This window comes from Deltaproteobacteria bacterium (genome assembly GCA_020848745.1).
Taxonomy (GTDB): Bacteria; Desulfobacterota; Binatia; order UTPRO1; family UTPRO1; genus UTPRO1.
The window spans coordinates 57,672-115,342 of record JADLHM010000056.1; the positions used below are offsets into that span (position 1 = coordinate 57,672).

General features: G+C 70.7%; 46 protein-coding genes (2 of these 46 cut by a window edge). 22 read left to right on the forward strand and 24 right to left on the reverse strand.

The features are described from left to right. Window positions 1-1,144, reverse strand: partial view of a tetratricopeptide repeat protein gene (locus tag IT293_08125; protein ID MCC6764615.1) — the 5' portion only. It extends 938 nt beyond the left edge of the window; the window shows 1,144 of its 2,082 coding nt (coding positions 1-1,144); the start codon lies at window positions 1,142-1,144; the stop codon falls past the left edge of the window. A 195-nt stretch (window positions 1,145-1,339) separates the two neighbouring features. Between IT293_08125 and IT293_08130 the strand changes: the two genes are divergently transcribed. Next, window positions 1,340-3,022, forward strand: a complete 1,683-nt coding sequence (locus IT293_08130; protein MCC6764616.1) for a glycosyltransferase family 39 protein — start codon at window positions 1,340-1,342, stop codon at window positions 3,020-3,022. 96 nt (window positions 3,023-3,118) lie between these two features. On the opposite strand, the gene IT293_08135 is transcribed toward IT293_08130, so the two are convergent. Together IT293_08135 and IT293_08140 are read right to left on the reverse strand one after the other, a co-directional pair. Next, window positions 3,119-4,723, reverse strand: coding sequence for a tetratricopeptide repeat protein (locus IT293_08135; GenBank protein ID MCC6764617.1), 1,605 nt, complete (start codon window positions 4,721-4,723; stop codon window positions 3,119-3,121). Window positions 4,724-4,802: 79 nt separating this feature from the next. Continuing rightward, window positions 4,803-5,888, reverse strand: coding sequence for a hypothetical protein (locus IT293_08140; GenBank protein ID MCC6764618.1), 1,086 nt, complete (start codon window positions 5,886-5,888; stop codon window positions 4,803-4,805). A gap of 113 nt (window positions 5,889-6,001) precedes the next feature. Between IT293_08140 and IT293_08145 the strand changes: the two genes are divergently transcribed. Continuing rightward, window positions 6,002-9,184 carry a metallophosphoesterase gene (locus IT293_08145; GenBank protein MCC6764619.1) on the forward strand — a complete coding sequence of 1,061 codons (3,183 nt, stop codon included), beginning with the start codon at window positions 6,002-6,004 and terminating at the stop codon, window positions 9,182-9,184. Between the two features lie 41 nt (window positions 9,185-9,225). Then, a complete protein-coding gene (locus IT293_08150) occupies window positions 9,226-10,125 on the forward strand; it encodes a crotonase/enoyl-CoA hydratase family protein (protein MCC6764620.1) in 900 nt (299 codons plus the stop codon). A gap of 85 nt (window positions 10,126-10,210) precedes the next feature. On the opposite strand, the gene IT293_08155 is transcribed toward IT293_08150, so the two are convergent. The 3 genes from IT293_08155 to IT293_08165 all read right to left on the reverse strand — a co-directional run bounded on the left by IT293_08155 (window position 10,211) and on the right by IT293_08165 (window position 13,890). Then, complete coding sequence (locus IT293_08155) at window positions 10,211-10,777, reverse strand: hypothetical protein (protein MCC6764621.1); 567 nt, start codon at window positions 10,775-10,777, stop codon at window positions 10,211-10,213. A gap of 68 nt (window positions 10,778-10,845) precedes the next feature. Continuing rightward, window positions 10,846-11,781, reverse strand: a complete 936-nt coding sequence (locus IT293_08160) for a hypothetical protein (GenBank protein ID MCC6764622.1) — start codon at window positions 11,779-11,781, stop codon at window positions 10,846-10,848. A gap of 567 nt (window positions 11,782-12,348) precedes the next feature. Beyond that, the gene (locus tag IT293_08165) at window positions 12,349-13,890 is read right to left on the reverse strand and encodes a hypothetical protein (GenBank protein ID MCC6764623.1); all 1,542 of its coding nucleotides are present in this window, start codon (window positions 13,888-13,890) and stop codon (window positions 12,349-12,351) included. A 171-nt stretch (window positions 13,891-14,061) separates the two neighbouring features. Between IT293_08165 and IT293_08170 the strand changes: the two genes are divergently transcribed. After that, window positions 14,062-15,681 (forward strand): glycosyltransferase family 39 protein, encoded by a 1,620-nt coding sequence (locus IT293_08170; GenBank protein ID MCC6764624.1) that lies wholly within the window; start codon window positions 14,062-14,064, stop codon window positions 15,679-15,681. Window positions 15,682-15,744: 63 nt separating this feature from the next. Then, a complete protein-coding gene (locus IT293_08175) occupies window positions 15,745-16,722 on the forward strand; it encodes a hypothetical protein (GenBank protein MCC6764625.1) in 978 nt (325 codons plus the stop codon). Between the two features lie 209 nt (window positions 16,723-16,931). Here IT293_08175 and IT293_08180 read toward each other — a convergent pair whose 3' ends face one another. Beyond that, window positions 16,932-18,998 (reverse strand): glycosyltransferase family 39 protein, encoded by a 2,067-nt coding sequence (locus tag IT293_08180; protein MCC6764626.1) that lies wholly within the window; start codon window positions 18,996-18,998, stop codon window positions 16,932-16,934. An 82-nt stretch (window positions 18,999-19,080) separates the two neighbouring features. Here IT293_08180 and rsmI point away from each other — a divergent pair, with 82 nt between their 5' ends. After that, the gene (gene rsmI / locus IT293_08185) at window positions 19,081-19,923 is read left to right on the forward strand and encodes a 16S rRNA (cytidine(1402)-2'-O)-methyltransferase (GenBank protein ID MCC6764627.1); all 843 of its coding nucleotides are present in this window, start codon (window positions 19,081-19,083) and stop codon (window positions 19,921-19,923) included. 94 nt (window positions 19,924-20,017) lie between these two features. On the opposite strand, the gene IT293_08190 is transcribed toward rsmI, so the two are convergent. Both IT293_08190 and IT293_08195 read right to left on the reverse strand, forming a co-directional pair. After that, complete coding sequence (locus IT293_08190; GenBank protein MCC6764628.1) at window positions 20,018-22,399, reverse strand: hypothetical protein; 2,382 nt, start codon at window positions 22,397-22,399, stop codon at window positions 20,018-20,020. After that, window positions 22,399-23,022: a hypothetical protein gene (locus IT293_08195; protein ID MCC6764629.1), complete on the reverse strand. Its 624-nt coding sequence runs from the start codon at window positions 23,020-23,022 to the stop codon at window positions 22,399-22,401. Before IT293_08195 ends, IT293_08190 begins: the two co-directional genes overlap by 1 nt. Window positions 23,023-23,141: 119 nt before the next feature. Between IT293_08195 and IT293_08200 the strand changes: the two genes are divergently transcribed. Further along, a complete protein-coding gene (locus tag IT293_08200) occupies window positions 23,142-23,336 on the forward strand; it encodes a hypothetical protein (protein ID MCC6764630.1) in 195 nt (64 codons plus the stop codon). Next, the gene (locus IT293_08205; protein ID MCC6764631.1) at window positions 23,333-24,655 is read left to right on the forward strand and encodes an AarF/ABC1/UbiB kinase family protein; all 1,323 of its coding nucleotides are present in this window, start codon (window positions 23,333-23,335) and stop codon (window positions 24,653-24,655) included. Before IT293_08200 ends, IT293_08205 begins: the two co-directional genes overlap by 4 nt. Before the next feature lie 3 nt (window positions 24,656-24,658). Here the strand turns inward: IT293_08205 and IT293_08210 are convergent, their stop codons facing one another. The 13 genes from IT293_08210 to IT293_08270 all read right to left on the reverse strand — a co-directional run bounded on the left by IT293_08210 (window position 24,659) and on the right by IT293_08270 (window position 34,775). Beyond that, window positions 24,659-25,189: a nucleotidyltransferase gene (locus tag IT293_08210; protein MCC6764632.1), complete on the reverse strand. Its 531-nt coding sequence runs from the start codon at window positions 25,187-25,189 to the stop codon at window positions 24,659-24,661. 476 nt (window positions 25,190-25,665) lie between these two features. Continuing rightward, complete coding sequence (locus tag IT293_08215) at window positions 25,666-26,478, reverse strand: hypothetical protein (protein MCC6764633.1); 813 nt, start codon at window positions 26,476-26,478, stop codon at window positions 25,666-25,668. A gap of 11 nt (window positions 26,479-26,489) precedes the next feature. Beyond that, on the reverse strand, window positions 26,490-26,732 hold the full coding sequence (locus tag IT293_08220) for a hypothetical protein (GenBank protein MCC6764634.1): 243 nt from the start codon (window positions 26,730-26,732) through the stop codon (window positions 26,490-26,492). Continuing rightward, window positions 26,729-26,932 (reverse strand): hypothetical protein, encoded by a 204-nt coding sequence (locus IT293_08225; GenBank protein ID MCC6764635.1) that lies wholly within the window; start codon window positions 26,930-26,932, stop codon window positions 26,729-26,731. Before IT293_08225 ends, IT293_08220 begins: the two co-directional genes overlap by 4 nt. An 8-nt stretch (window positions 26,933-26,940) precedes the next feature. Next, window positions 26,941-27,321 (reverse strand): cytochrome C oxidase subunit IV family protein, encoded by a 381-nt coding sequence (locus IT293_08230; protein ID MCC6764636.1) that lies wholly within the window; start codon window positions 27,319-27,321, stop codon window positions 26,941-26,943. Window positions 27,322-27,331: 10 nt separating this feature from the next. After that, complete coding sequence (locus tag IT293_08235; GenBank protein ID MCC6764637.1) at window positions 27,332-27,931, reverse strand: cytochrome c oxidase subunit 3; 600 nt, start codon at window positions 27,929-27,931, stop codon at window positions 27,332-27,334. 3 nt (window positions 27,932-27,934) lie between these two features. Next, on the reverse strand, window positions 27,935-29,704 hold the full coding sequence (locus IT293_08240; GenBank protein MCC6764638.1) for a cbb3-type cytochrome c oxidase subunit I: 1,770 nt from the start codon (window positions 29,702-29,704) through the stop codon (window positions 27,935-27,937). A 73-nt stretch (window positions 29,705-29,777) separates the two neighbouring features. Beyond that, the gene (locus tag IT293_08245; GenBank protein ID MCC6764639.1) at window positions 29,778-30,530 is read right to left on the reverse strand and encodes a TonB-dependent receptor; all 753 of its coding nucleotides are present in this window, start codon (window positions 30,528-30,530) and stop codon (window positions 29,778-29,780) included. Between the two features lie 35 nt (window positions 30,531-30,565). After that, complete coding sequence (locus tag IT293_08250; protein MCC6764640.1) at window positions 30,566-31,765, reverse strand: quinol:cytochrome C oxidoreductase; 1,200 nt, start codon at window positions 31,763-31,765, stop codon at window positions 30,566-30,568. Beyond that, window positions 31,762-32,337 (reverse strand): DUF3341 domain-containing protein, encoded by a 576-nt coding sequence (locus tag IT293_08255; protein ID MCC6764641.1) that lies wholly within the window; start codon window positions 32,335-32,337, stop codon window positions 31,762-31,764. Before IT293_08255 ends, IT293_08250 begins: the two co-directional genes overlap by 4 nt. Then, complete coding sequence (nrfD, locus tag IT293_08260; protein MCC6764642.1) at window positions 32,337-33,773, reverse strand: polysulfide reductase NrfD; 1,437 nt, start codon at window positions 33,771-33,773, stop codon at window positions 32,337-32,339. Before nrfD ends, IT293_08255 begins: the two co-directional genes overlap by 1 nt. A gap of 76 nt (window positions 33,774-33,849) precedes the next feature. Further along, window positions 33,850-34,500: an SCO family protein gene (locus tag IT293_08265; protein MCC6764643.1), complete on the reverse strand. Its 651-nt coding sequence runs from the start codon at window positions 34,498-34,500 to the stop codon at window positions 33,850-33,852. Beyond that, window positions 34,500-34,775, reverse strand: coding sequence for a hypothetical protein (locus IT293_08270; GenBank protein ID MCC6764644.1), 276 nt, complete (start codon window positions 34,773-34,775; stop codon window positions 34,500-34,502). Before IT293_08270 ends, IT293_08265 begins: the two co-directional genes overlap by 1 nt. A 60-nt stretch (window positions 34,776-34,835) precedes the next feature. Here IT293_08270 and IT293_08275 point away from each other — a divergent pair, with 60 nt between their 5' ends. The 9 genes from IT293_08275 to IT293_08315 all read left to right on the forward strand — a co-directional run bounded on the left by IT293_08275 (window position 34,836) and on the right by IT293_08315 (window position 47,103). Next, window positions 34,836-35,639, forward strand: a complete 804-nt coding sequence (locus IT293_08275) for a cytochrome c3 family protein (protein MCC6764645.1) — start codon at window positions 34,836-34,838, stop codon at window positions 35,637-35,639. Then, on the forward strand, window positions 35,582-38,584 hold the full coding sequence (locus tag IT293_08280; protein ID MCC6764646.1) for a TAT-variant-translocated molybdopterin oxidoreductase: 3,003 nt from the start codon (window positions 35,582-35,584) through the stop codon (window positions 38,582-38,584). The genes IT293_08275 and IT293_08280 overlap by 58 nt, the downstream gene beginning before the upstream one ends. Beyond that, complete coding sequence (locus tag IT293_08285) at window positions 38,581-39,177, forward strand: cytochrome c (GenBank protein MCC6764647.1); 597 nt, start codon at window positions 38,581-38,583, stop codon at window positions 39,175-39,177. Before IT293_08280 ends, IT293_08285 begins: the two co-directional genes overlap by 4 nt. Continuing rightward, window positions 39,174-41,003 carry a cytochrome ubiquinol oxidase subunit I gene (locus tag IT293_08290; protein MCC6764648.1) on the forward strand — a complete coding sequence of 610 codons (1,830 nt, stop codon included), beginning with the start codon at window positions 39,174-39,176 and terminating at the stop codon, window positions 41,001-41,003. The genes IT293_08285 and IT293_08290 overlap by 4 nt, the downstream gene beginning before the upstream one ends. A 1-nt stretch (window position 41,004) precedes the next feature. Next, entirely contained in the window at window positions 41,005-41,493 is a 489-nt protein-coding gene (locus tag IT293_08295) for a cytochrome c (GenBank protein MCC6764649.1), read from the forward strand. Window positions 41,494-41,496: 3 nt separating this feature from the next. Further along, on the forward strand, window positions 41,497-42,327 hold the full coding sequence (locus IT293_08300) for a cytochrome c (protein ID MCC6764650.1): 831 nt from the start codon (window positions 41,497-41,499) through the stop codon (window positions 42,325-42,327). Between the two features lies 1 nt (window position 42,328). Continuing rightward, window positions 42,329-44,047 (forward strand): c-type cytochrome, encoded by a 1,719-nt coding sequence (locus IT293_08305; protein ID MCC6764651.1) that lies wholly within the window; start codon window positions 42,329-42,331, stop codon window positions 44,045-44,047. Between the two features lie 29 nt (window positions 44,048-44,076). Continuing rightward, window positions 44,077-46,149, forward strand: coding sequence for a universal stress protein (locus tag IT293_08310; protein ID MCC6764652.1), 2,073 nt, complete (start codon window positions 44,077-44,079; stop codon window positions 46,147-46,149). A gap of 96 nt (window positions 46,150-46,245) precedes the next feature. Further along, the gene (locus IT293_08315; GenBank protein MCC6764653.1) at window positions 46,246-47,103 is read left to right on the forward strand and encodes a GNAT family N-acetyltransferase; all 858 of its coding nucleotides are present in this window, start codon (window positions 46,246-46,248) and stop codon (window positions 47,101-47,103) included. Window positions 47,104-47,131: 28 nt separating this feature from the next. Here IT293_08315 and IT293_08320 read toward each other — a convergent pair whose 3' ends face one another. Then, window positions 47,132-47,629, reverse strand: a complete 498-nt coding sequence (locus tag IT293_08320; GenBank protein MCC6764654.1) for a VOC family protein — start codon at window positions 47,627-47,629, stop codon at window positions 47,132-47,134. A 45-nt stretch (window positions 47,630-47,674) separates the two neighbouring features. Between IT293_08320 and IT293_08325 the strand changes: the two genes are divergently transcribed. The 4 genes from IT293_08325 (at window position 47,675) to IT293_08340 (ending at window position 51,406) form a co-directional block, all read left to right on the forward strand. Further along, window positions 47,675-48,649, forward strand: a complete 975-nt coding sequence (locus IT293_08325; protein MCC6764655.1) for a P-loop NTPase — start codon at window positions 47,675-47,677, stop codon at window positions 48,647-48,649. Between the two features lie 221 nt (window positions 48,650-48,870). Next, entirely contained in the window at window positions 48,871-49,068 is a 198-nt protein-coding gene (locus tag IT293_08330; GenBank protein ID MCC6764656.1) for a PCP reductase family protein, read from the forward strand. After that, window positions 49,065-50,390: a radical SAM protein gene (locus IT293_08335; GenBank protein ID MCC6764657.1), complete on the forward strand. Its 1,326-nt coding sequence runs from the start codon at window positions 49,065-49,067 to the stop codon at window positions 50,388-50,390. Before IT293_08330 ends, IT293_08335 begins: the two co-directional genes overlap by 4 nt. A 395-nt stretch (window positions 50,391-50,785) precedes the next feature. Further along, entirely contained in the window at window positions 50,786-51,406 is a 621-nt protein-coding gene (locus IT293_08340; GenBank protein ID MCC6764658.1) for a hypothetical protein, read from the forward strand. A gap of 116 nt (window positions 51,407-51,522) precedes the next feature. Here the strand turns inward: IT293_08340 and IT293_08345 are convergent, their stop codons facing one another. Then, on the reverse strand, window positions 51,523-56,292 hold the full coding sequence (locus IT293_08345; GenBank protein MCC6764659.1) for a glycosyltransferase: 4,770 nt from the start codon (window positions 56,290-56,292) through the stop codon (window positions 51,523-51,525). A 206-nt stretch (window positions 56,293-56,498) separates the two neighbouring features. Here IT293_08345 and IT293_08350 point away from each other — a divergent pair, with 206 nt between their 5' ends. Then, window positions 56,499-57,671, forward strand: the 5' portion of a protein-coding gene (locus tag IT293_08350; protein MCC6764660.1) for a polysaccharide pyruvyl transferase family protein. It continues 75 nt past the right edge of the window; 1,173 of the gene's 1,248 nt are visible here — the first part of the coding sequence; the start codon lies at window positions 56,499-56,501; the stop codon falls past the right edge of the window.

Sequence of the window (57,671 nt, forward strand, 5' to 3'; positions counted from 1 at the left end):
CGTGGAACGTCTCCGCGCGGCGCCACGTCAGGCCGGCGAGGAGCGCGAGCAGCGGGACGGCCGCGAGCGCGGACGCCGCGCCGAGGCGCGCGGCATGCGTCGCCGCGAGCGCCGCGACGGGGGCGATCAGGAAGAGGCTCGCGAGATACTGATAATGGTCGGCGACGAAGGTGTACCGCATCGGGTACACGTCGACGAAGCCGAGGGCGGGGGCGAGCGTCACGGCGAAGCTGGCGAGCGCGGCCGCCGGCCCGCGTCCGATCCGAGCGCGGGCGGCCCAGGCGCCACCGGCGACGGCGACCGCCGCGAGCGGGAGGAGCCACTGCCGGAGCGCCGTCGCGTCGATCGCCCACCGCGGGTAGACGAACGCGAGCGGGTGCGGCCAGGCGAGCGTCGCCGCGTAGAACCCGAGCGCGCGGCCGGCGATGAGCACCCGCTCCGCGAGCGAGAGGTCCCAGGCGGCGCCGCGCGCGCCGACGTGCGTCCGCTCCATCCAGACGGTGACGAGCGCAAGCGCGAGGCCGAGCGCGAGGAGGGGCACCACGGCTCGGAGGTGGCTCCCCTCGATCCGGCCGCGCCGCCACCAGAGCAGCAGGAGGAGGATCACCGGCAGCGTGCACGTCACCGTCTTCGCGAGGAGGGCGGCGACGAAGGCGACGACGACGAACGTGCGGCGGCGCCGCCGCGCGGCCGCGTCGGCATCGGACGCGGACGGCGCGTCGGCGAGGGCGAGCGCGGCGAGGAGCGCCGCGAGATAGCCGGCACCGGAGAGGACGTTCTTCCGCTCGGTGATCCACGCGACCGATTCCACGTGGACGGGATGGACTGCGAAGACGGCCGCCGCGAGCCAGGCGCCCGGGAGGCCGAGCGCGGCGAGCACGCGCCACGCGAGCACGGCGTTCAACGCGTGCAGCGCGACGTTGGTGACGTGGTAGCCCGTCGGCGCGTCGCCGAAGAGCCGATGCTCGATCCAGAAGGTCGTGAAGGTGAGCGGGTAGTACTGCGGCGTCGCGCCGGGCTCCAGCCAGATGCGGACGAGGCCGGTGAGGTCGTCCAGCGCCGCGTTGTCGGTCACGTAGTCGTCGTCGTCCCAGATGAAGCCGGCGCGGAACGCCGGACCGTAGGCGACGATGGTCAACAGCACCAGGGCGAGACCGGCCGACGCCGGGAACCAACGAAAGGTTTCGGAACCGACTGCGCTGGCGGAGCGAACGACGGAGGAACCCCGGCGAGCCATTGCTTCGACCGTGCTTAGCCCGCCCGAGCGCGCGACTGCAACGCGGACCCGGCGGCCGAGCCGACCCGGTGCCGGCGTTGACAGCCGGACCGCCGACACACGATGCTCGCGCCGTTCATGGTCGCGGAGGACGACGTTCCGGTCCCGCCGACCCCGCGCTGGTTCCGGTGGGCGTCGCTCGTGGTCCTGCTGCTCGCGACCATCGTTCGCCTCGGCTACCTCGCGGACCTCCGGGCGACGCCCTGGTGGGGGCATCTGGTCGTCGATCCCGAGTACTACGACGCGTGGGCCCGAAAGATCGCCGCCGGCGACTGGCTCGGCACGCGCGCCTTCTACATGGACCCGCTCTATCCGTACGTGCTCGCGGCTCTCTACGGGGTCGCGGGGCGCGACCTCCTGCTCGCGCGGCTGCTGAACGTGGCGTGTAGTGTCGGCGCGTGCGCCGCGACGATGCTTCTCGGACGCCGGGTCGGCGGCCCCCTGGTCGGCATCCTCGCCGGACTCGGGCTCGCGTTCTACGAGCCCGACGTCTTCCACACCGGCGAGATCGACAAGACGTCGCTTTCGATGCTGCTGGTGGCGGGATTCCTCTGGCTCTTCGCCGCGCGCGGGGTGGGCGGGGCGCGGACGCTCGCCGCCGGGCTCGCCCTCGGCCTCGCCGTCCTGACGCGCGCCAACCTGCTCGTCTTCCTGCCGCTCGGCGCGCTCGTTCTGGCGCGCGCCGGAACATCGCGGTCGGACGGGATCGGGAAGGCGATGCTCTTCGCCGCCGGCTTCGCGCTCGCGCTCGCGCCCGTCACCTGGCGAAACCATCGCGTCGCGGGCGAGTGGACCCTCGCCACCACGCAGGGTGGTCAGAACTTCTACACCGGAAACAATCCGGCCAATCCCTACGGCGCCTACGGCGTGGTGCCGTTCGTACGCGCCAACCCGCATTTCGAGGAGGAGGACTTCCGTCACGAGGCGGAGACGCGTGCGGGGCGCTCGCTCACCCCACGCGAGGTGTCGGCGTTCTGGTACCGCGCCGCGCTCGCGCACGCGGCGGACGATCCGACGTTCGCGCTCCGGGCCGTGGCGCGGAAGGCCGTGCTCTTCTGGAACGACTTCGAGATTTCCGACAGTCAGGACCAATATCTGCTCGAGCGTGACTCGGCGGTGCTGCGCTCGCCGCTTCTCGGCTTCGGTGCGATCCTGCCGCTCGCCGTGCTCGGTGCGATCGCCGGGCTCGGTCGTCGTGGCCGGGGACGGCCGGCCGCCGACCGATCCGCGGTCGCTCTGCTCGCGGGCTTCGTGCTCGTGTACGCGGCGAGCGTGGTCGCCTTCTTCATCTTCGCGCGCTATCGCATCCAGGTGGTGCCGGCGCTCTTGCCGCTCGCCGCGCTCGGGACCGTCGAGATCGCGGCGTGCGTGGCGTGGCGCGAGTGGCGGCGCTTCGGGCTGGCCGTTGCCGTTCTCGGGGCGGGGGCGGCCCTCGCGTTCCAGCACGTCGGGATCTTCGCGCGCGACCACCCGGTGGCGGTGGAGTTGCGGCTCCGCCATCTGGCCGACGGCTACCTCGGCGTCGGCGACGCCGAACGCGCGATCGCGGCGCTCGTCGAGGCGGTGCCGCATTGCCCGCATGGCTGTCCGTGGGCGCTCAAGGATCTCTACGAGGCCTACGCCGAGACGGGCCGCGCCGCGCAGGGCGAGGCATACTTCGCGCGTTTCGTGCGCGAGCATCCCGAGCAACGCGATGCGCCGCAGTATCTCGCCGACCTGCGTGTCCGCGCCGCCGCATCGAAGTGACCCCGGCGATCGTGCCGGACGGCGACGGCGTACGGTGGCGCCTGCCGGATCGCCGCCAGGCTCGTTCGCTTCGCGCCGCGCCCGACGGTGCGGACGTCACCGCGGGTCGGCGGCGAGCCGCGCTCGCGCGGCGGCGAGATTGCCCGCCACCATGGCGCGTGCCGGCCAATCCGGCGGTGCCAGCGCGAGCGCCCGTTCGTAGTCCGCGGCGGCGCCGGCGAGGTCGCCGAGGGCCTGCCGGGCCCAACCGCGGTTGTTGTAGGCGTCCGGTTCGTTCGGGCGGAGCGCGATGACCGTCGCATAGTCGCGCTCGGCGGCGGCGAAATCACCGCGCGCGTGCCTGGCGCTCCCGCGATCGAAGTAGGCGAGCGGCCAGCGCGGGTTGCAGCGGATCGCCGCGTCGTAGTCGGCGATGGCGGCGTCGTGATCCGCGCGAGCGAAGCCGCGATTCGTGTAGGCGATCCAGTTGCAGGGATCGAGCGCGAGGACGTGGTTCCAGAGCGTGGTCGAGTCATGCCAGACGCGGGTCTGGCGGAAGGTGAGCGCGCTCAGGAGGAGGACGGACGCGAGGCTCGCGGCGACGACCGGCCGGGCGCGACCCCAGGTGCGCGCGAGGCCCGCGGTCGCGAGGGCGGTCCAGGGAAGGCACGCGAGGTAGCTGTAGCGGTCGGCGACGAGCTGCGGTCCCGTCTGCGCGAGGCCGAGGACCGGCGCGACGATCACGACGTAGACGGCCCAGGTCGCGAGGAGCCAGGGCCGGCGTCGCCGCTGGCGGAGGGCGAGCACGGTCATCGCGGCGACGGCCAGGAGGGCGAGGACGAAGCGCGGCGCCATCGGATCGAGCCGGGCAGGGAGAAGGTGGGCCGGCTGGAGCCCGAACGGCCAGAGGCTCTGCGCGACGTAGAAGCAGAGGCCGTAGGCGGCTTGCGCGACCCGCGCCGCGAGCGGGTACTCGGCGAGGGAACGCATCTCCGGGACGCTTCGCTGTGCCGCGAAGGCGGCGGCCGCCGCGACCGCCGCGAGCAGCGCGAACGGGATCTTCTCGCGGAGCGCCCGGCGGCGGAGCGGATACCAGTCGAGGATCAACAGGACGGCGGGAAAGGTGATGGCCCAGGCCTTGGCCGCGAGCGAGAGCGCGAGCGCGACGAGTGCGCCCGCCCGTCCGGCGCGGCGACGTCCCGGAGGCGGCTGCGCGCTCCGGAGGTAGAGGAGGAGCGCCGCGAGCCAGAAGCAGGCGGAGAGCACGTCGCGGCGCTCGGTCGCCCACGCGACCGACTCGACCCGCAACGGGTGGACCGCGAACCAGAGCGCGCCGATCGCCGCCGGCCACGGAAGGATCCGCTCCGAAGCGATCGCGACCTTCGCGAGCAGCCGGCGCAGCAGCAGCCAGACGAGTACGGCGTTCACGGCGTGCAGCAGGAGGTTTCCGAGGTGGTAGCCGCGCGGGTCCATTCCCCAGAGGGCGTGGTCGAGCGCGAACGAGAGCCACGTGAGCGGCTGCCAGTGCCCGCCACGGGTCGTCGTCAGCATCCACCATGCGTGCGCCCACGAGAGGCCGCGGTAATACGGGTTGTCGGTGAGGTTGAGGTCGTCGTCCCAGTTGACGAAGTCGTTCGCGAGCGTCGGCGCGAAGCTCGCCGCCACGACGAGCACGACGGCCGCCGCCGGCGGCCAGGAAGCGCGGGGGCGTGCGTCGGTCACGCGCGCTCGGCTGTCATGAAGGCGGGCGGCGGACAAGTCCGCAAGGCGCGCGCGGCGCCCGCCGTGGCGCGAAGCGGTGTCAGCGTCCGGCCGGGACCAGGTCCCACGCGGCGAGCTCGCCGTCGTTGTCGGCGACGAGGAGCGTCGGACCCACTCCCCAGGCCAGCGCGGTGATGCTGGCCTGGTGCCACGCGAAGGTGTGGCGGACGACGGCTCCGGGGAGCGCGATCACGCGGACGACATTCTGGTCGTCGGAGGCGGCCGCGATGCGCTCGTCGGCCGCGAGCGCGAAACGCGCGATCGGCGCCCCGAGCGCGAGATCCTTGACGAGTGTGCCGGTCGTGGCCTCGAAGAGGCGAGCGTGTCCGTCTCGGGCGGCCACCACGAGGAATCTCTCCGCGAAGCCGACGCCCGTGATCTCCTGCGTCGAAGGCGCGAGCACCCGCGGCTTTGCCGTGCGCTTCCCGAAATCGACGATTGCCACCGTGCCGACCTCGGTTCCGACCGCGGCCCGCCGACCGCTGCGGTCGAAGGCGAGCTTCACCGCCCGGCCTGCGACCGACAGGGTGTGTTCGACCTTGCCGGTCGCCGCGTCGAGGAGCCGCGCCTTGCCGTCAGCCGCGCTCGCGACGAGGAGGTGCGTGCCGTCGGGTGACCAGACGACGTCGTTCACCATCCCTGTGCCCTCGGGACCCTCGAAGTCGCCGAGGATGTTGCCGCTCGCCACGTCGTACCGGATCAGGCGGTCCTCGACCGCGAAAAGGGTCGTCGCGCCGTCGGGGGCGACGACGAGCGCCTGCGGGCCCTCGCGTTCGCCGCCGGCCGGCGCGTGCTCCTCGGCCGGGATCGGCGCGAAGTGGTGGCCGAAGGCGACCGCGGGGAGTGTCCAGGCGGTCGGCTCGATGTCGAGGAGGGCGATCAGAAGGGTCTCGCCGTCCGGGCTCGCGGTCATGGCCGTCGTGCCGCGCCGGAAGGAGACGACGCAGCGGGGCGCCGCTCCGTCCGGTCCGTGACGCTCGGGCCGAACGCAGCGCGGGTGCGTGGGCTCGCCCGTCTGCGTGCGGAAGGGCCCCGTCGGCGGCGGGTCGGGGGTCCGGGCCGAGTGCCGGACGCAGGCCGACGCGAGGGCGAGGACGAGGGCGCACAGGGCGGCTCGGCGCGGCATCGGCGACGTCTACACCGATGCACTTTTCTCTTCCAAGGCGTGCGACGGGACCGCTATGGTGCGGCGCCGACGTCCAACCCGGCCCCTCGAGCGGGGGCCCCACCGGAGCTGCCGTGAATCTGACCCGAACGCTGATCGTGTCCGTGCTGCTGGCCGCCGTGGCGGCGCCCGGCGCGGCGCAGACCCTGACCCGCGGGCCGCTCATCCAGAATCCCGCCGCGCTCACCACGACCATGACGATCGTCTGGTGGACCGACGTCACCGGCGACAGCACGGTCGAGTACGGCACGACGCCCGCGCTCGGCACGTCGGTCAACGTGGGACAGGCCGCGAGCTGCGAGATCGGCGCCGCCGGCACCTGTCACGCCGTGCCGCTCACCGGCCTGCTCCCGAACACGCGCTACTACTATCGCCTTCTGACCAATGGCACCCAGGTCCTCGCGACCACCTACTTCCGGACCTTCAAGACGCCGAGCGACACGAGCGAGCTCTATTTCACGGTGATCGGCGACTGGGGGCAGGGCACGAGCGCGCAGGGCCAGATCGGCGACAACCTGAACGCCGACGATCCACCGCTGCTCATCACGGTGGGCGACAACGCCTATACCAACGGCACGCAAGCCGACTGGGACAACAACGTCTTCATCCCGCAATTCAAGAACGGCATCCTGCGCCGCGCGGTCTTCGTGCCGACGCTCGGCAACCACGACCTGAACAACGTCGGAGCCTCGAACTGGGCGAATTCCGTCGAGATCAAGATGCACGCCCTGCCGCGAAACGCGCCCGCGGGCGAGGAGGAGCGCTATTTCTCCTTCGACGACGGGAACGCCCACTTCGTCGTGCTCGACTCGAACCCGCCGGGCGTGAACGCGACCCAGACCGCGTGGCTGGCGAACGACCTCGCCGCCACCACCAGGAAATGGAAGTTCGTCTTCCTGCACCACACGCCGTACTCGTGCGCGACCGGCTTCGCGTCGATCGGCAGCGATCACAACGTCCGCGACACGTGGGGTCCGATCTTCGAGCAGTACGGCGTCGACATCGTGTTCCTCGGCCACGACCACAGCTACGAGCGCTCACAGGCGGTGGACGACTACGCCGTCAGCGGCGGCAGCGGCCCGGACGGGAAGAGCACGTACTACGTCATGACGGGCGGCGGCGGCGCGGCGCTCGACGGCGCGTGCTCGGTCGACGGCGGCGGCCCGTACGGCGTCGGCCTCACGCACGCCAAGGAATACTGCCCGTGGCTCGCCACCGACTGCGCGAACGGCGTCAACGGTCAGTACTGCAGCTTCTCGCGCTATCAGCACGCCGAGGTGCGGATCGCGAACGACTCGGTGCTGACGCTGAAGGCGGTCGACAACAACGACGTGGCCTTCGACACCTTCGTCATCGACAAGACGAGCATCTGCGGGAACGGCGTGGTCGAGTCGGGAGAGCAGTGCGACCAGGGCGCGGCAAACGGCACGTCGACCTCGTGCTGCGGATCGTCCTGCCAGTTCGTGTCGATCGGCACGATCTGCCGCACGGCGGCCGGCCCGTGCGACGTCGCCGAGACGTGCGGCGGCGCGTCCGGGGCATGCCCCGCGAACGGCTTCGCGGAGTCGTCGACCGTCTGCCGAGCCTCGACGGGCGGCTGCGACCCGGCCGAGCTCTGCAGCGGGTCGAGCGCGACGTGCCCGTCGAACACGATCGCCGGCGCCGGCACCGTCTGCCGCGCGTCCGCTGGTGCGTGCGACCCGGAGGAAGCCTGCGACGGCTCGTCGAGCGCGTGCCCGGCGGACGCCAAGTCGACGGCGCTCTGCCGGAACGCGAGCGATCTCTGCGACGCGGTCGAGAGCTGCGACGGCGTCGCCGACACGTGTCCGACCGACGCCCTCGCGCCGAACGGCACGCCGTGCCGGATAGCCGCCGACGGCTGCGACGTGAGCGAGCTCTGCACCGGAGCGAGCGCGGCGTGTCCGCCCGACGGCTTCGCGTCGGCGAGCGTCGTCTGCCGTCCCGCGGCGACCATCTGCGACTTCGCCGAGACGTGTACCGGCGTCGGTCCCGGTTGTCCCGAGGACCACTTCGCCGCCAACACCGTCACGTGCCGTCCGGCGACGGGCGTCTGCGACGCGATCGAGCGGTGCCCTGGCACGAGCGCGACGTGTCCCGCCGACGCATTCGCGCCGGCGTCGACGGCCTGCCGCCCGGCGAGCGGCGTCTGCGACGCCGTCGAGAATTGCACGGGCTCGTCGGGCGAGTGTCCACCGGACGCAGTCGCGCCGGCGTCGATGGTCTGCCGCCCGGCGAGCGGCGTCTGCGACGTCGCCGAGCTGTGCGACGGCATCACCAAGACCTGTCCGGCGAACGGCTTCGCGGCGAGCGCCACGGTCTGCCGTCCGGCGAGCGGCGTCTGCGACGTCGCCGAGAGCTGCACGGGAGGCTCGGCCGCGTGTCCGAGTGACGCCTTCGCCGCCCCTGCCGTCGAGTGTCGCGCCGCGGCAGGCGTCTGCGACGCCGCGGAGACGTGCGGCGGGACGTCGGCGAGCTGTCCCGCCGACGGCTACCTCTCGCCCGCCGTCGAGTGCCGTCCGACCGCCGACTCGTGCGACGTGCCCGAGTGGTGCACGGGCGCGAGCACGGACTGTCCGGCCGACACCGGCCAGCCGGACGGCGACGATGACGGTGTCTGCAACATGGAGGACCTCTGCCCGGAGCAGTCGGATCCCGCGCAGACGGACACCGATGGCGACGGCCTCGGCGACGCCTGTGACCCCTGCACCAACGGCAGCGTCGTCCGGGTCGTGAAGCCGAAGCTCACCATGCAGAACATGGCGCCGCCGCTCGGCGACGAGCGCTTCAAGTTCTCGGGCACGATGACGGTGCCGTCGGATGCGATCGATCCGTCCGAGGACGGCCTGCGCATCATCATCACCGACACCGGCGGCCAGACCATCGTCGATGCGACCGTGCCCGCGGGGCCGTGGAACGACGCGATGATGTCGGGCTGGAGGACCAACGCGCCGAAGACCGCGTTCGTCTACAAGAACCGAGGCGGTACGATCCTCTCGCTCGCCGGCATCGACAAGGTGGTCGTGAAGCGGAGCCGCAAGGTGCCCGGGCAGGTGAAGTTCAACGTGTCGGCGGTCGGCGGGAGCTATCCGCTGCCGAGTGGCCTCCCGATCAAGGGCACGGTGATTCTCGACCCGCCGTACGCCGCTTCCAACCAATGCGGCGACGCCGTCTTCCCGGGCCCGGCGAGCCCGGCGTGCGCGTACACGGCTCCGGCCGGCACGATCAAGTGCAAGTGATGGCGCTCGCGACGAGGCGCGGACGAGGGTAGAGGAAAGCGATGTCCGACGACGTCGTTCTGCTCGCCAAGGCCGGCCCCATCGCGACCATCACGCTCAACCGACCCGAGAAGGCGAATACGCTGAGAGCCGAGGTCACCGACGGCCTCGACCGCGCCCTCGCCGACGCCAATCGCGACGACACGGTCAAGGTGATCGTCCTCCAGGGCGCCGGCGACAACTTCTGCGGCGGCTTCGACTTCTCGGGCGGCCTCGAGCACTACGCCGCCATCGCGGAGGGCGGCTACGACCCCGGCAAGGACGTCCACTACGTCATCAATAGGTATACGAGCTACCTCACGAGCTTCATGGGCCTCTGGCGCGGCCTGAAGCCCACGATCGCCAAGGTGCACGGTTACTGCGTCGGCGGCGGCTCGGAGCTCGCGCTCTGCGCCGATCTCGTCGTCGCCTCCGACGACGCCCGCATCGGCACCCCGTACTCGCGCGTCTGGGGCTGCCACCTGACCGGCATGTGGGTGCACCGGCTCGGGCTCGCCAAAGCCAAGTACTACGCGCTCACCGGCGAATGGATCAGCGGCAAGGAGGCCGCCGCCATCGAGCTCATCAATTTCTCGTATCCTCTGGAAGAGCTCGACGCGCGCGTCGGGGCGCTCGCCGAGAAGCTCGCGCGGCTCCCCCTCACGCAGCTCGTCTCCATGAAGCTCATCGTCAATCAGGCGTACGACAACATGGGACTCCAGAGCACCCAGACGCTCGGTCCGATCCTCGACGGGATCATGCGGAACACGCCCGAGGGGCGGGAGTTCGTGCGGGTCGCGAAGGCGGAGGGCGTACGGGAGGCGGTGACGCGACGGGACGGCCCGTTCGGGGACTACTCGCAAGGGAAGCCGGAAGCGCAGCCACGGAAGCGAGGTCGGACGGGGAAGGGACGGAAGCCGTAGGTCAGGGCAGGTCGCCAATCACGGCGGGACAGGATTGCACCGCCCGCTGAGGGCAGTTCGGAGCACCGCCCCGGAGGACGGCGCGCTATCCGGCGCGGCCGACCGCCACGACGTAGACGTCGTCCGGTCCGAGCTCGAGCCCGAGCCAGTCCTTGTTCTCTTCCTTCTTCGCGCGCACGAACTCGCGGTAGCCGCGGCCGGACGTGATGGTGATGCCGGCCGCCTCGAAGGCGTCGTTGACGCTCGCGAGGTAACCGGGCGGCTCCTCGTCGGCCGCGAAGACGAAGATGCCGGGCTTCATCGGGAAGCGGACGACGCTGGTGCCCTTGAGCTCCCAGCCGGCGGCCACGAAGACGCTCTCGAGCTGCTTCTGGTAGGCGGCGGCCTCGGGGTTGTTCGGAACGGTCGCGAACCAGACCGGACGACCGGGGTCGTTCTGGAGCTTCTCGAGCATGGCCGCGCGCTGTTCGGTGGTGAGGGAGCGCGCGGCGGGCGCGGACGCCGGGGCCGCGGCGGGAGCTGCCGGCGCCGCGGGAGCGCTCTGCGCCGCGGCACGCAGGCGCGCGTTCTCCGCGCTGAGCGAGGTGATGTACCAGACGATGCCGATGGCCAAGGCGAGGCCGACGATCCTGACAGCGACTCGGGAAGTCATCCTCGGACGGTCTTAGAGGAGAGCCGTCAGGAGGCGCAAGCCGCGATCCGCGCGGAGCGCGCGTCTGCTCAGGGCTTGCGGTTGGCCCAGGGCGGCGGGTTCTCGGGCCGGAGGTCGTGCGGGCCGTGGGGCGTGCCGAGCCGCCCCGGCGTCCACCGTGTCGTCCACCCGGGCGGGAAGCCCCAGTAGGGTCCGGGGTCGCCGTCGAGCTCGACCGCGACCCGCGCCGTCAGCTCGAGGAGCTCGCTCTCGAGGTGCCGGCGGAAGGCTTCGGCCGTGGCGTCGTCGGCGTCGGGAGCGATCCAGTACGGTCCGCTGGCCAGGGTGAGCCGGCGGTTGAAGGGCAGGGGGATCTGGGTGCGGTCCCAGGTGCGGAGCGTGATGCCGCGTGCGTAGTGCGTCCGCACGAGCACGATCGGGGCGCGGCAGGCCTTCGCGATCGCGACCGCGCCTGGCTTCAAGCGATAGACCGGACCCTGTGAGCCGTCGACGGTGAGGCCGTAGATCACCCGCGGCGTCGTCTCCATGTGCTCGATCAGGTCGCCGAGGACGTCGCGCCGCCGCGATTTCGATCCCGAGCCGCCCCGGAACACGACGAAGTTGCAGAGCCGGAGCATCTCGCTGATGACCTCGCCGAAGTCGCTGACGGAAGCCAGTGTGTGGCCGTGGAAGTGGCGGTAGTTGTAGGCGACGGTGAAGACCTCCTCGTGCCAGAGCGCGGCGACGGCGCGATCGTGGCGATGCACGGCGCCGAAGAGGACGTCGTCGAGGCTCTGGCCGTCCTCCTTCGAGGTCACGCGCACGAGCCACATGTAGGCCAGGTAGAGACGCGGCAGGACGATGGCGGCGAGCCCGATGAGCCGCGCGGCGAGTCGGCGCCGCACGCGCTTCGCGAGCCGCGGCGGCTTCCGGGCGGGGGCCGCTCCGAGGTCGGCGCCGGTGCGCGGCGCCTCGTCGGCAGGCGGCTCGGCGTCGGTGGCGCGGGGATCGGACGACGCGGTCACGGGCGGCATCTATAGCACCATCGTCGCCGTGTCTTTCGCCCACCCGAGCGTGGCGAGTCGCGGCGCCCGAGCGCGGCCTTCACCGTCGGCGTCGTCCGGATCGATTGCCGCGCCGGCGACGTCGAGGCCGGCGCGACCGCCGCGTCGAGCCGATCCGCGTCGTCTACCAGGTTGCTGAAAAAGGGCCATCTGCCGCGTTGCTCCCTCCTTCGCTTGTGCGGCGTAGCTCCGCTACGCCTCCGCGCTCAGTCGGTCGCGCCTTGCAGCTGACCCTTTTCGAGCAACCTGCGGGGGCTGCCAGGTGCGCGTGGTTGGACGCTCGCTTCGCTCGCGTCCATCAATCCCACTGACGCGTATCCGTCTGGTTCGAAAGAGCTCTGAAAGAGAAAAGAATGAATGAGCGGAAGCGAAGCGACGCTCACACCATGCGCGAGTGGCAGCCCCGGCAGGTTGCTCGAAAAGGGTCAGCTGCAAGGCGCGAGGGAGCGAACGCGGAGGCGTAGCGGAGCTACGCCGCACAAGTGAGCGACCGAGCAACGCGGTAGATGGCCCTTTTTCAGCAACCTGCTACGGGCAGCTCGGCGTGATCGCGACGTCGGCGTTGAGCAGGGTCGTGTCGAGCGTGCCGCCCGCCGACATGCCGACGCAGCCACCGCCGGTCGTGGCCTTGCCGCTCGCCGTCAGGCTTCCGGACGGCGCGAGCGCTTCGACGACGCCGCCCGAGCGCACGTCGTAGGCGCCCGCGAGGCTGAACGTCCCGGCACCGCTCTGCGCGAAGCGTACCTCGCCGCCGTCGCGCCCGAGGAAGCGCGTTTTCTGACCGACCGTGATGCCGACGCCGTCGATCGTCGCCTGACCGCCCGCCGTCTTGGCGGTGAGCTCCACCGTGGCAGCGCCGATCGTCACCGCGCCGCCCGCCGCCGAGACCGTGAGCAACCCACCGGTACCCGAGCTGCCCTTCACCCGCAGCTTGCTGGAATCCACGGTGACGTCGCCGCTCACGGGGCCGCCGGCGAGCGTGATCGCTCCGCCGTTCACCTTCCCGCTCGCGTCGATGTCGGCCTTCACCAGATCGACCGCCGTGGTGGCCGTGAGCTCGACCGTACCGCCGTCGCCCGTGCGGCCGCGCGCGTCGATGTCCTGCTTGGGCACGATGGTGGCAGCCGAGACGTCCACGAGACCGCCGATGCCGGCCCGCGCCTGGATGCGTGCCGAGATGGTGACCGTACCGCTCGGCGCCGAGACCATGAACGATCCGCCGGCGGTCTCGCCGCCCACCCGGACCTTGTCCTCGATCGTCACGTTGCCGTTCGGGGTCGCGATGAGTACGTCGCCGCCATCTCCGTCGCTGCCGCTCGCCAGGATCTGCTCGCGCAGCGTGACGTCGCTGGCGGCCCCGACGTTGATCGTCCCCGCGTTCAGCGGCGAGCCCACCCGGAGGTGATTCTCCGCCGTGACGCTCCCGGCGGTGCTGCCGATCGTGATCGTGCCGCCCGGAAGCCCCTCGGCGCGGACCCGCCCCTTCACCACGACGTTTCCCACCCCCGCGATCGAGATCGTACCCCCGGCGGTCGTGTCGCCGCCCTGCGCATCGACGACCGCCGTCTGATCGGTCTCGATGGTCCCGCCCGCCGTGAGCGTGATCGTGCCGCCCGTTGCCGTGACGTTGGCGCCCGAGGTCTTGGCGTTCAGATTGTCCTTCACGAGGAGATTGCCCGCCGCCGTGACGTCGATCGACCCGCTCGCGGCGGTGCCCGTGGCGTCGATCTCGCCGCGGAGCTCGATGTCGCCGACGGTCGATTCGAGCACGACGGCGGCGCCGTTGCCGACGCCGTTTCCGACGTGGCGGCCGTCGATCGGACCCTGCTGGAGGATCGTTTTCGCCGTGAAGTCCAGGGTGCCTCCGTCCGGCACGTCGATGGTCCCCGCGATGATCAGGTCACGGGCGCCGAAGTCGACGACGCACGGCGACTGTACCGCCACGGTGGTGATGGTGCAGGGATCGCCGGTACAGAGGTTGTCCGGATCGGCGCACGACACCTGCGCGAGCCCGCGCGACGCCGACAGCGCGACCGACGCTACGACCGTCATCAGGCGAACGAGACGCATGGGAGGCCTCCTTCATTTTTGCGAACCCGACCGACCGGAGCGGCGTGCGGAGGAACCGGGAGACGCCGCCATTCCGTCCGTAGCCTCACCAGAGAGGACCAGTCAACGAAAAACGGCGTGCGCTTCGCCGTCCGTTCACTCGGCGATCCCTTGTGGGGTAGAGCTCTCGGCGTGCTTTCGCAGCCCCCCGCCGTCGAGCGCGGTCTCGTCCTCGCGTTGCTCGCCTTCCTCGCGCTGAACGCGCTCGTGGTGGCGCGCGCCGACACGCCGACCGTCGACGAGTTCGTGTATCTGCCGGCGGGGCACTATCACCTCGTGACCGGCGACCTGACCTTCGACCCGACCAATCCGCCGCTCCTGAAGATGGTGATGGCGCTGCCGCTGCTCGCGATGGACGTCCGGGCGGAGCGCGATCCGCGCTGGCGCGACGATCGCACCGGGTGGGGGCCGTGGGTGTACGGAACGCGCTTCATGGAAGTGAATCGCGCCCGCTATTTCGACGCCTTCTTCGCGGGGCGCCTCACGACGATCGTGCTCGCGCTCGCGACCGGCGCGCTTCTCTGGTGGTGGGCGCGGCGCGCGACGACGCCCGCCGCGGCGCTGGGCGCGCTCTTTCTCTGGTGCACCCAGCCGACGGTGATCGCGCACGGCGCACTCGCGACGCTCGACATGGGCGTCACGGCCCTCGTCTTGGCGGCGTTCGCGGCGCTCGCGCGCTTCGCCGAGAGCGAAGAGCGGCCGTGGGCGGCGGTGGCCGGCGGGCTCTTCGGGCTCGGCATCGCGGCGAAGGGCGTGACGCTGATCTTCGCGCCGCTCGTGCCGCTCCTCCTGGCGCTCGGCTGGCGCGGCCGGGGCCGCGAGCGCGTGCTCGAGCTCGCCGACGGGCTCGTCGTGTTCGTGGTCGCGGCGTGGGTGACGCTGCTCGCGGTCTACCGGTTCTCCGGCTTCCCGTTGCCGGCCCCCGTGATCGAGGGCATCCGCTTCCAGGCGAAGGCCAGCAGCACGGGGGAGTTTCCCGCCTTCCTGAACGGCCAGTGGTCGCAGACGGGCTGGTGGTACTACTTCCTGGAAGCCTTCGCGCTGAAGACACCGCTCGCGACGATCGCGCTCGTGCTCGCGGGGCTCGTCGTGGTTGCGCGCCGCCGCGTGCGCGCCGACCTCTGGTTCGTCCTGCCGCCGCTGCTGCTCTTCTACGTGCTGTCCTTCCACTTCGGGAAGAACTACGGCGTCCGCTACCTGCTCCCGGCGCTGCCGTTCCTCTTCGTTCTGGGGGGGCGGGGCGCCGACGCGCTGCTCGGGAGCCGCCGCGCGAGGGCCGCGCTCGCGGCCCTCGCGGTCTGGCAGGTCGGGGCGTGCGTCGTGAACGCCCCGCACCACCTCGCGTACTTCAACGAGCTCGCGGGCGGCGTCGACCACCACCGCCGGCTCCTCCTCGACTCGAACCTCGACTGGGGCCAGGACCTCGGGCGCCTGAAGACGTGGCTCGACGGGCAGGGGACGAACCGCGTCGCGCTCGCGTACTTCGGCCACGTCGACCCCGGCCTCTACGGGCTGGAGTGGACGCCGCCGCCGCCGGCGCCGACGCCGGGCAGGTACGTCGTGAGCGCCAACTATCTCGCGGGCTATGCCTACGCGATCACCTACGCCCGCGACCGCATGATCGGGGTCCGGCGCGGCCAGTGGTCGTGGCTCGATCGCCTCCCGCCGACGGCGCGGATCGGCCGCTCGCTGCTCGCCTTCGACGTCGGCGACGACGACGTGCGCCGCCTGGCGGCGGAGCCGGCGCGGTGAGCGGCGGTCGTGCCTCGGCCGCGTCTCGTCCGCCGCGGCCGGGTGTGGGATAGCCACTGCGCCGTGTCCGTCCTTCGCCGCCTCGCCGGTTTCCTTCTCTGGCTCGTGTTCGTCCTGGCGCTCGCCGAGGGCGCGGTCCGCCTCGCGGGCTTCGTGCTGCGCCGCGATCAGGCGCTGCCGCCGGCCCGTGCCGGCGCGAACACGATCTACTGCGTCGGCGACTCCTTCACGTACGGCCAGGGCGTCGCGCGCAGCGAGGCGTGGCCGCAGGTGCTGGCGCGTCTCCTCGACGCCGCCGGCGAGCGCGACGTGCGCGTGCAGACGCTCGCCGAGCCGGGCCGGTCGAGCTCGGTCGCCATGCTGGACGTCGCGCGGGCGCTTGCGGCCGGCGACGCCCGCCTCGTCCTCGTGATGACGGGATGGAACGCCAACGACGGGGATTTCGCGGCCTGGTCGTCGGCGCGCGCCCGCGCGGTGCCGTGGACGGCGCGGGCCGAGCTCTGGCTCACGCGCTCGCGGCTCTACCGCGTGCTGAAGCACGCGGCGACGTATCGCGGCCGGACGCTCGTCCTCGACGACGTCGCGGTGATCCCCCAGACGACCGGCATGCAGCTCTACGACTTCCGCGCCTACCAGGAGATCGCGCGCGGCAACCTCGAGCGCATCGCCGCGATGTGCCACGCGGCCGGCGTGCCGTGCGCGCTCCTCACGTATCCGCACCAGGACCTGCCGCCGAATCCCTACACGACCAGCGAGTACTACCACGCCCTCTTCGGGCGGACGCCGATCGGCGACGCGGACTACCTCGTGCGCGATCGCCTCCCCGGAGAGATCGCGATCGACGCCGTGATCCGCACGGTCGGCGAGCGGACGGACGTTCCGGTGATCGATACGCAACCGGCCTTCCTCGCCGCGACCGGCGGCGGTCTCTTCCAAGCGGACTGGCACCACCCGACCGCTTCCGGCCATCGCGTGATCGCGGAAACGGTCTTCGCGTGGTTGAGCCGCCGAGCCGCGCCCGAGGCGCCGCCGAAGCACTGAGCCATAGCATCGCCGTCCCGACCGACGCGAGATCGTGACTCCGCCGTCGGGCCGTGGGTCGCTTTGCGAGCGACAGACAGCTCGCTCGACCCCGCGACGTGGTGTCAGCGGCGGGCCCTCCGCGCGGGGCCCCAGGAACCGGGAGCCGCAAAGCGACCCACGGCCCGACGGCGCGACGCTGGCAGACGTCGCTCGAGACGACGGCGCGATCAGCTCCCGCTCCGACAACTCGCGAGCAGCGCATCGGCCTGCGAATCGTCGGGGCGCAGTCGGCGGAGGTCCTCGCGGATCTCGACCGCCTCGTCGCAGCGGCCGAGCGCCACGCGGAGGCGGAGCGCGCGGCCGAGCACGTTCGGATCGCGCGGCCGCGTACGCACGGCGCGCCGGCTCGCGGCGAGCGCCGGCTCGGGTCGGCCGTCCATCTGGTGGACGGTCGCGAGGTAGGTCTCGGCCTCCCAGACGTGGAAGCCGTGGCGGACGGCGCGCTCGAGCGCCGGTACGGCGGCGGCGAGATGGGCGCGCTGTCCGGCGCCGCTCGTCCGCTCCGCGAGCGCGAGCTCGAGGCGGCCGATCCAGAGCTGGGTCTGCCCGGGTCCGCGCTGCGACTCGCCCGCCTCCGCGCGGCGCAGGTAGCCGAGCGCGGTCTCGAGCTCGCCGCGGCGCTCGTGCGCCTCCGCGAGCTTCTGCCACTCGCTGTCGAACCAGACGTCCCCGTCGAGGCAGATCGCGGGCGCGTGCGCCGTCGCCGGCTCGCAGTAGGCGTGGTTCACGAAGACGCCGGCCGCGACGAGGCCGGCGACGAGCGCCGCGAGCGGCCGCCAGTCCTCGCGCGGCAGGATGCGGATCGCCCGGTCGACGGCCACGGCCGCGAACACCATCAGGAACGGCAGCGCCGGCATGCGGTAACGGGAGCGGACGTAGAAGAGCGCGATCACCCCGAGGTAGCCGAGGCAGACGACGTAGAGCGGCCGCGCCGCCGGGTGGCGCGCGGCGAGCACGAGCCCGAGGAGCCCGAGCGGCCCGACGATCGCGAAGCTCGTGCCGGCCCAGAGCCAGGGCAGGTACTGCGCGCGGATGAAGGCGAAATGGTAGCTGTCGGGGATCTCGTAGCTGTTCCAGAGGACGGTGACCTTCCTCGCGGTGGTGGCGACGAAGTCGATGGGGTGTGTCGCGGCCCACCCCGCGGCCTTGCGCGCCCAGTGGCGGGACACGCCGGCGGGCGTGAGCGCATGGCCGGCGGCGCGCTCGGCGAGGAGCTTCGAGTCGCCCTCCTCGAACTCGGGCACGTCGCGGAGGCCTTTCGGCCGGCCGGAGAGACCCGTGGTGAGCGGGTTGTTGCCGAGGTAGAGGTTCAGCCCGGCGTCGCCGCTGGTCAGCATGAGCCCGCCGCCCCGCACGCTGTTCCACAGGATGACGGGTGCCAGGGCGATGAGCGCGCCGCCGAGGAAGCACGCCGCGAGACGGCGGGCGACGGGTTTCGGGGCGACGCCGCCGAAGCCGGCGTAGAGTCCGAGGCCGACGAGCGCCGGGAGCCATTGCCCGACGCCGATCACGGTGACGCCGAAGGCGAGACCGGCCGCCGCCATGACGGCGGCCCGCCGCGCGGCGAGCGCGCGCAGGAAGAGCAGGAATCCGACGAGGCCGCCGAAGATGAGGAGCGCCGTTTTTCCGAGCGAGATCTCCTCGAGGACCATCGGGCCGTAGGTCGCGAGCAGGAGCCCGGCGACGAGGCCGATCCGGCGGTCGAAGATCGTCGTGCCGACGATCGTGAGGAGTCCCGTGCTGGCGGCGCCGAGCGCGGCCTGGATCGCGCGCGGCGGCCACGGGGAGGGCCCGAAGATCGTCGTCACGACGGCCAGGTAGTAGGCGTAGAGGGGCGACTGGTAGAAGTGCCTGGCCGGAAACCAGTGGCCGGCGAGGATCTCGCTCGCCCAGACCTGGTAGCCGCGCGCGTCGATGTTGTCGATCTGGAGGTAGGGCGTCGCGGTCATCTGCCCGAGCGCGATCACGCGCACGACGAGCGCCACGGCCACGACGAGCGCGACCGACGGCCAGTGCACCGGCCCGCCGGCGGCCCACGTCGGCCACTCGAAGGGAGCCGTCGCGCGCTCGCGTTTCTCACGTGCCTTCTTTCCCATCCGGTGGTCGCCCGGATTCGTAGCGTGTCGCGCCGAGCGACGGAACACCGGGCAGGTGCCGCCGGCGCTCTTCACCGCGGGCGCGCCGCGGCTCGCGTCGCGGCGGAAGCCGTTGCCGCTCTCGATCGCGCGCACCATGCGAAGTCCGTCGAAGTGTCGAGGAAGATCAGCGGGTTTCGGTTGTCCGGTCGGGCATTCCGTGGCACCAAGCCAGGGGCGCATGGCGGGCACGCTCTACGTGGTGGCGACCCCGATCGGGAACCTCGGCGACCTGACGGAGCGGGCGCGGGCGACGCTCGCCGCGGTCGACCTGATCGCGGCCGAGGACACCCGGCGGACCGGGCGTCTGCTGTCGCATCTCGGCATCAGCCGGCCGCTCCGGAGCTACTACGACGCGGTCGAGGCTGTGCGTGCGCCGGCGCTCGTGGCCGAGCTCGTCGCGGGCCGGTCGGTCGCGCTCGTCTCCGACGCGGGGACCCCGGGGATCGCCGACCCAGGCTACCGCATCGTCCGGGCGGCGATCGCGGCCGGGGTGCCGGTCGTGCCGGTGCCGGGCCCGTCGGCGCTGACGGCGTTCCTGCCCGTGTCGGGTCTCCCGACCGACCGTTTCGTCTTCGAAGGCTTCCTCCCGGCGCGGGCAGGCGAGCGCCGCCGACGGCTCGCCGCGCTCGCCGGGGAGCCGCGGACGCTCGTCTTCTTCGAGACTGGGCCGCGCCTCGCGGCGTCCCTCGCCGACCTGGCGGCCGCTTTCGGTCCACGGCCCGCCGCGATCGGCCGGGAGCTCACGAAGCTCCACGAGGAGGTCGTCCGCGACGATCTCGCCGGCCTCGCCGCGCGCGCCGAGACGCTGGTCGCGAAGGGCGAAATCGTGATCGGGGTCGCGGGCGCGCCCGCGCCGGCGCGCGACGCCGTCGATTCCGCCGATGCCGGGCTCGCCGACGAGATCCGGCGGCGCCGGGCCGCCGGCACGAGCGTGCGCGACGTCGCTGATGGCCTCGCGCGCGAACGCGGCCTCAATCGTCGCGCCGTGTACCGCCTCGTCCTGACGCTCGAGCGCGCGTGATCGGCACGGCCGGCGAGCGGGGAACGACGGTGCGTTTCGCGACGGCCCTCGAACGCGCGATCGGCGCCGACGTCCGCGAACGGTAGGGCGCCGGCTACGGCGCGCACTCGCAAGGGTACGCGGCGAACTGCGGCACCCGCAGGCGGTCGATGCAGAGCACTTCGTGCTCGGCGATGCAGGCGGTGCACTCGACGAGCTCGGCGAGCGTCCCGACCGGGCGGTCGCAGTAGGGCCCGCCGTCCGGCACCTGCAGCTCCGGGCAGACCGCGGGAAAGCCGATCGCGGACGGCGCGAAGTCGTCACCGGCGCCGCTCCCCGCGATCGCCTCGCCGTCGAGACGGACGACGGTGTCGTCGCAGCGCCGGTCGTCGCCGCCGCAGGCGCGGCAGATCGCGGCGACGCGCTTGGTGTCGGCCTTCGCGATCCGGCGGGCCGCCTTGCGCGGCGGCGTGCCGTCCGCGGCCGCGGCGTTCGGGCAGACGTCGGCGTGCTTGCCCGCGGCGCGCGCCTCCCAGCACTTGCGGAGCTGCTGCTCCTTGGCGACGGCGAAGCGCGCGTTGGCGGAGCCGATCGTGCGCTGGCAGCGGTTCAGCGCCTGCGCCGGGTCGGTGTCGACGAGCGATCCGTAGGCGAGCGCGCGCGCCTGCTCTACCGCCGCGTCACCGACGCAGGCGATGCAGGCGGCGATGTCGCCGCAGTCGGTGATGGCGGCCGAGCATTCCGGAGCGTCGGCGTTCGGGAGCCCGGGGCAGACGGCGGGCCAGCCGAGGGTCGCCGGGAGGGGCTCGTCGGCGAGGTTGCCGCCGCACGTCTTGTCGCCGCCGCCGCACGCCTTCGCGATGCCGCGTCCGAGCTTCGCCTTCGCGGTGGCGATCGCGGCGGTCGCCGCGGCGTCGGGGCAGCGGCCGGCGGCGGTGCCCTTCAATCCCGCCTGCTCGCAGCGCTCGATCGCCCGGCTGTGGCTGGCCAGGAACTTCGACGCCGCCTTGGCGATGGCCGTCCGACATTTCGCCGCGCCCGGGGCGACCGGCTGCTCCACGAGCGGCGGAGGCGCGGGTGTGCAGGTCGCACGCGGCGTCGGCGTGACGGTGGCCGTGGCGGTCGCGGTCGCAGTCGCGCTCGGTGTCGGGGTCGGCGTGACGCTCGGCGTGCCGGTCGTCGTCGCGGTGGCGGTCGCGCTCTCCGTCGGGGAGGGCGTCGTCGTCGCGGTCGGGGTGGCGCTGAGCGTCGGCGTCGGCGTCTCGGACGGCGTCGCGCTCGGCGTGAGCGTCGGCGTGCCGGTCGTCGTCGTGGTCGGCGAGGCGGTCGTCGTCGACGTCGGAGTCGTGGTCACCGTGGGTGTCGCGCTCGCCGTCGCCGTGCGGGTCGGCGTCGGCGTGATCGTCGGGGTCGCGGTCCGCGTCGCGGTCGGCGTGGCGGTGCGGGTCGCGGTGCGCGTCGCCGTCGGCGTCGCCGAGAGCGTGGGAGTCGGCGTTGCCACGGGCACGCTGTTGAAGAACCAATTGTAGCCCGTGTTGAAGTAGACGGTCGCCGACGTCACCACCACGTGCTCGCCGTTCACGAGGAACGCGCCGCCGGCGTTGCACTGGGCGAAGCCGGTTTGCGCGTCGTCGAAATCGAGGACGATGTTGCAGCTCGTCGTGAGCCCCGCGTACGAGAGCGCCACCGTATAGTCGTCGCTCGTGCCGGCCGCGAGGTCGAGGCCGGTCATGCCGAGGCGGAAAATCGCGACGTCGTCGGTCGCGAGCCGGCGCTGGTCCTCGTCGAAGAAGGCGCCTTGCTGCATGACGGCCTCGGTGTTCGGGTAGCCGAGAAGGCTCGCGACGGTGCGGTCGGCATTGGTCGGGAAGAGGTGGCCGCTCGGCAGGTCGGCGACGTTCCGGCTGTAGGTGGTCGCGTCGACGACGCCCGCGATCGTGAAGGGGTCGTCGTTCGAGGTGCGGAACCAGTGCAGGTTCACGTCGTCGCCGCGCGCGTCGTCGCTCGAGCCGATCACGTCGTCGGCGCCGTCGTCGACGTCGAAGACGTCATCCGCGCCGTTCGTCGACTTGGTGTAGTTCTGGTCGTTGCCGGTGAGCCCCGACTCGGTCGAGAGGTTCGGGTGGGCGAGCCCGAGGCAGTGCCCGACCTCGTGGAGCGCCGTGGACTCGAAGTCGATCTGGTTCGAGGCGATGTCGTTGGCGGCGCCGAAGAGCAGGTTCGGGCTCGCCGGCGCGAGGGCGTTCCACGTCGCGACGACGTTCCGCACCGGCTGCTCCATGCTCGCGGCGTTGGCGGAGGTGGGGTCGATGCAGACGGTGACGTTCAGCGTGCCGCCGGCGCCGGCGTAGCCGGATGGGTGGGTGACGACGTTCACCCCGTTCGCCTCGCCGGCGAAGATGAACGAGCCGGCGTGGGCGCGGACGGGAGCCGTCAACGTCGCGGCGAGGACCGCGGCGAGGGCGCGCGCGCGTCGGTCGGGCGCGTGCGGCCGCATCAGCGCACGCGGGCGAAGCCGGGCGACTCGCGCAGCGCGCGGAGCTCCTGCTCCGCCGCCGCGAGGTCGCGGAGGGCGGAGACGTCGGGATGCGCGGCGGCGTCGGCGTGGAGTCCGGTCCAGGCGACGCGCTTCACGACGTCGCGCGCTTCGCGCGCTCCCGGCGCCGCCGGAACGTAGCGCGCCAGCGACAGCTCGATCACGATCGTCGACGGGTCGGATGCCTCGAAGAGCGCGATCGGCCGCCGGGCGGCGCGGGCCCGCTCGCGCGCCGCCGCGCTCGCCGCGTGCGCCGCGGCGCGCGCGGCGGGGGCGTCGAACTCGAGGACGCCCTTGGCGGCGAGCGATGCGAGGAGCGCGTCGAGCTCGCGCGGCGCGAGGCGGCGCTCCCAGTCGCCGGCGCGCTTCATGTAGATGGGATAGTGGGTGAGGACGCGGCCGTCGCCGTAGACGGTCAGCGTCGGACCGCGGTCGGCCCCCGCGATCTCGCCGATCAGCTCGCGGTGGACGAGCACGACGGCGTCGGGACGGCGCGACGGCTCGACGAGCGGCGCGCCCGCCCGATCGGCGAGCGGCGCCGCGCCGGCGACGGACGCGAGCGTCGCCGTCCACAGCGCCGCCATGACAGACCGCATGCGTCCCCGAGCGCCGAGCATCCCGTCTCCCTAACGGCATCACGGCACGAAGAGTTGAGCCGCGCGTCGGGATGTGCCGCGGACGGCACCGTGATACGTCCGACGCGGTGGAGGAGCCGATCGTCGAGTCCGTGAGGCTGCGCAAACGCTGCGACAAGCACGAGGTGGTCTGCGGGGTGGACCTCATGCTCGCGATCTCGGCCGGAGGCTTCTTCCGCGCCATCATCTTCCCGCGCGTGCGCCTGCCCGGCCGGACGCGGGCCGCCGCGATGCTCCGGGTCGGGCGGCGGCTCGTCGCGTGAGGCGGCCGCCCGAGGGAGCCTGGCTGCGGTTCGCGATCGTCGCGTGGCTCGTCGCCCGCATCTACGCCGGGTACAAGCTCGTCCAGCTCACGGCCCGCCTCGGCTGGCCGCATGCCCGCGCGCGCTATGCCCGCCACGACCGCCGGAGCGCGCGCGCCGTGTACGGCATGGCGATCCGCCTGGAGGGCCTGCCGATCAAAGTGTGCCAGTTCCTCGGCTCGCGCGCCGACGTGCTGCCGGCGGACTACGTGACGATCCTCGCGCGGCTCCAGGACCGTGTTCCGCCCCGCCCGCTCGCCGTCATCACCGACGCGATCGAGCGCGAGCTCGGGCGGCCGTGGCGCGCGGCCTTCGCGGAGCTCGACCCCGTGCCGCTCGCGGCGGCCTCGCTCGCGCAGGTCCACCGCGGCCGCCTGCACGACGGCCGCGAGGTCGCGATCAAGGTGCAGTACCCGAACATCGCGCGTCTCGTCGCGATCGACCTCCGGAACTTCGCGTTCCTGGTGCGCATGCTGGCGCGGCTCGAGCCCGATTTCGACTTTCGCATCATCGTCGACGAGGTCGAGAAGTACGTGCCGCGCGAGCTCGATTTCGAGAACGAGGCCGACAACGCCGACCGCATGCGGCGGCTGCTCGCTGCGCGGCGCGACGTCGTCGTGCCGGCCGTCGTCCGCGAGCTCTCCACCACGCGGCTCCTGGTGATGGCGTACGAGCCCGGAGTGCGGCTCACCGACGTCGACGCCCTCCGCCAGCTCGGCATCGATCCCAGGGACATCGCGCGCCGCCTCCTCGAGGTCTTCTGCGACCAGATCCTGATCCACGGCTTCTTCCACGCCGACCCGCACCCCGGGAACGTCCTCGTGCAGCGCGACGGCCGCATGGTGCTGCTCGACTTCGGGCTCGCGAAGGACCTGCCGCCGGAGTTCCCCGCCGCCGTCGCGCGGCTCGCCGCCGCCATCATGAGCGGCGACCGCGCCGCCGTCGCGTCCGCGTTCCGGGCCCTCGGCTTCAAGACCCGCGACGACTCCGACGAGAGCCTGTGGTGGCTCGGGGAGGTCTTTCTCGGCTGGACCCTCCGCAACAAGCGCTCGCACGCCGATAGGGAGCTCGTGGATCTCGTGAACGCCGAGATGCCGCGCATCATGCGCGCCAACCCGGTCGTCGAGCTCCCCGGCGACATCATGTTGATCGGACGCGTGCTCGGGCTGCTGTCGGGCATCAGCAAGCAGCTCGGCTCGGATGTGGACGTCGCGGCGGTGCTGATGCCGTACCTCGGGCGCGTGATGCTCGGGGGCGGCGAGCCCTCGTCGGCGGGGTGAGCGTCAGCCGGCCGTGCGGTCGGCGAGGATGCGCTGCCAGAGACGAGCGCAGGGTGTTGGGAGCGCCGGAAGCGCGGCCGTCACTTCCGCTTCGATGGTAGGGACGGCATCGAGCAGCTGGTCCACGTCCCAGGCGTCCTGCGGGCCTCCGGCGTAGAGCTTGAGGAGCACGAGGTCGGCAGCGGTCACGACCGGGATCAGCGTGCCGCGAAGCATCGTGGGCCGTGCACGGGTGAGGACGTCGTTCTGCCATTGGCCTCGTCCGACGATGACATCGATCTGCGAGTCTGCCGACCGTAGGCGGACGACGCCGGCGAGCGGGTCGTCGGCATCGCCGCGTCGAATGTCGACATCGACCCCGTCCGCAACGAGCGCTTGCCATGGCGCGGGCTCCAAGCAGCGACGGTCGGTCACGAGGAAGTCGACGTCTTCGGAGGACCGGGTGACCCCGTGTACTGCCAGGGCCGTCGCACCGATGATGGCATGACGAATCCCCTGGCGCTCCAGCAAGGCGCTCACGTCGGCGAGGGTCATCCCAGGAGCGCGTCCATGCACGCGGACGCCCGGCGCCGTGCCTGTCGCCGCCGCTCGATCAAGATGCGCGCGGTGCGTGGCTCGATTCCCGCCGCTTCGGCGAAGATCGCAACGTCTCGGCGACCGAGCTCCATTGCCTTTTCGACGCGCTCGTCGGCCGTTCGGGCGGCGGTGCGTGCGCGCCTGGCGGTGAGATCCTCCTGCGCCACCGAACGACGTCGCATGGGGCGATAGTGCCATGCGGCGCGCCGCCCAGCCAGCGATGTCTCGTGGGCGGAAGCCGGGACGGGCGCGTCCGACGCGGAACGTGCGCTCGATCTCGCGTACTACCGGGACCGAGCGCAACGAGGGAAGGCCAGGACGAAGCCGCAGCGTGACGCGCGGGTAGCGTTCGAAAGACTTCATGCGAGCCATGACGCAGCTCGGGACGATCGCAGCGCGGCTTCCGCCCCGCCCGCGCGTGTCGTCCGCGCCGACTAGTTCCACTCGTCGCCGCTCGCGGCTTCCTTCGCGGCCGCTGCCTGGTCCGCTGCCCACTTCGCGTACTGCTCGGCGGTGTCGATCGTGACGTAGCCGCGCATGCGGTAGTGGCCGAGGCCGCAGAGCTGGGCGCAGGAGATCTCGTAGCTCCATGTGTCGTCGCCCTTGCGCTTCTTCATGTCGTCGCTCGTGACGGTCGGCTCGAACCAGACCGGGGTGACGAGGCCGGGGACGGCGTCCTGCTTCACGCGCATCTCCTGGAGGCCGAAGCTGTGGATGACGTCCATGCTGGAGAGGTAGACGATCGCCGGCGTGTTCACCGGGAGGTGGAGCTGGTTCACGGTGGTGAAGTCGTCGGCCGCCGCGGGATCGTTCTTGTCGATGCCGAGCGGGTTCGCCTGGGCGTCGATCAGCTTGATGTCGGTCTTGCCGAAGACGCCGTCAGCGCCCGGATAGTGGATGTTCCAGGCGAACTGCTGGCCGACGACGCGGACGCGGGTCGCATCCTTGTCGGCCGGGAAGTTGTCGACGCGCGCGGCCCAGAGGGGCACCGAGAAGCCGAGGAGCAGGACGGCCTCGGCGATCACGACCGCGACCTCGAGGTAGCTCGACGCGTGGCTCCGCACGCCGTCGGGGTTGGCGACCGGGTTCGCGGAAGCGCGGAACCTCACGAGCGCGATCACGAAGTAGATCGCCCAGCCGGCGAACAGCACGCCCATCAGGAGGTGGATGTAGAACATGAGGCGGTCGAGATCGCCGCCGTGGGCCGATGCGAGCGCGGGGAGGAACAACAATCTCTGGATGTCCATGGCGTCCCTTTCTAGCCCTTCACGAGACGGAACATCGGGCGCGGTTGCGGATCGCGAAAACCGCGCGCGCGCCGACGGAGATGGAAGAAGAAGATCCCGAAGCCGATCTGGACGAGGACCATGACGCCGAGCAGGAACCAGACGCCCTGCTCGGCGCCCCTGGTCATCTGCGCGTTGGGGTCGCCGAAGCAGACCGAGCACGCGTCGGCGGCGCGGGCGGACAGCAGCACCAGGGCGACGACGAGCGCGGTCATTCGCCCATGCCGCGCGTCTTCACGAGGAACCAGCGGCCGTACACGAGGAGACCGACCGCCGTCGCCGCGGAGCCGCCCGCGCCGAGCAGCATCCCGCCGCCGCCTCCGGTCTTCCACTGCGCCCAGCACCACGTCCCGAAGACGACGGAGAGCGCGGTCGCGGCCGCGATGAAGACGACGTGGATGTGCTTCAGCGACATGCACGATCCTAATGGTGGGCGCTCTCGGACGCGTGCGTCCCGGAGATCGAGTTCGCGGGCATGTTCGGCGTCGTGATGTGGTCGAGGCTGGTGGCGATGGGCAGCAGGAGCAGCGCGACCGCGAAGACGCCGGTCAATGCCAGGATCAGCAGCACCACCTGCCGCTCCGAGATCAGGTGCATGAAGAAGAGCGCCACGAGCGAGGCTTTGACGGTCGCGATGAGGAGGGCGATCGCGACCGCTTCGTGGATCTCCAGATGCAGGTAGGAGACGGCGACGGTGACGAGCGTCAGCACCATCAGGGTGGCGAACACCATGATGTACGTGCGGACGTGCTTGTCGATCTCGGCCGGGTCGTGGGCGGCGTGAGCCGCGTGACTGTCGCTCATGCGCGTCTCCTTAGAGCAGATACAGGATCGGGAAGAGGAAGATCCACACCAGGTCGACGAAGTGCCAGAAGAGTCCGGAGTACTCGACGCGGTGTCCGAGCAGCTCGCGATCGTGGTCCCAGTAGCTCGGTGCGGCGAAGAGGAAGTAGGCGTTGGTGATCATGCCGCCGATCACGTGCAGGCCGTGCAAGCCCGTCATGATGAAGTAGATGGCGAGGAAGTTGTTGGTGCTCGGCAAGAGGTGGTGCTCGAACTTCGCCGAGTACTCGACGTACTTGATGCCGAGGAAGCAGAATCCGAGGAGCACCGTGGCGCCGAGAAACATGCGGTATGCGCCGAAGTCGTTCCGCATGAGCGACGCCCATGCCATGACCATCGTGACCGACGAGGTGATCAGCACGATCGTGTTCACGGTCGCGAGCGGGACGTTCAGGATCGACGAGCCGTGCGGCCATTCGACCGCGGTCGTGCGCAGCACGATGTAGCTCGCGAAGAAGGCGCCGAAGAGCATCACTTCCGAGGCGAGGAAGCACCAGATGCCGATCTTGCCGTTGGTGAGGCCCGTGTCGGGCCGCGCCTCGGTGATGTAGGGAATCAGCTCCTGGGACATCGCTCAGGCCTCCTGCGCTTGCGGACGGAAGTCGGCGTGGTAGCCGTGCGGGCTGTAGTCGTACGGGCCCCGGTACACGACCGGATCGTGGAGGAAGTTGCCGTGCGGCGGCGGCGAGGGCGCCTCCCACTCGAGGGTCGTCGCCTTCCAGGGGTTCTTGTCGACGGCTTTTCCGCCGCGGATGCTCCAGAAGAAGTTGAGGATGAAGAGGATCTGGGCGGCGCCCATGATCCACGCCGCCCAGGACGACACGCCGTTCAGCCAGAGCACGTGCTGCCCGTGGGCGTAGCTCGCCCCGCCGTCGTAGAGCCGGCGCGAGACGCCGGCGAGGCCGATCCAGAACATCGGCATGAACACGCCGTTCATGCAGAGGAAGGTCAGCCAGAAGTGCAGCTTGCCGAGCGTCTCGTTCATCACGCGCCCGGTCGCCTTCGGGAACCAGTAGTAGATGCCCGCGAAGAAGGCCATGACGGTGCCCGGCGCCACGACGTAATGGAAGTGGCCGATCACGTAGTACGTGTCGTGGAGGTGGATGTCCGAGGAGGTCAGGCCGAGCGGTAGGCCCGTGAGGCCGCCGATCCCGAACATCGGCAGGAACGCGAGGGCGAAGAGCATGGGCGTCGTGTAGCGGATCGACCCGCCCCAGAGGGACAGGAAGAGCGCGGTCAGGACGACGACCGACGGCACCGAGATGATCATCGTCGTCGTCTGGAAGAAGGCCGCGATCGCGGACCCCATGCCCGTCATGAACATGTGGTGCGCCCAGACGATGAACGACATGAAGCCGAGGAAGATGATCGAGTAGACCATCGCGGTGTAGCCCCAGAGCGGCTTCCGGGTGTTGTTCGCGAGCACCTCCGCGACGATGCCCATGGCCGGGAGGATCAGGACGTAGACCTCGGGATGGGCGAGGAACCAGAAGAGGTGCTGCCAGAGGAGCGGGTTGCCGCCGCCCGCCACGTTCAGCGGCGCGCCGCTGATGACGAGGCCGCTCGGCAGGAAGAAGCTCGAGCCCGCGATACGATCCATGAGCTGCAGGAGGGCGCCCACCTCGAGCGGGGGGAACGCCAGCAGCAGCAGGAAGGACGTCACGAACTGCGCCCACACGAAGAAGGGGAAGCGCCAGAAGCTCATCCCCATGGTGCGGAGCTGGATGGTCGTGACGATGAAGTTGATCGCGCCGAGCAGCGACGACGTGATGATGAAGATCATCGCCACGATCCAGCCGGTCTGGCCGGGGTTGATGTTCGCGAGCGGCGAGTACGAGGTCCAGCCCGACTGCGCGGCGCCGCCCGGAAGGAAGAAGGTCGCGAGCATCATCACGCCGCCCACGAAAAAGAACTGGTAGCTCATCATGTTGAGGCGCGGGAACGCCATGTCCTTGGCGCCGATCTGGAGCGGCAGCACGTAGTTGCCGAAGCCGCCGACGCCGAGGGGCACGACGCCGAGGAAGACCATGATCGTGCCGTGCATGGCGCCGAGCTCATTGTAGAAGTCGGGCGTCATGACCCCGCCCGGCATGCGCGCCTCGCCGAACCAGGAGCCGATGAGCGGCAGCGGCTGGCCCGGATAGGCGAGCTGCCAGCGCATCAGCATCATCAGCGTGAAGCCGAACATCAGGAAGAAGAGCGCGGTCACGGCGTACTGGATCCCGATCGTCTTGTGGTCGGTCGAGAACACGTACGTGCCGAGGAACCCGGGCGCGTGATGGCCGTGCCCGTCGTCGTGCGCCTCCGCGTGCTCGCGGGCGGGGGAGTCGTGTCGTGCGTCCATGCGATCCGCTCCTGTTCCCTGAGTCGGGCGGGGCGCCCGCGTCCGCCGCGGACGCCCCGCATCGACCACGTGCTCAGTTGCCGCCGGGGGCGCTGAACTTGAAGTCGACCGTCTTGCTCTCGCCGTCGGCGACCGTGACCTTCTCGACCTTGGAGCCGAGCTTTTCGTGCCAGGCCTCGATCTCGTAGGTGCCGGCGGGGAGGTCGCCGTCGAGCTTGTACTTGCCGTCCTCCTTGGTGACCGCGAAGTACGGGTGCTCGAAGATCGAGACGTGCGCGGTCATCCACGGGTGGACGTCGCACTTCACCTGGAACGGCGTCACCTCCACCTTGTCGAACGTGTGCTCGGCGCTCTTGCGGGTCGCCGGCATCGCCATGTTGAACTGGCCGTTCACCTTCGGGAGCGCGTGGACGTTGTGGAGCACGCCGTCCGAGTTCAGCACCTTGAGCGGCTGGCCGACCTGCAACGCGAACACGTGCGGCTTGTACTGACAGCCGCTCTGATCCATCACGAACGCCTCTTTCGGCGCGGGGTACGTCTTGCCCGCCGGAAGGCCGCTCTTCACCGACACGATGATGTTGCCCATCGTGTTGCCGGAGCCGAGCACGAGCATCTCGTTGGCGACCGGGCTCGAGTGTTTCGCGGCGCACGCCGGGTCGGCGTCCATGGCGAGCGGCTTCAGGTTGGGAACTTTGCCTTCGTACGTGATGGTGCCGGTGACGGTGGCGCCGGCGAAAGCCGTCGACGCGGCAAGAGCAACGAGCAGCCCGCTGGCGATGAGCAGCCCACCGGCCAGGCCGCGCCCGAACATCTTCGAATGACCCATGTGATCCTCCTCGAGAGAAGTGTGAAGGGTGAAGCTCAGACGTTTTCGAACGAAAGCGATTCGGAGAGCCGCGGATCCCCGAGGGGCACCAGTGCCCGCCGGCTCGATACCCACCCGATCGCCGCGAGGAAGACGCCGCCGACCGCGCAGAACGCGCCGACGTCGATCAGCCCGAGCCGCGCGCCTTCGTGGTGCAGCACCGGCATGACGGCCCAGTGGAGATCGAGGAAATGCATCGACAGCTGCCACACCGCCGCGACGACGAGCAGGCCGGAATTGCGCTTCACGGCTCGGGGCATGAGGAAGAAGAAGGGGACGAGGAAGTGCCCGCCGGCGAGGAGCACGCCGATCGACTGCCACGATCCGACCTGCCGCTTCATGTAGTAGATCGTCTCCTCGGGGACGTTCGCATACCAGATCAGGAAGTACTGGGAGAAGGCGATGTAGGTCCAGAAGATCGTGAAGCCGAAGAGCAGCTTGCCGACGTCGTGCAGGTGCTCGACCGTGACGACGCCGCGAAGCGCGCCCTGCGCGTAGGCGAAGTGGACCAGGAGGATCACGAAGGAGAAGATCGCGACGACCGCCCCCGAGAAGAAGTAGACGCCGTACATCGTCGAGTACCATGCGGGCTCGAGGGACATCATCCAGTCGATCGCGGCGAAGCTCGTGGTGAGCGCGAAGACGACGATGCCGATCGGCGCGGCTCCGCGCAGACGCGCGCTGATCCGCTCGTCGCCGCTCTGGTCCTGTTTCTGCGACTGGGTGGAGAAGAAGATCGCGAGGACGCTCCACGCCGTGAAGTAGAAGATCGCGCGGAGGAACCAGAAGCCCTCGTTCAGGAAGGGCGCCTTCCCTTGGAGGAGCGGGCTCTTGGCGACCTCCTCCGGACGGGTCCACTCGTAGAGCTCGTGGCGTCCGAGCCAGATCGGGACGAAGAGGAGCGCGAAGACGGGCAGCGTCGCCATGACGTTCTCGACGACCCGGCGGAGCGACACGCCCCAGGCGGCGCGGGTCACGGCGAGGGTCAGCACGAAGAAGAGGCCCCCGAGGGCGATGCTGAGGAAGTACAGATAGGCGACCAGCCAGGAGAAATAGAACTGCGGGGTGCCGCCCGCGAGCCCGGCCGACACGCCGGTCCCGATGATCGCCAGCGCCGCCCCGGCGCCCGTCAGCCGCGCGAACGCGCGGCCGCCGTGCCGGGCGGGGTCGATCGCGACCGGCGGAGCGTGGCTCACGAGGCCGCGCCCTCGCGCCGGCGCACCAGCTGGACACGCGTCGCGCCGGTGCCGCTGAGCAGCCGCTCGGTGGCCGCCGCGTCGAACTTCGGATCCCAGGCCTCTACCGAGATGAAGAATCCGTCGTCGGTGACCTTCTCGAAGCGCTCGGCGCCGAAGAGGGGATGGAAGAGCATCGGCAGCTTGTTGAAGGCGAACATGCCGAAGACCGTCGCCAGGGCCGCGAGGAGCACGCCGCACTCGAACGTGATCGGCACGTAGGGCTGCCAGTTGAAGAGCGGCTTGCCGCTGATGACCATCGGGTAGGCGATCGCGTTCGCCCAGAGCTGGAGCGCCATCCCGCCGACCGCGCCGCCGACGCCGAAGGTGAGGGCCACGTAGGGGAGGCGCGAGCGCCCGAGCCCCATCGCCTTCTCGATGCCGTGGACCGGGAAGGGCGAGTGGGCGTCCCATTTTTCGTAGCCCGCGTCGCGGACCTTCTCGCAGGCGCGGAAGAGCGCGCCCGCCGAGTCGTACTCGGCGAGGAGGCCGAAGTAGTCGCCTTCCGGGAAGAGCCGCGGAACGAGGCCCATCAGCGCGCGCCCTCCGGTGCGAGCCGGCCGGCTATCGCCGGCGTCGCGTGACGCCCGCCCGCGTGGTGCGGGTCGGCCGCGGGCAGCACGGACTTCACCTCGGCCGCGGCGACCACCGGCAGGAAGCGGACGAACAGGCAGAACATCGTGAAGAAGAGGCCGAAGCTTCCGATCAGCAGCATCACGTCCCAGATCGTCGGGTAGAACATGCCCCACGACGACGGCAAGAAATCGCGGTGGAGCGACGTCACGATGATGACGAAGCGCTCGAACCACATGCCGATGTTCACGAAGATCGAGACGATGAAGTGGATGACGATGCTGGTGCGGGCGCGCTTGAACCAGAAGACCTGGGGCGAGAGCACGTTGCAGGTGATCATCGTCCAGTAGGCCCACCAGTACGGCCCGAAGGCGCGGTTGATGAAGGTGAACTGCTCGTAGGGGTTCCGGCTGAACCACGCGATGAAGAACTCCATCGCGTAGGCGTAGCCGACGATCGACCCCGTCAGGAGCATGATCCGCGCCATGCGGTCGAAGTGGAACGCCGTGAGAATGTGCTCGAGGCCGAGCGCCTTGCGGGTGATCACCATCAGCGTGACCACCATCGCGAAGCCGGAGAAGATGGCGCCCGCGACGAAGTACGGCGGGAAGATCGTCGTGTGCCAGCCAGGGAGCTGCGCGACCGCGAAGTCCATCGAGACGATCGAGTGCACGGAGAGCACGAGCGGCGTCGCGATGCCCGCGAGGATGAGGTACGCCATCTCGTAGTGCTGCCAGTTGCGCGCCGAGCCGCGCCAGCCGAGCGCGAAGAAGCCGTACGCGTAGCGGCGGATCTTGGTGGTGGCGCGGTCGCGCAGCGTCGCGAGATCCGGGATGAGGCCGACGTACCAGAAGAGCGCCGACACCGTGCCGTAGGTCGAGACCGCGAAGAAGTCCCAGAGGAGCGGGCTCCGGAAACCGGGCCACGTGCCCATCTGGTTCGGAAGCGGCGCCATCCAGTACGCGAGCCACGGGCGGCCGATGTGGATGCCCGGGAAGAGGAGCGCGCACATGACGGCGAAGATCGTCATCGCTTCCGCGGCGCGGTTGATCGACGTGCGCCACTTCTGCCGGAAGAGGAACAGGACCGCGGAGATCAGCGTGCCGGCGTGGCCGATGCCGATCCAGAAGACGAAGTTCGTGATGTCGAACGCCCACCCGACCGGCTGATTGAGGCCCCAGATCCCGATGCCCTCCCACACCAGCCAGGCGACGGAAAGGCCGAGGAGGCCCAGCATGGCGAGCGACGGCAGGAAGAAGAACCACCACGCGAGCGGCGTGGCGCGCTCCGCGGGTCGTGCGACGGCTTCGGTGATGGAGTGGAAATCGTGTCCGCCGAGGATCAGGGGAGCCCGGCCGACGACTGGTTCGTGGGAGACGTTGTCAATGACTTCCATCATGACGAACCGATGACCGCGCGTAGCACTACAAAAACATTCGGCCGAGGGTCAAGAGTTTCTCACGGCGTGCTTCTCATCGTGCGCGCGATGCCTCGTGCTCGCGCGCTTCCTTCAGCACGTGCTGCGCGCGGTGGAACACCTCGTCGATGCCGCGTTCGTCGGTGTCGTAGTAGCCGCGCACGTGACCGGTTTCGTCGACGAGCACGACCTTCGTCGTGTGCGGGATGTCGCCGTTCGCGAGCGCGGCGGTGTCGAGGCCCGGCACCTTGAACCCGGACACCAGGAGCGCGTGCAGGCGCTCGCGTGACCCGGTGAGGAGCGTCCAGCGGGCCGGATCGACGCCGTAGCGCGGCTCGGCGGCGCGCAGGACCTCGGGCGTGTCGCGCTCGGGGTCGACGGTGATGCTGACGAGGCGGACGTCCGCGACGCCACCCTCGGCGAAGCGCCGCTGGAGGTCCGCCATGCGGGCCATGACGAGCGGGCACACCGACGGACAATGGGTGAAGAAGAAGCTCGCGACCCAGACCGTGCCGGCGAGCTCTGGCGTGCCGAAGGGCCTTCCCGAGGCGTCCACCAGCGTGAACGCGGGGAGCTCGCCGAGGACCGGCGGCGGCTTCGGCTCGTAGCGCAGGAACGGGCGCAGCAGCGTCACCGTGACGCAGCCGACCACGAAGGCCAGGACGTAGGGGTTGCGCCAGAGCGGCGCACGCGCTCGGGGCTCCATCAGGCGCGCGTCAGCTTCTCGAGGACGGCGGCGTACTTGTACTGCCGGAGGTTCTGGCGGGCGTTCAGGAGGATGAGGACGATCAGGGCGATCCGGGCGCCGAGCGGGAAGGAGGGGTCGTGGAGGCGTGCCCACCCGTAGAAGAGGGCGAGACCGGCCGCGATCACGACCCCGGCGATCGCGAGTGTCCGGAACACCCGCTTCCGGCGCACGGCCCGCGCGGCGAAGGCGCGCTCGGCGTCGTTCAGGGGACCGATCGCGTGCGCCTCCGTCATGGGGCGAGCTTCTGGCAGACCACCCGACGCATTGCCAGCCGGGATCGATGGCGATGACCGATGTCGTCCGAGACGGTGATTCTTGACCTCTTCGCGCCGCCTGCGCTACAGCACGCCGCGAATGCTGCGCGGCTGATCCCTGAGCAGAGCAGAGCGAACGTCAACGGAAGTCCTCAGACCGCGCGAGTCTTCGGGCGGGGAGTCGGGTGCAGGCCGGTGGCGCAAATATTTCCCGAGCGGGCGAACAACCTACCTCTGGCGGTGGCGGTCGGCGCTCCGCTCGGCCTGCTCGGCGTCGTGGCGTTCGTCTGGTACTTCTTCTCGCCCTGGTACACGCAGGTCGGGTATCAGCCGCATCAGCCCGTCGCGTATAGCCACAAGCTCCACGCCGGCGACATGGAGATCAACTGCCGCTACTGCCACGCGGCGGTCGAGACGTCCGCGGTCGCGTCCGTCCCGCCGACGCAGGTGTGCATGAACTGCCACCAGCTCGCGAAGAAGGACAGCCCGCTCCTCCAGCCGATCCGCGACAGCGTGACGAGCCATCAGCCGATGGAGTGGGTGCGGATCCACGAGCTCGCCGACTACGTCTACTTCAACCACGCGGCGCACCTGCACGCGGGGGTGGGGTGTGTCGAGTGTCACGGCCGGATCGACCAGATGGAAGTGGTCCGCCAGGAACAGCCGCTCAGCATGGGCTGGTGCCTCGAGTGCCACCGCGACCCGGGGCCGCACCTTCGACCGCCGGATCAGGTGACGAACATGCGGTGGACGCCGTCGGCCACCCATGCCGAGCTCGCCGCGCGATGGATCTCCGAGCGCAAGATCGCGCCGCCGACCGATTGCTGGGGGTGTCATCGGTGAGCGACTACTGGCGAAGTCTCGGCGGGCGCGAGGGCTCGTCCGAGTTCGAGGCGAGCCGGCATCGCGAGTTTCCGCAAGGCGCGGCCGATGCGCCGGACGGCATCAGCCGGCGCGCCATGCTCGGACTCATGGGCGCAACGCTGTCGCTCTCCGGGCTGGCGGCGTGCCGCCGTCCGGTCGAGAAGATCGTCCCGTACGTCCAGGCGCCGGAGGACATGTTGCCCGGGATCCCGCTCCGGTACGCCACGACGATGCCTTTCCGCGGCAACGCGCTCGGGCTCCTCGTCGTCAGCAACGACGGTCGTCCGACGAAGGTCGAAGGCAACGAGCTCCACCCGGCCACGCGCGGCGCCTCGAACGTCTGGGCGCAGAATGCGATCTACGATCTCTACGATCCCGATCGGGCGCGCGGAGTGCTGCAGGGCGGCGCGCCGAAGGCCTGGAAGGACTTCGTCGACTACTGGGCCGCGCTCGACGCGAAGCTCGTGACCGACGGCGGTGACGGCTTCGCGATCGTGTACGAGCCGTCGACGTCGCCGACCGAGGCCCGCCTCCTCGAGCGCGTCCGGGGCCGCTTCCCACACGCGCGCATCTTCGGGTGGACCCCGCTCGCCGACGAGAATCGCGCCGCGGGTCTCCGGGTCGCGACGGGCGCCGAAGTCGCGCCCGTCTATCAGCTCGATCGGGCGCGCGTGATCCTCGCGCTCGATGCAGATTTCCTCCTCCACGACCCCGACCAGATCCGGCTCGCGCGCGACTTCGCCGCGGGCCGCCGCGATCCGGAGGCGATGAACCGGCTCTACGTCGCCGAGAGCACTCTCACGATCACCGGGATCGCCGCCGACCACCGGCTCGCGATGCCGAGCGGCCGCATCGTGAAACTCATGCTCGCGCTCGCGACCGAGCTCGGCGTGCGCGGCCTCGGCGGCATGGGCGTGAGCGGCTACACCGACGGCATCGACGCCGCGTGGGTGAAGGCCGTCGCGAAGGACCTGAAGGCGAACGCCGGGCAGGGCGTCGTGCTCGTCGGCGCGCTGCAGCCGCCCGAGGTGCACGCCGTGGCCGCGGTGTTGAACGACGCGCTCGGCAACGTCGGCAAGACGGTCTCGTACGTGTCGGCGCCGACCCTCGCGCGCGCCGCCGATCTTCAGGAGCTCGCGGGCGCGCTCGCGAACGGCGAGATCCAGACGCTGATCGTGCTCGGCGGCAATCCCGCCTACGATGCGCCGGCCGATCTCGACCTCGCGGCCAGGATCGCCAAGGTGCCGAACCGGATCCGCTTCGGGAGCCACGTCGACGAGACGTCGGCCGTCTGCGACTGGCACGTGCCGCAGGCGCACTTCCTCGAGAGCTGGGGCGACGCGCGCGCGCTCGGCGGCCCGCTCTCGATTGTGCAGCCGCTGATCGCGCCGCTCTTCGGAGGCCGCAGCACGATCGAGATGCTCGCGCTCTTCGAGACCGGGAAGGAGCAGAGCGGCTACGAGCTCGTGCGCGAGACCTGGAAGCCGATTCTCGGCGACGACTTCGAGCGGCGCTGGGAGCGCGTGCTCCACGACGGGGTTCTTCCCGACAGCGCGTCGAAGACGGTCGCGCCGACGACCGACACTTCGGCGATCGACAAGCTCGCAAGCGTCGGGACGCGCGAGAAGGACGGGGGGCTCGAGCTCGTGTTCCTGCCGTCGAACGTCGTGTGGGACGGGTGCGCGGCGAACAGCGCGTGGCTCCAGGAGCTTCCGGACCCGGTCTCGAAGCTCACCTGGGACAACGCCGCCCTCATGAGCAAGATCGACGCCGACGCGCTCGGCGTCACCGACGGCGACGTGGTGACGCTCGCCGTCGACGGGCGCTCGCTCACGGCGGCGGCGTTGATCCTGCCGGGACAGGCGGCCGGCTCGGTCGGGATCGCGCTCGGCTACGGCCGGACGGCGGCGGGACGCGTCGGCAACGGCGTCGGCTTCGACGCCTACGCTCTCCGGACGATGAAGGCGCTCGGCATCGCGCGCGGGCTGACGGTCGCGAAGGCGGGCGGCCGCCACCCGCTCGCGCTCACCCACGAGCACTGGAGCACCGAGGGCCGCGACATCGTGCGCGAGGAGGACGTGGGCGGCCGCGGCCCCGCGGCCGCGGGCGGGACGCACGGGGACCACGAGGCCAGTGGCCACGGCCACGGGGCCGCGGGTGAGCATCCGCCGCTCGTGTCGCCGTGGCCCGAGCGCACGTACGAGCACGGGCCGCAGTGGGCCATGACGATCGATCTGAGCTCCTGCGTCGGCTGCAACGCGTGCGTCGTCGCCTGCCAGAGCGAGAACAACATCCCGTCCGTCGGCAAGGACCAGGTGGCGCGCGGCCGCGAGATGCACTGGATCCGGGTCGACCGCTACTTCTCCGGCCGGCCCGAGGCGCCCGGGTCGATCGTGTTCCAGCCGGTGCCGTGCATGCACTGCGAGAACGCGCCCTGCGAGCAGGTGTGCCCGGTTGCCGCCACCTCGCACGGGGAGAGCGGGCTCAACGAGATGGTCTACAACCGCTGCATCGGCACGCGGTACTGCTCGAACAACTGCCCCTACAAGGTCCGCCGCTTCAACTTCTACAATTTCACCAAGGACACGCCCGAGACGCTGCAGATGGCGTACAACCCCGACGTCACCGTGCGGGCCCGCGGCATCATGGAGAAGTGCTCGTACTGCGTGCAGCGCCTCTCGCGCGCCGAGCGCGACGCGAAGCTCGCGAACCGTTCGCTCCAGGACGGCGACGCGCGGACGGCGTGCCAGCAGGCGTGCCCCGCGGAGGCGATCCAGTTCGGCGACATGCGCGATCCGGAGAGCAAGGTCGCCGCCTCGAAGGCGTCGCCGCGGCGCTACGACCTCCTGTCCGAGCTCAACACCAAGCCGCGCACCTCGTATCTCTCGCGTCTGCGCAATCCGAACCCGGAGCTCTCGACATGAGCCGCTCGCGCGCGAGAGCGGTCGTCGGGTCCGTGGTCGCGGTGCTCGCCGCGCTCGCCTTGCAGGGGTGCATGCGCGGCTGCAGCTCGAGCGAGCCGCCGGTGCTGATCAACTTCAGCATGTTCAATCAGCCGAAGTACAAGGCGCAGGCGAAGAGCGACTTCTTCTACGACGGCAAGACGATGCGGCAGCCCGTCGCCGGGACGATCGCGCGCGGACACCTCCACGAGGATCCGGCGCTCGCGACCGGCATGGACGCCGAGGGGCAGCCGCTTGCGACGTCGCCGGTGGCGGTCGACGCCGCGCTCCTCGCGCGCGGCGCCGACCGCTACGGCATCTACTGCCAGCCGTGCCACGACGAGCGCGGCGAAGGGAAGGGCGTGCTCGCGGAGCGCGCCAAGGTCCCGACCGCGAACCTCCTTGCCCAGCGCGTCCGGGAGCTCCCGGACGGCGCCATCTTCGACACGGTCACCAACGGCAAGGGCTTGATGGCGGGCTACCGGTATCCGATCACGGCGTCCGATCGCTGGGCGATCATCGCGTACGTCCGCGACATGCAGAAGAAGAACGCGGAGATGGAGGCCGCGAGATGAAGCCGCGCCTCCTGATCGCGGCGGCGATCGTCGTGCTGCTCGGCCTTGGCGGCGCGGTGCGCGTCTACCTCGCGCTCGAGAACCAGGCCTATCACCCGCCGGTGCGCTCGACGAGCGTCGAGTCGGGGGTGCCGCGCGAGCAGGCGCTCGAGGACATCGCCAAGGACCACGAGGCCAAGGCCAAAGCCAAGAAGTACGAGCCGCCGACCTATCGCACGCTGCCGCTCGTCAGCAGCCGGGTGGCGGTCTGGGTGGTGGCGCAGCTCCATCTCATGTTCGCGGCGTTCGTGCTCGCCGTGCCGATGTTCGCGTTCATCATCGAGCTCATCGGCTACTTCAACGGCGACAAACGCTACGACCGCCTCGCCTACGAGTTCACGAAGCTGCTTTCGACGTCGTTCTCCTTCACGGCGAGCTTCGGCGGGTTCCTGACCTTCCTCCTCATCATGCTGTACCCCGCCTTCACGAACTACCTGATGGAGATCTTCTCCTGGACGTTCTTCCCCTACGTCGCGCTGTTCTTCGCGGAGGCCGGATTCCTCTACAGCTACTACTACGGCTGGGGAAAGTTTCATCCGCTGGTGCACCTGTTCCTTGGCCTCGGAATCAACGTCGTCGGAACGCTGATCATGTTCATCGCCGACTCGTGGGCCTCGTTCATGATGACCCCGGGCGGCGTCTCGGACGCCGGCGCGCTCATCGACCCGTGGGCGGCCCTGGACAACTTCACGTGGATGCCGATCAACATCCACCGGTTCATCGGCAACATCGCCTTCGGCGGCTCGGTGGCCGCGGCCTACGCCGCCTGGAAGTTCCTCGGCGCCAAGACCGACGAGGAACGCGCCCACTACGACTGGATGGGCTACATGGGGAACTTCGTCGCGATCAGCGCGTTCCTCCCGCTGCCCTTCGCCGGCTACTACCTGGCGCGCGAGATCTACGGGTACAACCAGGCGCTCGGCATCATGATGATGGGCGGCGCCTTCTCGTGGCTGTTCATCATCCAGGCCGTCCTGATCGGCAACCTCTTCCTCGCCGCGAACTACTATCTCTGGCTCGGGATGGGCCGGATCGAGGGGACGCAGAGCTATCAGCGTTACGTGAAGTACCTGCTCGCCGCGATTGCCGTGTGCTTCGCGGTGTGGGCGACGCCGCGCTCGATCCTGGCGTCCGTGAGCGAGATCAAGGCCATGGGCGGTACGCTGCATCCGGCCCTCGGCGTGCTCGGAGTGATGTCGGCGAAGAACACGGCCGTGAACATCCTCATCCTGACGACGTACGTGAGCTTCCTCTTCTATCGCCGCACCGGGAAGCGGCCGACCGTGGCGTGGGCGGCGCTCGGCAACGCCGCGCAATTCCTGATCTTCTTCGGCGTCTCCGCCTTCGTGATCGCGCTCGGGGTCTACGGCTACTTCGTCGACGCCGCGACCCGCATCGGCCTGTCGATCCCGCAGGTGCTGTCGGTGCTGTTCGCCATGGTCGCCATGACCGTGATCGACGCGTTCCTGCTACGCGGCGCCGAGGAGACCGGCGCGACGCATTGGGGGAAGCTGCCGGCGATCTCGCAGTACGTGCTGATCTTCATCGCCGTCACCTTCACCTGGCTCATGGGCCTGATGGGCTACGTGCGGTCGGGGCTGCGCCAGCACTGGCACGTCTACGGCGTGATGCGCGATCAATCGGTCGATGCCTTCACGCCGACGCTCGGCTTCGCGACCCAGGTCATCTCGGTGATCGTCATCATCTTCTTCGCGTTGATCGCCTTCGTGTTCTGGCTTTCGAGCCTGCACGACAGGCCCGATTGGAACGGCGGAGGAGGGCACTGACGTGCGGCTGCCCGTCTCGCTGAACGTGATCATGCTCGTCGTCGGGTCGAGCCTCTTCTACACGTACGTCGGTCAGCTGGTGCCGCAGAAGCAGCTGCTGCCGCCGGCCGAGGTCGCGATCGCCGCCGACCTCACCACCGACCAGATGGTGAAGGTGGGGTTCGAGGTCGTGCAGCAGAAGGGCCTCTGCCTCACCTGCCACACGATCGGGAAGTCCGGCACCTTGCGCTACCCGGACCTCGCCGGCGTCGGCGACCGGGCCAAGACGCGCAAGCCCGGGATGGACGACCTCCACTATCTCGCCGAGTCGCTCTATCACCCCGACGCCTTCGTCGTTCCGGGCTTCAACCCCGGCATGCCGACCATCAACAAGCCGCCGATCGGCCTCACCGACAAGGAGATCCTCTGCGTCATCGCCTGGCTTCAGAGCCTCGGCGGCACGCCGTCGGTGACGATGCAGACCAAGCTTCCTGACCAGGGCCAGGGCTGAGACGTGAATCTCTTCGATCTTCGGGTCATCCTCGGGATCCTCGCGGTGATGGCGCTGCTGCGCCTCGTACGAGCGTCGCTCCTCGTGTGGATCCTCGCGTGGTGGATCGGCATGTACGTGTTCGTGAGCCGCGGCTTCGCGACGCCGGTGCCGGCCTCGGCGCAGAACATCTATCTCGGCATCGTGACCCTCGCGCTCTTCGCGTACGTGACCTCGAGCGGCGAGCGCGTCCGGTCGTTCGTCGATCCGCTGGTGACCTTCGCGGGCGACGGGCGCTACACGCTGGCGCTCGTGCCGGTGCTGCTCGCGTTGCCGGCGCTCGCCGCCTATCGCGAGTACGTGAACGCCAAGGTGCCCGTCGAGCCGCCCTTCTTCGCGCGCACCGTGCATCCCTCACCCCCGACCGAAATCACCGTGCACGACGTGAAGGTCGACATGGTCGGCGGCGACAATCCACTCCGCCATCTCGAGCAGAGCGACCCCGAGAAGTTCAGGCAGCACGTCGAGAACGGCAAGGCGGTTTACTACGAGCACTGTTTCTTCTGTCATGCCGACGCGCTCGGCGGCGACGGCATGTACGCCCACGGCTTGAATCCGGCGCCCGCGAACTTCATCGACCAGGGCGTGCTGCCGAACTTCCAGGAAACGTTCTTCTTCTGGCGCATCGCGAAGGGCGGGCCCGGCATGCCGGACGAGGGCGCGCCGGGCGACTCGGCGATGCCGGAGTGGGAGCGCTTCCTCAGCAACGAGGAGATGTGGGAGGTCGTCCTCTTCCTCTACGACCACACCGGGTACCGGCCGCGCGCGCGGGAAGTCCATGCCGAGGGGCACTGACGTGAGGATCGCCGCGATCGGACTGGCGTGCGCGCTCGGCGTCGGCGTGGCGTCGGCGGACGCGTCGGCCGCTCCGGACCTCGGGAGCGACGCGCAGCGAGCGGCGGGCAAGGAGCTGTACACGCGGAACTGCGCGCAGTGCCACGGCGACAAGGGCGACGGCAACGGCGTCGCGGCGCCGCACCTCATGCCGCGCCCGCGCGACTTCACGTCGGGCAAGTTCAAGATCCGCACCACGCCGAGCGGCAAGCTTCCGACCGACGAGGATCTGAAGCACATCATCAAGGTCGGCATGCCGTACACCTCGATGCCGGCGTGGCCTGAGTTCTCGGACGAGCAGCTGATGAGTCTCGTCTCCTACGTGAAGTCGTTCTCGCCGGACTTCGCGCGGGCCGAGAATCAGGTCGAGGGGATGACGATTCCGAAGCCGCCCGCGATGACCGCCGAGTCGGTCGCGCGCGGCAAGGCCTCGTATGCCGAGCTCGGCTGCGCGCGCTGCCACGGCGAGCTCGGCCGCACCGACGGCGGCACCGCCCCGACGTTGAAGGACGATTTCGACCATCCGATCCTGCCGGCCGATCTCAGCCGGCCCTGGACCTTCCGCGGCGGCGCGCGGCGCGAGGACATCTTCCGCGCCATGACGACGGGCCTGAACGGCACGCCGATGCCCGCCTTCGGCGAGGCGCTCACCGAGGAGCAGCGCTGGGACATCACCGACTACATCTTCGCGCTCGGCGGATCGTCGGAGTCTCCCGACTACGCGACGCTGCTCACGGCCAAGAAGATCACCGGGGACATCGACCTCGCCGCGGCCGACACCCTCTTCGACCAGGCCCCGGCGGCGTTCTTCCCGATCGTGGGACAGATCATGCAGCCCGGCCGGGCCTTCCATCCGGCCTCCAACGGACTCACGGCGCGCGCCGTCTACAATGATGCGGATCTCGCGATCGAGCTCCGCTGGAACGACATGCGGGGCAACGCGAGCGGCAAGAACGCGCCGGACCTGGCGGTTCCGCCGGAGGAGGATGCCGCAGAGCCGATGGCCGCGAAGCCCGCGGGGGCGGCCGCCGACGACGGCGGCTGGGGCGACGCCGAGGAGAAGCCCGCGGCCGGCAAGGCGGCGGACGCCGATCCGTGGGGTGATGCCGAGGCGAAGCCCGGCGACGCCGACGAGAAGGACCCCTGGGCCGAGGACGACGGCGCCACCGGAGCGGGCGACGGCGCTTCCGAGTTTTCCGACGCCGTGGCGCTCCAGTTCCCGGTGGTGCTCCCGACGTCGATCCGGAAGCCCTATTTCCTGTTCGGCGACAAGGACCACCCGGTGCACCTCTGGTTCGCCGATCTCGCCAGGAAGACGCCGTCGCTCTGGCTCGGGCACGGCAGCGACAAGATGGAGAATCTCGGCGCCCGCGACCTCGCCGTCACGAGCCGCTTCGAGAAGGGGGAATGGCGCGTCGTCTTCAAGCGCCGCCTGCGGAGCACGGGCGCGCTCTCCTTCGAGGAGCACGGCTTCGCGCCGATCGCCTTCTCGGTGTGGGACGGCGCCAGCCGCGAGCGCGGCAACAAGCGCGGCCTCACGACCTGGTGGTCGATCTACTTCGAGCCCGCGGAGAAGCCGTCGCCGGCGGGATCCATGGCGGCATCGGCGCTCGGCGTCCTCGTGCTCGAGGCCGCGTTCGTCGCCTGGGCGCGGCGCCGCAAGCGCACCGAGGCCGCATAGCGAAATCTCGTCTCGTCTGGAGGAGCCCGATGTACAAAACGATCTACGTCCCGGTCGACAATTCCGACTACTCGAATCAAGCGATCAGCGTCGCGGTGGATCTCGGCAAGGCCTTCCAGTCGAAGATGGTCGGCTGTCACGTCTACGCGGCGAAGATGCACGATTATCGCTTCAAGCAGATGGAATACACGCTGCCCGAGGAGTACCTTGAGGAGACCGAGCTCGATCGGCAGCGCAAGATCCACGACAGCCTCATCACGATGGGGCTGAAGCTCATCTCCGACGGGTATCTCGTACCGATGCAGCAGCGCTGCGCCGAGGCCGGTCTCGAGTTCGAGCCGCGCATGATGGACGGCAAGCACTCGACCGAGATCGTCGCCGACGTGAACGGGAACGACTACGATCTCGTGGTCCTCGGCGTCCTCGGGCTCGGCCGTGTGCGCGACAGCCAGGTCGGCTCGGTCTGTGAGCGCGTCGTGCGGCGGTCCACCAAGGACGTGCTGGTCGTCAAGCACATCCCGGCGGCCGACCAGGGCTCGGAGCGTGGTGAGACGACGGAGCGTGACACCATTCTCGTCGGCATCGACGGCTCGCCGCAGTCCTTCGGCGCGCTCATGACCGCCGTCGATCTCGCCAAGCGCTTCGGCAAGAAGGTCGAGGCGATCGCCGTCTACGATCCGTACCTGCACTACACGGTCTTCAACGGTATCGTGAACGTGCTCACCGAGAAGGCCGCCAAGGTCTTCCGCTTCGAGGAGCAGAACCAGCTGCACGAGGAGGTCATCGACACCGGGCTCGCGCAGATCTACCAGTCGCACCTCGAGGTCGCGGGGAAGATGGCGGCCGCGGCGGGTGTCGAGATCCGGAAGACGCTCCTCGACGGCAAGGCCTTCCAGAAGGTCCTGAACCACGCCCGCAAGGCGAACCCGTGGCTCCTCGTGCTGGGACGGATCGGCATCCACAGCCTGAAGGAGGAGACCGATCTCGGCAGCAACACCGACAACCTCTTCCGGAACGCGCCCTGCGACGTGCTGCTCACGACGCGGCTCGAGCACCCGGAGCTCGACGTCAAGGCGGAGGAATCGATCCGCTGGACGCCCGAGGCCGAGAGCCGCATGACGAGGGTGCCGGCGCTCGTGCAGGGCATCGCCCGCACGGCGATCTACCGGCTCGCGGTTGAGAAGGGACACAGCGTCATCACGAGCGACCTCCTCGACGAGGCGATGGAGCGCTACATGCCGAAGGGCGCGAAGGCGGCGACCAGGCTCGCCCAGGCCGTCGTGCTCGAGCACGCGGCCGAGCGCTCGATCTCGATCTGCCGCAAGTGCGGCGTGTCGGCGTCCGAGGCGAACGCGGTCACGTGCTCGGTATGCGGCAGCACGTCGTTCCAGATCGTGACGCCGGAGATGGTCGAGCAGATCATCGAGATGGAGGGCGGCGGCCAGGACGAGCTCGCCTACGACGGCCGCAAGCTCACCTGGACCCGCGACGCCAAGCGCGCGCTCTGGACCATGCAGGACGCCTACAAGCGGCGGCGCGTGAAGGCGCGGGTCGAGAAGGCGGCGCGCCTGAAGCGCTTGTCGTCGGTCACCCTCGAGTTCGCGCGCGCGATGATCGAGGAGGAGACCGGCGCGCCGATCGTGCTCCCGCCCGAGGGTGCCGTTGCCGAGACGCCGGCCCCGGTGAGTGACGGCAAGCGTCTCATCGCTCGCGACGCCAAGAAGACCCCGCTCTTCTCCGAGATCGACTGGGCGTCGGATGCGATCGACCGCGTCCTCCGCGTCCCCGCCGGCTTCATGCGTGACCGGACCCAACGCCGCGTCGAAGAGCTCGCCCGCGAGCGCGGGATGCGCCTCGTCGATCTCGAGACGGTGGAGGCCGGCATCGAGGACGGCCGCAAGGCGATGGAGGAGATGATCAAGGGCTACCAGGCGAACCCGGCGCCGGCGCGATCCGTCATGGAGGCCGCCGAGCCGCCGCGTGAGCCACGCATCGCCACGGTCGAGCCCGCCTCGACGTCGGCGAGTGCGCTGCCCCTCAACGAGGTCGGCATCATGGCCGCGATGGAGGCGAAGCGTCGGGGGAATCCGACCGAGCACTGATCGCGACACGCTGCTGCCTCGGCCACACCACCGACGACATCGTGCTCGCGACCGCATCGTGATCGCATTGCCGTTGCGACCTCGGTATCTTCGACCATGCCCGGCTATCGGTTCTGCCGCTCCGACGACCTGCGGCTGCTCGTCGCGGCACACAATGCGTGCTGGGTGCCGCACTTCGGGGTGGATGCGGCGATCACCATCGAGGATTTCAAGCGCGGCGGCCGCGAGCTCGGGCTCTGGGCGTCGAGCTGCATGATCGCGTTCGAGGGTGACGAGCCGATCGGCGTCCTGATCGCCGCCAAGCGCGACGGCGAGGCGAACTACGTGTGGCGCCTCGCGGTGAAGCCCGGCTACGAGCGGCAGGGGCACGGCCGGCACCTCCTGACGTCGCTCGCCGACAAGGCCGCGATTCTCGGGCCGCCGCGCCTCGCCGCCGAGATCCCGGCGGAATGGACCGCGGTGCGGAGCTTCTTCGAGCGCTCGGGATTCGTCGCGGAGGAGACGTACGCGGACTTCGTGCTTGATCCCGCACCGGCAGCGGTCGTCGACGCCGCGACCGCGCCCTTGCTCGTGCCGGTCGCGTTCGACGATCTCGTGGAGCACGGGGTGTTCGACCCGACCGCGCGGCGAGCCTGGGGGCGGAGCACGGCATCGCTGCGCGCCTGCGAGAGCGCGCTCGAGGGGCTCGCGCTCGCGACGGACCGCATCGAGGCCTACGTGATCTTCCGGGCGTCGCGCGGCGGCGACGAGCGTGAGATCGTCGCGCTCGGCGCCGCTCCCGATGTTGCCGCCGCACCGCTGCTGGCTCTGCTGATCGAGCGTGTCCGGGCGGGAGGCCGCCGGCTTCGCCTCCCGATGCTCGCCGAGCGCGAGACGAGCTTCGCGACGCTCGAGCGCCTCGGCTTTCGGCGCGCGCGAACGACGATCGGTTACGCCGTCGCGCGTCCTGCCTGATCCGGGCGCGCGCCGGCGGGCTCGCCCGTCACTCGCCGCGCTTCATGCCCGCGGCGCCGAACTCGTCCGCGGGTCCTTCCCCGCCGTCGCCGAGCCGGCCGCCGGGACCGAAATGACCCTTCCCCGGCACGTGGTTCACCTCGACGCGGATGCCGTCGGGGTCTTCGAACAGCACCGAGTAGTACCCCGGCGCGAACCCGCCGTCCTCGGGCGGGTGCACGACGTGGGCGGCGAGCTCGTCGACCAGGAAGCGATAGATGGCGTCGACGTCCTCGCGGCCGCGGGCACGGAAGCAGAAATGGTGGAGACCGGCGCGCTCCTGATCGAAGCGGCTGCGGTCGTGTTCGGGCATCACGCCGCGCACCAGGATGCCGGTGCGGCTGCCGATGCAATAGACCATGTCGTCCGCCTTGATCAGCGTCCGCATGCCGAAGAAATGGCAGAGCTTCTCCCAGAACGGCACACAGCGCGCGGGGTCGTTCACCGTGAGTTGAATGTGGGCGATGCCGTTGAGCTCGACGGGCACGCGCTGCTTCTGGCGAGGTCGCCTCACCGAGTCAATGCCTGCGGCGTGTGGAGTTTCGCGCGTGTCGTGGGCAAGGGAGATCGCAAGCTCGTGCGGCTTGCGCCTGGGCGCGATCTCGGCGAAGGAAAGACGCACCAGCGGATCCCCGTGAAGAGCTATCACGACATCGCGGGCGACGGCGGCTCGGACGTCCTCGGGCAGGTCGTCGCCAAGCGCGCGCGGATCGCCGAGAGCCTCGCCGACGTGCGCTCCATGGTCGCGATCGGCTCCGGGAAGGGCGGGGTCGGCAAGAGCACGCTCACCATGCAGCTGGCGCAAGCGCTCGGGGCCGGCGGGTCGCGCGTCGCGATCCTCGACGCCGACCTGAACGGGCCCACCCAGGCCCGCCTCGGCGGCCTGCGCGCCGCGCCCGTCCTCCCGGGCCCGCGCGGGCTCGTGCCGCCGAGGACCGCGAGCGGCATCGGCGTCGTGTCGATGGGCGCCCTCGTCCCGGAGGGCGAAGCCGTCGACTTCGACAGCGTGGCGCGCGGCGATTCGTACGTCTGGCGCGCGACCCGGGAGTTCGCGGCGTTCGGCGACCTGCTCGCGGGCGTCGGGTGGGGCGCGCTCGATTTCCTCCTCGTCGACCTGCCGCCCGGCGCCGAGCGCACGTTCCAGTACGCCGAGTTCCTCGGCGCCGCCGCCGCGTTCGTGCTCGTGACGATCCCGTCGGACGTTGCGCGCGGCGTCGTGTCGCGCGCGGTCGCCGCGATGCGGAAGACCCCGAACCGCATCCTCGGGTACGTCGAGAACATGAGCGGATACTATTGCGAGGGATGCGGCGGGATCCGGCCGCTCTTCCCGGCCGCGAGCACGGCGATCGATCTCGGGATCCCGCGGCTCGGCGCGGTACCGTTCGACCCGGAGCTCGCCGCCGCCTGTGACGGCGGAGCGACGCTCGCCGACGCCGGGCGGCCGGCGCTGCGCGCGATCGGCGCGGTCGCCGCCGAGATCGCCCGTCTCCTGGAGGTGCGAGGATGAAGTTTCTCTGCGTGCTCTGCGATCAGCCGATGAAGCTCGTCGAGATGGCGCCGCCCGACCGGGGCGCGCTCGCGATCGTCTACGAGTGCCCCGAGTGCGCGCACCGCGTGGCGATGCTCACGAATCCCCTCGAGACCCAGGTCGTGACCTCGCTCGGCGTGCAGATCGGTCCGGGGCAGGGCGAGGTTTCGAAGTGTCCGTTCTCGGGGATGGTGCAGGAGATGACCGGCGGCGCGGCGCCGGACGCGGCGCCGGCGGCGATCACGTGGACGAGCGCCGCCCTCGAGCGGTTGCAGCGCATTCCGGACTTCGTCCGGCCGAGGGCGCGCTCGGGCATCGAGAAGTACGCGCGGGACAAGGGCCTCGTCGAGATCGACGAGACGGTGCTCGACCACGCGAAGGACTTCTTCGGCATGTGACGATGCTCGCTCCGGGCAGCGCCGACGCCTTCGCGCGTCCCTACGTCATCTCGTGGAACCTCACGTATCGCTGCAACCTCGCCTGCGAGCACTGCTACCTCGACGCCGGCGGCAAGCCGGCGATCGCCACGCCCGAGTTCGCGGACCGGAGCGAGCTCGACACCGAAGCGTGCTTCCGGGTCGTCGACGAGATCGCGGCCTTCGCCCCCGACGGTCTCCTGATCCTGACCGGCGGCGAGCCGCTGCTCCGGCGCGACATCGTCGAGATCATCCGCTACGCGGCGGCGCGCGGGCTCTGGGTGGTGGTCGGCACGAACGGCGTGAAGATCACCGAGAACCTCGCGGCGATCCTGAAGCGCGAAGGCGTGCGCGGTCTGTCGCTCTCCCTCGACGCCCTCGACGAGGCGCGCCACGACGCGTTCCGCCGCGTGACGGGCGCCTTCCGCAACACCGTCGAGGGCGCGAAGATCCTCGCCCGCGCCGGGCTGCCGTTCATCGTGCAGACGACCGTCGGCCGCCACAACGTCGCCGAGCTCGCCGCGCTCGCCGACTTCGCGCACGACGCGCTCGGGGCGCGCGTGTGGAACCTCTATTTCCTCGTGCCGACCGGCCGCGGCTCGCACGTTTCCGATCTCGCCGACGCCGACTACGATCGCGTGCTCGGCGAGCTCGCCGGCATCCAGCGGAAGTACGCGGACCGGATGCTCGTCAATGCCAAATGCGCGCCGCACTACGTCCGCATCCTGCAGGCCGAGGATCCGTCGTCGCCGTTCGTGAAGAGCTACGCCGGCGGCGCCGGCGGCTGTCCGGCCGGGACGCACTACCTCGGGATCCGTCCGAACGGCGACGTCACGCCGTGCCCGTATCTGCCGGAGTTCGGCGGCAATCTGCGTCGGGAGCGCCTCCGCGACATCTGGCGCGAATCGGCGGTGTTCGTTCGCATCCGCGACCGGAGCGCGCTCGGCGGACGCTGCGGCTCGTGCGAGCTCCGGGCGGCCTGCGGCGGCTGTCGCGCGCGCGCCTACGGCATGACGGGCGATTCGATGGCCGAGGACGCGCTCTGCACGCACCGGCCCGGGACGTTCGCGGCGCCGGCGCCGCCGACCCTCGAGTACGGTGCGTCCGCGGCGCCGCACGACGGGACCGTCGCATGGGACGCCGACGCCGAAGCGCGCATGAAGGACATTCCCGCGTTCGTGCGCGGCATGGTGGCGCGACGGGTGGAAGCGTACTGCCGCGACAAAGGCCTCACGCGGGTGACGGCCGACACGCTCGCCGAGATCCGGGCTCGGATGCCGACGCCGAAGCTGTTCTCGCGCTGACCGGAGTCGAGCGCCGGACGGCGTTCCATCCCGAGCTCGGTGACGGCGCGCGCGTGCGCCGCGCCTGGCTGCGGGAGATCTCGTAGCACTCGCTCGACGATCGTCGTGGCGGGCGACGCATTTGTGATTGCGTTCCGATGGCGCGCGGCGAATGCCAAGGGCCGTGCGTGTCGCGCCATCCCGCGACGACCGGCGCGGCGGCCGTCGGATGCACGCCCATCTCGCAGGGGCGGCGCTGTGCGCTCCGGCGAAAAGCGGGCGCCGGCCGCGACATCTCGCACGGCGTCGGCGCGGGCGCGGCGCCACGCCCCGCGCGCCGGCGCCTGGCACCGGCCGTGCAACGGAGGCCTTCGGCGGGACGCCGTCGTGAGCGGCCCGCCGGAAGGAGACGCATCATGGGAGCGCTCAGGGCGACACTGATACTGGGGGGACTGCTGCTGACGGTCGGGGCGGGGCGCGCGGTGGCGGACTCGGAATGCATGCAGGACGCGAAGGCGCGGCGCGGTGAGTGCCGGGCGGCGTGCGAGGAGGACTTCACCATTGCGCGCGATCTCTGCCGCAACATCGATCCGGAGTGCGCGGCCGGCTGCCGCGCGGATCTCGAGAGCTGCCGGGCGCCGATCGTCTCGGCGCTCGAGCAGTGCGTGGACGCGTGCCGCGTGCGGCTGAACGCCGAGCGCGCGGCGTGCCCGCGCAAGGGCCGCGCGCGGGATTTCTGCGTCGACCGCGCGCAGATCCGGGCCTTTCTCTGTCGTGACGAATGCCGTGAGGATCTGCAGGTCCGCGCCGGATTGAAAGCCTGCCGTGAGCGGTTCCGGACGTGCATGGACGGCTGCGGCATCCCGACGGAGCCGAGCCCGGCGGCGACGGCGACGCCCGTCAAGACCGAGGCGCCCAAGGCGACCGAGGTTCCGCAGCCGACCGTGGTGCCGACCGAGCCACCGCCTCCGCCGACCGCGACCCGCACGGCGACGCCGAAGCCCGAGCCGACGCTGACCCCGATCGGTCCGCGCTGACGATCGAGGCGCCCGCCGGGGCGCCCACCGCCTTGCCGCCGGCCCTTCCGCTCGCGCCCGTCCACCTCTCCGCGGGCGGCGGGCGGGGCCGGCGGCCGCGGCGTGTTCCTCCCGCTTCACGGATGGGCTGCGAGGTCCTCCGCCGCAACGTCCGCCGGACCCACCACGCGGCAGTAGAAGAGCTCCGTATTGAGGATGCCAGCCTCAGGCACGTCGCCCCGCGCGTACTCGACGCGAAAGCCGAGCCGGTCGAGCGCCGCGTCGAGGTCGCACCCGTAGGTCCGATAGGCGAGCGCTGCGTTCGCCTCGTCGTTCGCGTCGCCGTGGTACTCGGGCTCCAGCACGAACTCGTCGCGCGCAGGGTCCTCGGGATCGTGGACGACCACGCGGACGACCGTCTCGACGCGCGCGCGGTCGTGCGGAACGGTGAAGACATAGACGCCGTCCGGCGCGAGGACGCGGCGGATCTCGCGATGCGCGCGCTCGTGCAGCCGCACGTGCTCGAGGACGTCGCTCGTCACGACGATGTCGAACGCGCCGTCGGCGAAGGTGAGGCGCTGGAGGTCCTGGTTGCTGCGGCCGTCGCCGAGCGAGGCGCCGAGTGGCTCGCTCGCGCGCAGCGTCGACGTGTGGACGTGGATCCAGTCGCAGGCCGCGAGGTAGTCGGGGATGGGATACGCGTTCCGCTCGTAGTGGAAGGGGAGCTGCGTGTCGTAGACACGCAGCCGACGGGTCGAGCGGCGCTGGGCGAGCTCGGCGAGGCTCGACGCTTCGACGCCGGTGAGGTCGCGGATCGCCCGCAGGAGGCCGCGCGCGATCGAGCGGTAGCGACTCGTCGTCAGGCAGTCCCCGCACGTGAGCGACTCGCGGTAGAGCGCGGGGTCGGTGAAGTAGAACGCGGTCGCGTGGCCGCAGACGTTGCAGACGCCGCGGCGCAGGTCGTACCCGACGAAGCGTTCCGCGTGTGCCGGAATGCGCGATTCGGCTGTGCGGCGGACGGTCGTTCGGCCCATCCGCAGAAGGTCGACGAGGCCGTGGCCGAGTGCCGCGTCGGTCGGCTCCGCGGGGCCGTCGCCGTCGCTGTCCCTCGCCGTGCCCGGCGCGGCGGCCAGGTGGACCACGTCCGGCCGGCGCGACGAGATCTCATGTGCGGTCCGCGGCGTGGCGCAGACGACGAGCTCGGCTTCGCGCAGCATGCGGTCGTGGTTGCGCTGCAGTGTGTCGGGGTCGATCGGGAAGGTCGCCGGGTCGTCGGTCGCGTCGTAGAGGATCGTGCCGCCGAGCCAACGGAAGGCGGCGAGCGCGTTGTACGCGAAGGTCCATATGACCGGCGCGTGCAAGCGTTCCAGCGTGCCGCGCGGGCCGTGGTAGCGCCAGAGATTCGGCGCGATCCGGTGGAAGCCGACCTGCTCCTCGTGTTCGCGCCCCCAGCCGCCGTCCTGGAGCACGAGCATCCCGTGGGCGGCGAGCACCGCGGCGATCCGGTCGACCCGACGGGCGTGCCCGGCGACCTCGCGCATGGTGGGCGGGAACACGACGACCTCGTGGGATGGTACGCCCGCGTCGTCGACGATCCGGCGCAGGCGATCGGTGAGCCGCGCGACGGCCGGGGCGGCGGAGTCGTCCTGGTGCGGGGTCCACGGCCCCCACTTCTCCTCGAAGGCGCGCCGATTGCGCTCGAAGACCTCGCGATAGCGGGCGTCCTCGAGGCGCTTGAACGACGCTCCGCCGACGTGATGCACGAACGCGTCCATCGCGACCACGACCCGATAGCCCCGCTGGTGCGCGCGGCGCGCGTAGTCGTCGTCCTCGAACATGCCGATCTGGAAGCGCTCGTCGAGCGCCCCGATCTCGTCGAACGCGGTGCGGCGCATGGCCAGACAGAACATCGCGAGCATCATCATGCCGCGCAGGCGGTCGGCGTGCTCGCGCGTGAAGCGCGCGGCCCACGCGGGCATGTCGACGAGCGAGCCGTAGTCGACGGGTACCTTGGCCTCGTTACCGATCTCGTTCGTGACCGGCCCGATGAGGCCGACGTCCGGCATGGCGTGCAGGTGGCGGATCAACGTCGAGAGCCAGCCGCGCGTCACGACGGTGTCGTTGTTGAGGAGAACGAGGTACGCACCGGTGGCGCGCGCGAGCCCCTGGTTGCAGGCCGCCGCGAACCCGACGTTCCGGTCGTTGGCGATCAGGACGAGGTCCGCGCGCTCCGTAGCGAGCTCTTCCAGGTAGCGGCGCGTGCCGTCGGTCGACGCGTTGTCGACGACGATCACCTCGTGGTTCGGCCACTCGGTGCGTGCGAACAGGTGCTCGAGGCAGGCGCGGTTCAGCGCGAGGTTGTCGTAGGTGACGATCACCGTCGACGCCTTCGGGAAGAGGCCAGGGATCCGCGCGGCGAGCTCGTCGTATCGCGCGTGCCACGTGTTCGCGGCCGCGAAGGCGCGCCGTGCGTCGGCGCGCGTCGCGTCGGCCGGATCGAGGGATGCGAGGATCTGACGCTCGAACTCCTCCGGGGTGTCGGCGAGCCGCACGAGGTCGCCGAGCAGTCGCATCTCCGGCAGCGACACCGAGACGATCGGCTTCCCGGATGCCAGGATCTCGTAGGCCTTCACCGGATTGGTCGCTTCGGTGAGTGGCGTACGCTTGAACGGAACCAGCGTGACGTCGAACGTCGCGAGCCAGGACGGCAGATCGGCATAGGGCTGCTCACCCGGGAGTCGCACGTTCGGCAGCATCGCGAGACGCGAGACGTCGCCGAGATACGTCGAGCCGACGAGCACGAAGTCCCAGTCCGGTCGGCGCTCCGCCAGGTCCGCCACCAGGTCGGCGTCGAACCAATCGGCGATCGCACCGTAGAATCCGATGACCGGCCGTCCCCTGTGCGCGGGGCGCGTGCCGGTGGCCGCGAAGTGCTCGAAGTCGCAGGCGTTACGGAGGAGGAGGACCTGGTCGCGATGACGCCGAGCGCGCTCCGCGAGCACCGGCGACGACACGGTCACGAGGTCGGCTCGGGCGAAGAGCGCGTGCTCGTCGGAAACCGCCGCGCCGGTCCACGTCGAGAAACCCGCGTGGTCGTCCATGCAGTCGTAGAGGATCGGCCACGCGAAGCGCTCGCGAGCGAGGGCGGCGAGCGGCCACCAGAACGGCAGCTCGACGACGGCGAGCGTGGCGCCGAGGTCCCAGTCGACGCGGAGCCGATTCAACGACGCGAAGATCTCGTCCCGCGCGAGCCCGTCGAGCGCCTCGCTCCACACGTTGCGCTCCGGCCCGGCGAGCGTCACGTGGTGGACGTTCGGCGCCTTCACGGTCACGACGGGCGCCTCTCCGGGAGGTCCGAAGCGCGGCTCGACGTAGAACACGCGATGGCCCGCAGCGGCGAAGCGCGTCATCAGCTGCTGCGGACGCTGGAAGCGGAAGTCCCAGTCGATGATCGGGAAGCAGACGACGTCGTAGGTGCCCGGCGGCACCACGACCGGGGTGGGCTCGACGGCGGCCTCCCGCTCGTCACCGCTCGGCCCACCGAGGAGCCCGAGTCGGCGCGAGGCCGGGAAGAGGTAGTGGTGCTTGAGCACGCCGTAGGCGTGCAGCAGGCGCCAGCCGCGGCTCCGCTTGATGGCGGCGACCTCGGCTTCGGCCGACTCCGCGCGGCGTCGGAGGACGTCGACGTCGCGGCTTCGTTGCGTCGCGGCGTCGGAGCGCGGCGCGATCATCTCGACGTCGCGTCCGAGGAACGTGGCGAGCGTGCGCCACGACTCCTCGCGCTGCTCGAGGCGCGAGCGCAAGCGCTGCGAGACGTGCTCGAGGGCGGTATCATGCCGGTGCTCCCGGGTTGCGCACGGGCGATGCGGAGCGGCGAGCAGAGCCTCGTAGTCGGCGTCGAGCACCGTGCGCGCGACGGCGGTCCGCGATGCGAGGAGCGCGGCGAACCCCGCTCTGCCGTCGACCACGCGCTCGATTGCCCGCGTGACGGTCTCCTCGGTGCACGCGTCACCGTCGAGCACGAGATCGGAGCCGAGGAGCTGCGCATGGCTGCGGAGCGCGGGGTTCGAGCCGATCGCTACCGCGGGGGTGCCGCCGACCGCGGCCAAGACGAGGGCGTGCACGCTCGTCGTGAGCACGACGTCGCACGAGCCGAGCACGGTTGCCGTCGCGGCGGGTTCGTTCAGGTTGACGACGACGACGTTCGCGACGGCGAGGGCGATCGCGGCGGCGTCGACCGACCGCGGCACGAGCACCTCGAGTGCACGGCGGGTCGCGAGGCTGCTGACGGCGGCGCCGACGACGCGGAGCCGTTGCGCGTCGTCCGACGGCGAGGGCACGAGGCCGAGGCGGAGGGGGCGCCGCCGCGGCGGCGGGACGAGCGCGACCTCGGGAACGACGGCGAATGCGGGATCGGCCGTGACGGTGATCGCGCCTGTGAATCCGGTACTGCGAAGCGCCGCGGCGCTGGCGCCGTCGCGGACGGAGACGTGCGTGGCGAGCGAAGCCAGGACACCGGCGAGCGACTCGCCCGGCGCGGACGGCGGCGCGAGCCCGACGGCGAAGAGCGCTGTCGGTACGCCCGACGCCACGGCGCGAAGCAGCGCCTGCGTGACGCGTGTCTCGGGTGTGGACGCGCGGAAGAGGTCCGCGACATCGCCGGCCGCGGTCCACGGCGTTCCGATGGCGGCGACGAGGTCGGCGCGGGCGATCGCCGCCCGAACGCCGGCGTCGTCGCCCGCGTCGACGATGTCCGCGCCGAGATCGTGAAATGGCGCCGACGCGAAGGCGCAGAGCGACACCGAGACTTCGCCTGAGCGCTCACGGAGCGCGCGGGCGACGAGGTGTGCCGTTGCGTCCTCGTCGGCGTCACCGATGCCGAATCGGCCGAAGAGTACGATGTGCATGGCTCGAAGCACGCGATGACGAGTCCGTCGCGCGCGTCCCGTCTATCGGGTGCGCGTGTGGGACGTCAACGTTCCGGGATGCGTGTGCTGCTCCGGGATGCGTGTGCTGGGATGCGTGCGTGCGGGGAGTGCGGGCCGCCGCGGCCGGGTCGCGCGCGCCGCGTCCCTGGGATAGAAGCCCCGCTCTTGCCTGGGGAACGCGCGACATGACGGGGGACGGTCGGCGCCGCGTGCTCATCGTGCCGCCTGGGCCCGAGGGCGGCGTCGGGGACGCTGCGGTCGTCCAGATGCTCGCAAGCGCGGTCCGTGACGCCGGTGTGTCGGACGTCGGGGTGCTCACCTACGCGGCCGACGAGGATTGGGGGCTCGGGGCTCTTCCGCGGCCTCCGGACTTCGTCGTCGCCCCCTCGTGGCCGTTCGATCGCGCGCGCTGGTCGACGGCGACGATCCAGGAGGCGTTTCGTGAGTACGACGACGTGCTCGTCGCGGGCAATGACTGCATCGACGGCGGCTACTCGAACGAGGGGAGCCTCGCGCTCCTCGATTGCGCCCGTTTCGCGTACGAGCACGGTGCCCGCGTCTCGCTGGTGAACTGCAGCTTCAATCAGCATCCGACGGCGCCCGTGGTGGCCGGACTCCGAGCACTGCCGCCATCCATCCGCATCTGGCTGCGCGACGCGATCTCGGCGCGGTCCTTCCGGGCGGCCACGTCGCGCCCGGCGTTCCTCGGCGCCGAGATCGCCTTCCTCGTCGAGCCGAGCGCCGCCGACGACTCCGTGCCGCTCGCGTGGGTCCGGAGGCACGCGGCGGCGGGGGACCATGTCGTCGCGCTCGTCCCGAATCCGATGGTCGGGACCGCCGACCCGCTGGGCGCGCCGCAGCGCGATCCCGGTCCGTACGTCGCCATCATCGAGCGGCTGCTGCGTGCTGCCGGCCGCGCGACCCGGGTCCTCGTGATCCCGAACGACGCACGTCCGGGCGTCGGCGATCTCGAGCTCGCCGCCGCGATCGCGTCGGCGCTCTCGGCCGCGTGGCGTGACGCTGTGCTGGTCTCGCCGCGGCCGCTGCCCGCCCGGGTGCTCACCGAGACGCTGGGGCACGTCGCCCTCCTGATCGGCGCGCGCTTCCATGCGCTCGTCATGGCGCTGATCGCGGGCACGCCGGTCGTCGCCCTCGAGTACCAGGACAAGATGCGCGGCGTACTGCGCGAGTGCGGGCTCGAGGCCCTCTGGGTGCCCTGCGAGCGCGGGCTCGACGTGGAGCGCGTCGTCGCGCGCGCCGACGCGACCCTCGCGCAGGCCGCGGCGCTCCGTGCGGGGATCGCCCGCGCAGTCCCCGCGATGCGCCGCCGCGCGCGGGCGATGATCGCCGACGTCCTC

Coding starts and splice junctions, on each gene's coding strand:
- IT293_08195 (MCC6764629.1), bottom strand. CDS start 23,022: ATGGCGGCGCTGTGGACGGCGACGCTCGCGTCCGTCGCCGGCGCGGCG.
- nrfD (MCC6764642.1), bottom strand. CDS start 33,773: ATGGAAGTCATTGACAACGTCTCCCACGAACCAGTCGTCGGCCGGGCT.
- IT293_08345 (MCC6764659.1), bottom strand. CDS start 56,292: ATGCACATCGTACTCTTCGGCCGATTCGGCATCGGTGACGCCGACGAG.
- IT293_08275 (MCC6764645.1), top strand. CDS start 34,836: ATGTCGTCCGAGACGGTGATTCTTGACCTCTTCGCGCCGCCTGCGCTA.
- IT293_08210 (MCC6764632.1), bottom strand. CDS start 25,189: ATGACCCTCGCCGACGTGAGCGCCTTGCTGGAGCGCCAGGGGATTCGT.
- IT293_08165 (MCC6764623.1), bottom strand. CDS start 13,890: ATGCGTCTCGTTCGCCTGATGACGGTCGTAGCGTCGGTCGCGCTGTCG.
- IT293_08255 (MCC6764641.1), bottom strand. CDS start 32,337: ATGGGCCTCGTTCCGCGGCTCTTCCCGGAAGGCGACTACTTCGGCCTC.
- IT293_08190 (MCC6764628.1), bottom strand. CDS start 22,399: ATGCGGCCGCACGCGCCCGACCGACGCGCGCGCGCCCTCGCCGCGGTC.
- IT293_08315 (MCC6764653.1), top strand. CDS start 46,246: ATGCCCGGCTATCGGTTCTGCCGCTCCGACGACCTGCGGCTGCTCGTC.
- IT293_08225 (MCC6764635.1), bottom strand. CDS start 26,932: ATGTCGCTGAAGCACATCCACGTCGTCTTCATCGCGGCCGCGACCGCG.
- IT293_08340 (MCC6764658.1), top strand. CDS start 50,786: ATGGGAGCGCTCAGGGCGACACTGATACTGGGGGGACTGCTGCTGACG.
- IT293_08310 (MCC6764652.1), top strand. CDS start 44,077: ATGTACAAAACGATCTACGTCCCGGTCGACAATTCCGACTACTCGAAT.
- IT293_08130 (MCC6764616.1), top strand. CDS start 1,340: ATGCTCGCGCCGTTCATGGTCGCGGAGGACGACGTTCCGGTCCCGCCG.
- IT293_08330 (MCC6764656.1), top strand. CDS start 48,871: ATGACCGGCGGCGCGGCGCCGGACGCGGCGCCGGCGGCGATCACGTGG.
- IT293_08140 (MCC6764618.1), bottom strand. CDS start 5,888: ATGCCGCGCCGAGCCGCCCTGTGCGCCCTCGTCCTCGCCCTCGCGTCG.
- rsmI (MCC6764627.1), top strand. CDS start 19,081: ATGGCGGGCACGCTCTACGTGGTGGCGACCCCGATCGGGAACCTCGGC.
- IT293_08215 (MCC6764633.1), bottom strand. CDS start 26,478: ATGGACATCCAGAGATTGTTGTTCCTCCCCGCGCTCGCATCGGCCCAC.
- IT293_08220 (MCC6764634.1), bottom strand. CDS start 26,732: ATGACCGCGCTCGTCGTCGCCCTGGTGCTGCTGTCCGCCCGCGCCGCC.
- IT293_08155 (MCC6764621.1), bottom strand. CDS start 10,777: ATGACTTCCCGAGTCGCTGTCAGGATCGTCGGCCTCGCCTTGGCCATC.
- IT293_08265 (MCC6764643.1), bottom strand. CDS start 34,500: ATGGAGCCCCGAGCGCGTGCGCCGCTCTGGCGCAACCCCTACGTCCTG.
- IT293_08230 (MCC6764636.1), bottom strand. CDS start 27,321: ATGAGCGACAGTCACGCGGCTCACGCCGCCCACGACCCGGCCGAGATC.
- IT293_08270 (MCC6764644.1), bottom strand. CDS start 34,775: ATGACGGAGGCGCACGCGATCGGTCCCCTGAACGACGCCGAGCGCGCC.
- IT293_08245 (MCC6764639.1), bottom strand. CDS start 30,530: ATGGGTCATTCGAAGATGTTCGGGCGCGGCCTGGCCGGTGGGCTGCTC.
- IT293_08280 (MCC6764646.1), top strand. CDS start 35,582: ATGGATCTCCGAGCGCAAGATCGCGCCGCCGACCGATTGCTGGGGGTG.
- IT293_08290 (MCC6764648.1), top strand. CDS start 39,174: ATGAAGCCGCGCCTCCTGATCGCGGCGGCGATCGTCGTGCTGCTCGGC.
- IT293_08240 (MCC6764638.1), bottom strand. CDS start 29,704: ATGGACGCACGACACGACTCCCCCGCCCGCGAGCACGCGGAGGCGCAC.
- IT293_08150 (MCC6764620.1), top strand. CDS start 9,226: ATGTCCGACGACGTCGTTCTGCTCGCCAAGGCCGGCCCCATCGCGACC.
- IT293_08285 (MCC6764647.1), top strand. CDS start 38,581: ATGAGCCGCTCGCGCGCGAGAGCGGTCGTCGGGTCCGTGGTCGCGGTG.
- IT293_08180 (MCC6764626.1), bottom strand. CDS start 18,998: ATGGTGCGCGCGATCGAGAGCGGCAACGGCTTCCGCCGCGACGCGAGC.
- IT293_08235 (MCC6764637.1), bottom strand. CDS start 27,931: ATGTCCCAGGAGCTGATTCCCTACATCACCGAGGCGCGGCCCGACACG.